This window comes from Bradyrhizobium sp. 141 (assembly GCF_023074055.1).
Taxonomy (GTDB): Bacteria; Pseudomonadota; Alphaproteobacteria; order Rhizobiales; family Xanthobacteraceae; genus Bradyrhizobium.
This window is the reverse complement of the sequence record NZ_JADPKR010000082.1, coordinates 288,067-342,809: the sequence shown is the minus strand read 5'-3', so window position 1 is coordinate 342,809 and position 54,743 is coordinate 288,067. Positions and strand designations below refer to the sequence as shown.

Annotated in this window: 57 protein-coding genes and 3 pseudogenes (2 of these 60 only partly in view); 20 read left to right on the top strand and 40 right to left on the bottom strand. The window is 65.1% G+C overall.

All coding sequences use genetic code 11. The features are described from left to right. The 6 genes from IVA81_RS25005 to IVA81_RS24980 form a co-directional block, all read right to left on the bottom strand. Positions 1–1,455: the 5' portion of a sensor histidine kinase KdpD gene (locus IVA81_RS25005; protein WP_247322877.1), read on the bottom strand. It extends 1,269 nt beyond the left edge of the window; only the first 1,455 of its 2,724 coding nucleotides appear in the window; the start codon lies at positions 1,453–1,455; its stop codon lies beyond the left edge, outside the window. Between the two features lie 40 nt (positions 1,456–1,495). Then, on the bottom strand, positions 1,496–2,101 hold the full coding sequence (locus IVA81_RS25000; protein ID WP_247322875.1) for a K(+)-transporting ATPase subunit C: 606 nt from the start codon (positions 2,099–2,101) through the stop codon (positions 1,496–1,498). A 37-nt stretch (positions 2,102–2,138) separates the two neighbouring features. Further along, a complete protein-coding gene (gene kdpB, locus IVA81_RS24995) occupies positions 2,139–4,253 on the bottom strand; it encodes a potassium-transporting ATPase subunit KdpB (RefSeq protein WP_247322874.1) in 2,115 nt (704 codons plus the stop codon). An 18-nt stretch (positions 4,254–4,271) separates the two neighbouring features. Then, complete coding sequence (gene kdpA / locus IVA81_RS24990; RefSeq protein WP_247322871.1) at positions 4,272–5,975, bottom strand: potassium-transporting ATPase subunit KdpA; 1,704 nt, start codon at positions 5,973–5,975, stop codon at positions 4,272–4,274. A 112-nt stretch (positions 5,976–6,087) separates the two neighbouring features. Next, positions 6,088–6,177 (bottom strand): K(+)-transporting ATPase subunit F, encoded by a 90-nt coding sequence (locus IVA81_RS24985; protein ID WP_247322870.1) that lies wholly within the window; start codon positions 6,175–6,177, stop codon positions 6,088–6,090. An 11-nt stretch (positions 6,178–6,188) separates the two neighbouring features. Beyond that, positions 6,189–6,347 (bottom strand): hypothetical protein, encoded by a 159-nt coding sequence (locus tag IVA81_RS24980; protein WP_247322868.1) that lies wholly within the window; start codon positions 6,345–6,347, stop codon positions 6,189–6,191. 482 nt (positions 6,348–6,829) lie between these two features. On the opposite strand from IVA81_RS24980, the gene IVA81_RS24975 reads away from it, so the two are divergent. The 4 genes from IVA81_RS24975 (at position 6,830) to dapA (ending at position 8,917) form a co-directional block, all read left to right on the top strand. Next, positions 6,830–7,297: a hypothetical protein gene (locus IVA81_RS24975; protein WP_247322866.1), complete on the top strand. Its 468-nt coding sequence runs from the start codon at positions 6,830–6,832 to the stop codon at positions 7,295–7,297. 40 nt (positions 7,298–7,337) lie between these two features. Then, positions 7,338–7,598, top strand: a complete 261-nt coding sequence (locus IVA81_RS24970; RefSeq protein WP_247322864.1) for a hypothetical protein — start codon at positions 7,338–7,340, stop codon at positions 7,596–7,598. Positions 7,599–7,730: 132 nt separating this feature from the next. Then, positions 7,731–7,985 carry a hypothetical protein gene (locus tag IVA81_RS24965; protein ID WP_247322861.1) on the top strand — a complete coding sequence of 85 codons (255 nt, stop codon included), beginning with the start codon at positions 7,731–7,733 and terminating at the stop codon, positions 7,983–7,985. A 14-nt stretch (positions 7,986–7,999) separates the two neighbouring features. Then, positions 8,000–8,917, top strand: coding sequence for a 4-hydroxy-tetrahydrodipicolinate synthase (gene dapA / locus IVA81_RS24960; protein WP_247322860.1), 918 nt, complete (start codon positions 8,000–8,002; stop codon positions 8,915–8,917). Positions 8,918–8,990: 73 nt separating this feature from the next. On the opposite strand, the gene IVA81_RS24955 is transcribed toward dapA, so the two are convergent. Beyond that, entirely contained in the window at positions 8,991–9,251 is a 261-nt protein-coding gene (locus tag IVA81_RS24955) for a hypothetical protein (RefSeq protein WP_247322858.1), read from the bottom strand. Between the two features lie 407 nt (positions 9,252–9,658). On the opposite strand from IVA81_RS24955, the gene IVA81_RS24950 reads away from it, so the two are divergent. Then, the gene (locus tag IVA81_RS24950) at positions 9,659–10,066 is read left to right on the top strand and encodes a hypothetical protein (RefSeq protein ID WP_247322857.1); all 408 of its coding nucleotides are present in this window, start codon (positions 9,659–9,661) and stop codon (positions 10,064–10,066) included. 98 nt (positions 10,067–10,164) lie between these two features. Continuing rightward, positions 10,165–10,293, top strand: coding sequence for a hypothetical protein (locus IVA81_RS40505; protein ID WP_256469375.1), 129 nt, complete (start codon positions 10,165–10,167; stop codon positions 10,291–10,293). Here IVA81_RS40505 and IVA81_RS24945 read toward each other — a convergent pair. Then, complete coding sequence (locus IVA81_RS24945) at positions 10,290–10,871, bottom strand: TetR/AcrR family transcriptional regulator (RefSeq protein ID WP_247322856.1); 582 nt, start codon at positions 10,869–10,871, stop codon at positions 10,290–10,292. The genes IVA81_RS40505 and IVA81_RS24945 overlap by 4 nt on opposite strands. Positions 10,872–10,955: 84 nt before the next feature. Between IVA81_RS24945 and IVA81_RS24940 the strand changes: the two genes are divergently transcribed. From IVA81_RS24940 to IVA81_RS24930, 3 genes are all read left to right on the top strand, one after another. Next, a complete protein-coding gene (locus tag IVA81_RS24940; protein ID WP_247322855.1) occupies positions 10,956–11,696 on the top strand; it encodes a crotonase/enoyl-CoA hydratase family protein in 741 nt (246 codons plus the stop codon). Positions 11,697–11,765: 69 nt separating this feature from the next. After that, positions 11,766–12,401, top strand: a complete 636-nt coding sequence (gene upp / locus IVA81_RS24935; RefSeq protein WP_247322854.1) for a uracil phosphoribosyltransferase — start codon at positions 11,766–11,768, stop codon at positions 12,399–12,401. 33 nt (positions 12,402–12,434) lie between these two features. Continuing rightward, complete coding sequence (locus tag IVA81_RS24930) at positions 12,435–14,009, top strand: AMP-binding protein (RefSeq protein ID WP_247322853.1); 1,575 nt, start codon at positions 12,435–12,437, stop codon at positions 14,007–14,009. Positions 14,010–14,042: 33 nt separating this feature from the next. Here the strand turns inward: IVA81_RS24930 and IVA81_RS24925 are convergent, their stop codons facing one another. Then, on the bottom strand, positions 14,043–15,209 hold the full coding sequence (locus IVA81_RS24925; RefSeq protein ID WP_247322852.1) for an acyl-CoA dehydrogenase family protein: 1,167 nt from the start codon (positions 15,207–15,209) through the stop codon (positions 14,043–14,045). A 231-nt stretch (positions 15,210–15,440) separates the two neighbouring features. Between IVA81_RS24925 and IVA81_RS24920 the strand changes: the two are divergent. Both IVA81_RS24920 and IVA81_RS24915 read left to right on the top strand, forming a co-directional pair. Then, a pseudogene (locus IVA81_RS24920) lies at positions 15,441–15,527 on the top strand (MaoC family dehydratase); the annotation flags it as partial. Between the two features lie 26 nt (positions 15,528–15,553). Continuing rightward, positions 15,554–16,405: a CoA ester lyase gene (locus tag IVA81_RS24915; protein ID WP_247322851.1), complete on the top strand. Its 852-nt coding sequence runs from the start codon at positions 15,554–15,556 to the stop codon at positions 16,403–16,405. Between the two features lie 64 nt (positions 16,406–16,469). Here the strand turns inward: IVA81_RS24915 and IVA81_RS24910 are convergent, their stop codons facing one another. Beyond that, complete coding sequence (locus IVA81_RS24910) at positions 16,470–16,847, bottom strand: hypothetical protein (RefSeq protein WP_247322850.1); 378 nt, start codon at positions 16,845–16,847, stop codon at positions 16,470–16,472. 155 nt (positions 16,848–17,002) lie between these two features. Beyond that, positions 17,003–18,304 (bottom strand): MFS transporter, encoded by a 1,302-nt coding sequence (locus IVA81_RS24905; protein WP_247322849.1) that lies wholly within the window; start codon positions 18,302–18,304, stop codon positions 17,003–17,005. Between the two features lie 332 nt (positions 18,305–18,636). Between IVA81_RS24905 and IVA81_RS24900 the strand changes: the two genes are divergently transcribed. From IVA81_RS24900 to IVA81_RS24890, 3 genes are read left to right on the top strand one after another with little or no spacing between them, the layout of a single operon-like run. Next, positions 18,637–19,851 (top strand): ABC transporter substrate-binding protein, encoded by a 1,215-nt coding sequence (locus IVA81_RS24900; RefSeq protein ID WP_247322847.1) that lies wholly within the window; start codon positions 18,637–18,639, stop codon positions 19,849–19,851. A gap of 6 nt (positions 19,852–19,857) precedes the next feature. Next, positions 19,858–21,591, top strand: a complete 1,734-nt coding sequence (locus IVA81_RS24895; protein ID WP_247322845.1) for an FAD-dependent oxidoreductase — start codon at positions 19,858–19,860, stop codon at positions 21,589–21,591. A 21-nt stretch (positions 21,592–21,612) separates the two neighbouring features. Then, complete coding sequence (locus tag IVA81_RS24890) at positions 21,613–22,407, top strand: IclR family transcriptional regulator (RefSeq protein ID WP_247322843.1); 795 nt, start codon at positions 21,613–21,615, stop codon at positions 22,405–22,407. 117 nt (positions 22,408–22,524) lie between these two features. Here IVA81_RS24890 and IVA81_RS24885 read toward each other — a convergent pair whose 3' ends face one another. The 4 genes and pseudogenes from IVA81_RS24885 to IVA81_RS24870 all read right to left on the bottom strand — a co-directional run bounded on the left by IVA81_RS24885 (position 22,525) and on the right by IVA81_RS24870 (position 26,457). Then, a complete protein-coding gene (locus IVA81_RS24885) occupies positions 22,525–23,307 on the bottom strand; it encodes an SDR family oxidoreductase (RefSeq protein WP_247322840.1) in 783 nt (260 codons plus the stop codon). Between the two features lie 39 nt (positions 23,308–23,346). Further along, a pseudogene (locus IVA81_RS24880) lies at positions 23,347–23,454 on the bottom strand (aspartate/glutamate racemase family protein); the annotation flags it as partial. A gap of 72 nt (positions 23,455–23,526) precedes the next feature. After that, positions 23,527–24,792, bottom strand: a complete 1,266-nt coding sequence (locus IVA81_RS24875; RefSeq protein ID WP_247322838.1) for an FAD-binding oxidoreductase — start codon at positions 24,790–24,792, stop codon at positions 23,527–23,529. Between the two features lie 3 nt (positions 24,793–24,795). Further along, the gene (locus IVA81_RS24870) at positions 24,796–26,457 is read right to left on the bottom strand and encodes a thiamine pyrophosphate-binding protein (protein WP_247322836.1); all 1,662 of its coding nucleotides are present in this window, start codon (positions 26,455–26,457) and stop codon (positions 24,796–24,798) included. Between the two features lie 222 nt (positions 26,458–26,679). On the opposite strand from IVA81_RS24870, the pseudogene IVA81_RS24865 reads away from it, so the two are divergent. Further along, a pseudogene (locus tag IVA81_RS24865) lies at positions 26,680–27,368 on the top strand (aspartate/glutamate racemase family protein). 101 nt (positions 27,369–27,469) lie between these two features. Here the strand turns inward: IVA81_RS24865 and uxuA are convergent. From uxuA to IVA81_RS24835, 6 genes are all read right to left on the bottom strand, one after another. Next, positions 27,470–28,660: a mannonate dehydratase gene (gene uxuA, locus IVA81_RS24860; protein ID WP_247322835.1), complete on the bottom strand. Its 1,191-nt coding sequence runs from the start codon at positions 28,658–28,660 to the stop codon at positions 27,470–27,472. A gap of 15 nt (positions 28,661–28,675) precedes the next feature. Then, complete coding sequence (locus IVA81_RS24855; RefSeq protein ID WP_247322833.1) at positions 28,676–29,725, bottom strand: L-idonate 5-dehydrogenase; 1,050 nt, start codon at positions 29,723–29,725, stop codon at positions 28,676–28,678. Continuing rightward, positions 29,722–31,128 carry a TRAP transporter large permease gene (locus IVA81_RS24850; protein ID WP_246931254.1) on the bottom strand — a complete coding sequence of 469 codons (1,407 nt, stop codon included), beginning with the start codon at positions 31,126–31,128 and terminating at the stop codon, positions 29,722–29,724. The genes IVA81_RS24855 and IVA81_RS24850 overlap by 4 nt, the downstream gene beginning before the upstream one ends. A gap of 4 nt (positions 31,129–31,132) precedes the next feature. Then, complete coding sequence (locus tag IVA81_RS24845; protein WP_247322831.1) at positions 31,133–31,711, bottom strand: TRAP transporter small permease; 579 nt, start codon at positions 31,709–31,711, stop codon at positions 31,133–31,135. A 112-nt stretch (positions 31,712–31,823) separates the two neighbouring features. Continuing rightward, positions 31,824–32,801 (bottom strand): sialic acid TRAP transporter substrate-binding protein SiaP, encoded by a 978-nt coding sequence (locus IVA81_RS24840; protein WP_247322824.1) that lies wholly within the window; start codon positions 32,799–32,801, stop codon positions 31,824–31,826. A 70-nt stretch (positions 32,802–32,871) separates the two neighbouring features. Beyond that, complete coding sequence (locus IVA81_RS24835; protein ID WP_247322823.1) at positions 32,872–33,684, bottom strand: FadR/GntR family transcriptional regulator; 813 nt, start codon at positions 33,682–33,684, stop codon at positions 32,872–32,874. Positions 33,685–33,824: 140 nt separating this feature from the next. Between IVA81_RS24835 and IVA81_RS24830 the strand changes: the two genes are divergently transcribed. Both IVA81_RS24830 and IVA81_RS24825 read left to right on the top strand, forming a co-directional pair. After that, positions 33,825–35,309, top strand: coding sequence for a mannitol dehydrogenase family protein (locus IVA81_RS24830; protein WP_247322821.1), 1,485 nt, complete (start codon positions 33,825–33,827; stop codon positions 35,307–35,309). A gap of 98 nt (positions 35,310–35,407) precedes the next feature. Continuing rightward, a complete protein-coding gene (locus IVA81_RS24825; protein WP_247322819.1) occupies positions 35,408–35,815 on the top strand; it encodes a nuclear transport factor 2 family protein in 408 nt (135 codons plus the stop codon). 23 nt (positions 35,816–35,838) lie between these two features. Here IVA81_RS24825 and IVA81_RS24820 read toward each other — a convergent pair whose 3' ends face one another. Further along, positions 35,839–36,594, bottom strand: a complete 756-nt coding sequence (locus IVA81_RS24820; protein ID WP_247323206.1) for an HAD family hydrolase — start codon at positions 36,592–36,594, stop codon at positions 35,839–35,841. A gap of 146 nt (positions 36,595–36,740) precedes the next feature. On the opposite strand from IVA81_RS24820, the gene IVA81_RS24815 reads away from it, so the two are divergent. Further along, on the top strand, positions 36,741–37,586 hold the full coding sequence (locus IVA81_RS24815) for an SDR family oxidoreductase (RefSeq protein WP_247323204.1): 846 nt from the start codon (positions 36,741–36,743) through the stop codon (positions 37,584–37,586). A 58-nt stretch (positions 37,587–37,644) separates the two neighbouring features. Here IVA81_RS24815 and IVA81_RS24810 read toward each other — a convergent pair whose 3' ends face one another. Then, positions 37,645–38,532: a dienelactone hydrolase family protein gene (locus IVA81_RS24810; RefSeq protein WP_247322814.1), complete on the bottom strand. Its 888-nt coding sequence runs from the start codon at positions 38,530–38,532 to the stop codon at positions 37,645–37,647. 581 nt (positions 38,533–39,113) lie between these two features. Between IVA81_RS24810 and IVA81_RS24805 the strand changes: the two genes are divergently transcribed. After that, positions 39,114–39,692 (top strand): MarR family transcriptional regulator, encoded by a 579-nt coding sequence (locus IVA81_RS24805; RefSeq protein ID WP_247322812.1) that lies wholly within the window; start codon positions 39,114–39,116, stop codon positions 39,690–39,692. A gap of 14 nt (positions 39,693–39,706) precedes the next feature. Here the strand turns inward: IVA81_RS24805 and IVA81_RS24800 are convergent, their stop codons facing one another. After that, entirely contained in the window at positions 39,707–40,669 is a 963-nt protein-coding gene (locus tag IVA81_RS24800; RefSeq protein ID WP_247322810.1) for a hypothetical protein, read from the bottom strand. Positions 40,670–41,489: 820 nt separating this feature from the next. Between IVA81_RS24800 and IVA81_RS24795 the strand changes: the two genes are divergently transcribed. Then, positions 41,490–42,260, top strand: a complete 771-nt coding sequence (locus IVA81_RS24795; protein ID WP_063201546.1) for a response regulator transcription factor — start codon at positions 41,490–41,492, stop codon at positions 42,258–42,260. A gap of 286 nt (positions 42,261–42,546) precedes the next feature. Here IVA81_RS24795 and IVA81_RS24790 read toward each other — a convergent pair whose 3' ends face one another. From IVA81_RS24790 to IVA81_RS24715, 16 genes are all read right to left on the bottom strand, one after another. Further along, the gene (locus IVA81_RS24790) at positions 42,547–43,005 is read right to left on the bottom strand and encodes a hypothetical protein (protein WP_246926182.1); all 459 of its coding nucleotides are present in this window, start codon (positions 43,003–43,005) and stop codon (positions 42,547–42,549) included. After that, positions 43,002–43,514 carry a flagellar biosynthesis protein FlgN gene (locus IVA81_RS24785; RefSeq protein WP_247322809.1) on the bottom strand — a complete coding sequence of 171 codons (513 nt, stop codon included), beginning with the start codon at positions 43,512–43,514 and terminating at the stop codon, positions 43,002–43,004. The genes IVA81_RS24790 and IVA81_RS24785 overlap by 4 nt, the downstream gene beginning before the upstream one ends. Before the next feature lie 42 nt (positions 43,515–43,556). After that, the gene (locus IVA81_RS24780) at positions 43,557–44,036 is read right to left on the bottom strand and encodes a rod-binding protein (protein ID WP_247322807.1); all 480 of its coding nucleotides are present in this window, start codon (positions 44,034–44,036) and stop codon (positions 43,557–43,559) included. Further along, positions 44,033–44,452, bottom strand: coding sequence for a hypothetical protein (locus tag IVA81_RS24775; RefSeq protein ID WP_247322805.1), 420 nt, complete (start codon positions 44,450–44,452; stop codon positions 44,033–44,035). Before IVA81_RS24775 ends, IVA81_RS24780 begins: the two co-directional genes overlap by 4 nt. 6 nt (positions 44,453–44,458) lie before the next feature. Continuing rightward, positions 44,459–45,211 carry a flagellar biosynthesis protein FliR gene (fliR, locus tag IVA81_RS24770; RefSeq protein ID WP_246926175.1) on the bottom strand — a complete coding sequence of 251 codons (753 nt, stop codon included), beginning with the start codon at positions 45,209–45,211 and terminating at the stop codon, positions 44,459–44,461. Next, positions 45,208–47,289 carry a flagellar biosynthesis protein FlhA gene (gene flhA / locus IVA81_RS24765; protein WP_247322804.1) on the bottom strand — a complete coding sequence of 694 codons (2,082 nt, stop codon included), beginning with the start codon at positions 47,287–47,289 and terminating at the stop codon, positions 45,208–45,210. Before flhA ends, fliR begins: the two co-directional genes overlap by 4 nt. A 77-nt stretch (positions 47,290–47,366) precedes the next feature. Further along, positions 47,367–47,633 carry a flagellar biosynthesis protein FliQ gene (fliQ, locus tag IVA81_RS24760; protein WP_028160754.1) on the bottom strand — a complete coding sequence of 89 codons (267 nt, stop codon included), beginning with the start codon at positions 47,631–47,633 and terminating at the stop codon, positions 47,367–47,369. Beyond that, positions 47,630–48,049 (bottom strand): flagellar hook assembly protein FlgD, encoded by a 420-nt coding sequence (gene flgD, locus IVA81_RS24755; protein ID WP_247322803.1) that lies wholly within the window; start codon positions 48,047–48,049, stop codon positions 47,630–47,632. Before flgD ends, fliQ begins: the two co-directional genes overlap by 4 nt. A gap of 14 nt (positions 48,050–48,063) precedes the next feature. After that, a complete protein-coding gene (gene flbT / locus IVA81_RS24750) occupies positions 48,064–48,474 on the bottom strand; it encodes a flagellar biosynthesis repressor FlbT (RefSeq protein ID WP_246929184.1) in 411 nt (136 codons plus the stop codon). Then, a complete protein-coding gene (flaF, locus tag IVA81_RS24745) occupies positions 48,474–48,818 on the bottom strand; it encodes a flagellar biosynthesis regulator FlaF (protein WP_167767411.1) in 345 nt (114 codons plus the stop codon). The genes flbT and flaF overlap by 1 nt, the downstream gene beginning before the upstream one ends. 56 nt (positions 48,819–48,874) lie before the next feature. After that, positions 48,875–49,921 carry a flagellar hook-associated family protein gene (locus IVA81_RS24740; RefSeq protein WP_247322801.1) on the bottom strand — a complete coding sequence of 349 codons (1,047 nt, stop codon included), beginning with the start codon at positions 49,919–49,921 and terminating at the stop codon, positions 48,875–48,877. 3 nt (positions 49,922–49,924) lie between these two features. Then, positions 49,925–51,403 carry a flagellar hook-associated protein FlgK gene (flgK, locus tag IVA81_RS24735; RefSeq protein ID WP_247322799.1) on the bottom strand — a complete coding sequence of 493 codons (1,479 nt, stop codon included), beginning with the start codon at positions 51,401–51,403 and terminating at the stop codon, positions 49,925–49,927. 34 nt (positions 51,404–51,437) lie between these two features. After that, a complete protein-coding gene (locus tag IVA81_RS24730; RefSeq protein ID WP_247322797.1) occupies positions 51,438–52,670 on the bottom strand; it encodes a flagellar hook protein FlgE in 1,233 nt (410 codons plus the stop codon). A gap of 90 nt (positions 52,671–52,760) precedes the next feature. Next, complete coding sequence (locus IVA81_RS24725; RefSeq protein ID WP_247322794.1) at positions 52,761–53,342, bottom strand: transglycosylase SLT domain-containing protein; 582 nt, start codon at positions 53,340–53,342, stop codon at positions 52,761–52,763. Beyond that, positions 53,293–54,627: a flagellar hook-length control protein FliK gene (locus IVA81_RS24720; RefSeq protein ID WP_247322792.1), complete on the bottom strand. Its 1,335-nt coding sequence runs from the start codon at positions 54,625–54,627 to the stop codon at positions 53,293–53,295. The genes IVA81_RS24725 and IVA81_RS24720 overlap by 50 nt, the downstream gene beginning before the upstream one ends. Further along, a protein-coding gene (locus IVA81_RS24715; RefSeq protein ID WP_247322790.1) for a chemotaxis protein crosses the window boundary here: on the bottom strand, positions 54,624–54,743 show its 3' portion. It continues 1,053 nt past the right edge of the window; the window shows 120 of its 1,173 coding nt (coding positions 1,054–1,173); its start codon lies off the right edge, out of view — the gene reads right to left on this strand; it ends in the stop codon at positions 54,624–54,626. Before IVA81_RS24715 ends, IVA81_RS24720 begins: the two co-directional genes overlap by 4 nt.

Sequence of the window (54,743 nt, the reverse complement as noted above, 5' to 3'; positions counted from 1 at the left end):
GGTCGGGTCGGTGATGGTGAAAGTGTAGACCGGCGGCAGAAAGAAGAAATTGTAACAGAGCGAGGCCGCGACAGTCGCAAGCAGCGACGGCAATAGCCCGTAGCGGACCGCAACCGTCACCACCGACGTCAACAGCACGAGATCAACATTCTCGATGCCAAACCGCGGCTGGAGCAGGACGGCGGCGCCGAGGCCGATCAGGACGATGCCCAGCGCCTTCAGGTAAGGCAGCGGATTGAACGGCTCGGATCGCGCCGCGGTCTGTACCGCCGTCTTGGGCGCATCCTCGGCCGGAAGTTCGTCGCCGGGGATGACGTGAACGCTGATATTGCCCGCACGGCGCACCAGGTCATGCACGACCGAGCCGCGCGTCATCTCGAACCAGCGCGAGCGGGTCGACTTGCCGATCACGATCTGAGTGACGTTGTTGCCTTGCGCGAAATTGACGACATCGTCGGCGATGCGACGGTCGACGGCGGGAATGGTCAGCGCCTCGCCGCCGAGCGATTCCGCGAGCCGCAACGTATCGGCCAATCGATCGCGCTGCGCATCGGACAATTGCAGGGACCGTCGCGTCTCGATCGATACCGCGGTGAACGGCGCATGCAGCCGGTCGGCCAGCCGCTTGGTGTAGCGCACGAGGCCGGCCGCGCGCGGATCCTCGCTGACGCAGACGAGGATGCGCTCGCCCGCGGCCCACGGCCCGGAAATCGCATTCGCCTGCATGTGGTTGAGCAGCTGCTCGTCGACCCGCTCGGCGGTGCGCCGCAACGCGAGCTCGCGCAAGGCGGTCAGATTGCCCGGCGAGAAATAGTGCTCCAGCGCCCGCTCGGCTTGCTTGGGCACATAGACCTTGCCCTCCTTCAGGCGCTGAATCAGATCGTCGGGCGTGAGGTCGATCAGCTCGATCGCATCGGCGCGGTCGAACACGGAATCAGGCACCGTCTCGCGCACCCGGACATGGGTGATCTGGGCGACGACGTCGTTCAGGCTCTCGATGTGCTGGATGTTGACGGCGGTGTAGACGTCGATGCCGTGAGACAGCAGCTCCTCCACGTCGAGATAACGCTTCGGATGGCGGCTGCCTGCGGCGTTGGTGTGGGCGAGCTCGTCGACCAAAGCGATCCTTGGCCGCCGCGCGATCACCGCATCAAGGTCCATCTCCTCGACGACCTGGCCGCGATAGTCCAGCCTCTTGCGCGGGACCATCTCGAGCCCGCGTACCAATGCCTCGGTCTCGGCGCGGCCATGGGTTTCGACGAAGCCGACCACGACATCGATGCCGGCCTTGCGCTTGGCGTGGGCGCTTTGCAGCATCTCATAGGTCTTGCCGACGCCGGGCGCGGCGCCGACGAAGATCTTCAGCTTGCCGCTGACGCTCTCCTCCCGGCGCGCTGCCTCCAGCAGCGCCTCCGGGGACGGACGTTGTTCGGAATCGCGGCGCTCTCGGACCATGTTCCCAATATAATCATCTGTGCACTGCGAGCCTAGACCGCTACTTCGCCGCCGCCCGATCGAGCGCGAGATTCAGTGCCAATACGTTAACCCGGGGTTCGCCGAGCAAGCCAAGCAGCCGGCCCTCGGTGTTCGCAGCAACGAGCTGCTTGAGCTGATCCTCCGGCAGATTCCGCGCCTTCGCCACCCGTGGCACCTGGAATTGCGCCGCTTCGGGCGAAATATTTGGATCGAGACCGCTGGCCGAGGTCGTCACGAGGTCGACCGGGACCGGCTGGTTCGGATTCTCAGCCCTGAGCTTGTCCACGTCCTCCTTCAGCCGGTCGGCCAGAGCCTTGCTGGTCGGGCCGAGATTGGAGCCGCCCGAGTTGGCGGCGTTGTAGGGCGCCGAAACCGTCTTGGTCGAATCATTCGGGTCCGGGGCCAGCGTCGCCGACAGGCGGCCGTGGAAGTACTTGTCATCCTTGAACTCCTGCCCGATCAGGGCTGAGCCGACGACCTTGCCGTCCTTCTCGATCAGACTGCCTTGTGCCTGAGCTGGGAAGATCGCGCCGGCAATGGCAGTCATCGCGAGCGGATAGGCCAAGCCCGTGATGGCGGTGAGGACCAGCAAAAGGACGATGGCGGGGCGGATTTCTCTGAGCATGTGTTTCTCCTATGGAGCGCGCTGCGCGGCGCGACGATCAAGCCAGGTGCAGGGCAACGACGACGAGATCGATCGCCTTGATAGCGACGAAGGGAATGACGATGCCGCCGAGGCCGTAGACCAAGAGGTTGCGCCGGAGCAGCGCGCCGGCACCGACGGCGCGATAGGCGACGCCTTTCAGCGCGAGTGGAATCAGGGCGATGATGACAAGCGCGTTGAAGATGATCGCCGATAGGATGGCGCTCTGCGGGCTCGACAGGTTCATGACGTTGAGCACGGTGAGCTGGGGGTAGAACGCCAAAAACATCGCCGGGATGATCGCAAAATACTTGGCGACGTCGTTGGCGATCGAGAACGTGGTCAGCGCGCCGCGCGTCATCAAGAGCTGCTTGCCGATCTCGACCACTTCGATCAGCTTGGTCGGGTTGGAATCGAGGTCGACCATGTTGCCGGCCTCGCGGGCGGCCTGGGTGCCGGTGTTCATGGCGACACCGACATCGGCCTGCGCCAGCGCCGGCGCGTCGTTGGTGCCGTCGCCGCACATCGCAACCAGCTTGCCCTTGGCCTGCTCATCGCGGATCAGCTTGAGCTTGTCCTCGGGGGTAGCCTGCGCCAGGAAGTCGTCGACGCCGGCTTCCGCCGCGATCGCGGCTGCGGTCATCGGATTGTCGCCAGTGATCATGATGGTGCGGATGCCCATGCGGCGGAGCTCGGCGAAGCGCTCGCGAATGCCGCCCTTGACGATGTCCTTGAGCTGGACGATCCCGAGCAACTTGCCATCCTTGGCGACCGCCAGCGGCGTGCCGCCGGACTTGGCGATCTCGTCGGCAATGATCTGGATCTCGCGGCCAATGTCCGAGAGCGCGGCGGGCTGGATGGCGCGAGCAGCGTTGCCTGAGGCTACCGCCAGCGGCGCGCCGCCGCCGACATAGTTCAGCATGGCGTCGACCGCCCCCTTGCGCACTGACGAGCCGCCGGCATCGACGCCGCTCATGCGGGTCTGCGCCGTGAACGGGATGAAGGTGGCCCCGAGCTCAGCCATGTCGCGGCCGCGGATGCCGTATTTCTCCTTGGCCAGCACGACGATGGAACGACCTTCCGGCGTCTCGTCGGCGAGCGAGGCGAGCTGGGCGGCATCCGCCAGCTCCTGCTCGGTGACGCCGCGCACCGGACGGAAGGCGGTGGCCTGCCGGTTGCCGAGCGTGATGGTGCCGGTCTTGTCGAGCAGCAGCGTGTCGACGTCGCCGGCGGCCTCGACCGCGCGGCCGGACATCGCCAGCACGTTGAAGCGCACCAGACGGTCCATGCCAGCGATGCCGATGGCGGACAACAGCGCACCAATCGTGGTCGGGATCAGCGTCACGAACAGCGCGACCAGCACGACCACCGAGATCGAGCCGCCGGCGTAGGCCGCATAGCTCGGGATGGTGACGGTGGCGAACACGAAGATGATGGTGAGGCCGGCAAGCAGGATGTTCAGCGCGATCTCGTTTGGCGTCTTCTGCCGCTCGGCGCCCTCGACCAGCTTGATCATGCGATCGATGAAGGTCGAGCCCTGGGCTGCCGTGATGCGAACGCGGATCCAGTCGGACAGCACCTGCGTGCCGCCGGTGACTGCAGAGCGGTCGCCGCCGGATTCGCGAATGACGGGCGCGGACTCGCCGGTGATGGCGGCTTCGTTGACCGAGGCGACGCCCTCGATCACCTCACCGTCCGAGGGGATCGTGTCGCCCGCCTCGACCAGCACGATGTCGCCGACCTTCAGGCTCGTGCCTGGCACGAGCTTGAAGGCCGCGCCGCCACCGGTCAGGAGCTTGGCCTGGCTCTCGGTACGGGTCTTGCGCAACGTCTCGGCTTGCGCCTTGCCGCGGCCTTCGGCCACCGCTTCGGCGAAATTGGCGAACAGCACCGTGAACCAGAGCCAGACGATGATCTGGAAGGTGAAACCGAGACCAGCGCCGCCGGTGACAAGGTCGCGCAGGAAGATCACGGTGGTCAGCGCAGCGACGATCTCGACCACGAACATCACGGGGTTCTTCACCATCAGCCGCGGATCGAGCTTGGCGAAGGAGGCGCGGATCGCGGGCATCACGATCTTGGGATCGAGCATTGCCGACATCGGCGCACGCTTTTGTAGTTTGGTCGTATCCATGGAGGTCACTCCAGACAATCAGAACAGGTTGCCGGCGTTCATCGCCAGATGCTCGACGATCGGACCGAGCGCGAGCGCCGGGAAGAAGGTCAGGCCGCCCATGATCAGGATGACGCCGACGACGAGGCCGACGAACAGACCCCCCGTGGTCGGGAACGTGCCCATGGACGGCGGGATCGATTTCTTCTCCGCGAGCGATCCCGCGATCGCCATCGCCGGGACGATCATGAAGAAGCGGCCGACGAACATCGCGCTGGCCAGCGTGAGGTTGTAGAAGAAGGTGTTGCCGGTGAGGCCCGCGAAGGCGGAGCCGTTGTTGCCCGTCGCCGAGGTGAAGGCGTAGAGCACTTCGGTGAATCCGTGCGGTCCGGCGTTCGCCATGGAGGCCACGGCCGCCGGGTAGACCACGCCGACCGCGGTCCAGCCCAAAATCATCAGCGGCAGCACCAGGATGGCCAGCATCGCCATCTTGACCTCGCGCGCCTCGATCTTCTTGCCGACATATTCCGGCGTGCGCCCGACCATGAGGCCTGCAACGAAAATCGCGAGGATGACGAACAGCAGCATACCGTACATGCCGGCGCCGACGCCGCCGACAATGATTTCGCCGAGCTCGATGTTGATCAGCGGGATCATGCCGCCGAGCGCGGTGAAGCTGTCATGCATGGCGTTGACGGCGCCGCACGAGGCAGCGGTGGTGACGACGGCGAACAGCGAGGACGCAACGATTCCGAAGCGGACCTCCTTGCCTTCCATGTTGCCGCCGGTCAGGCCCAACGCGTGGAGCGTCGAGGTGCCGCCGGCCTCCGCCCAATAGGTGACGGCGACGCCGGCGATGAACAGTACCCCCATCACGGACAAGATTGCCCAGCCCTGGCGCTGATTGCCGACCATGCGGCCGAATACGTTGGTCATGGCCGCGCCGATCAGGAAGATCGACAGCATCTGCACGAAATTCGACAGCGCGGTCGGGTTCTCGAAGGGATGCGCGGCGTTGGCGTTGAAGAAGCCGCCGCCATTGGTGCCGAGCATCTTGATCGCGACCTGGGATGCGACGGGGCCGACCGCGATGGTCTGCTTGGCGCCTTCGAGCGTGGTCGCCTCGACATAATCGCCGAGCGTCTGCGGCATGCCCTGCCAGACCAGGAACAGCGTGTAGACCACACAGATCGGCAGCAGCACGTAGAGCGTGCAGCGGGTGACGTCGACCCAGAAATTGCCGACGGTGCGCATCGATGCACGCGAGAAGCCGCGGATCAGGGCCATTGCGAGTGCGATGCCGGTTGCGGCCGACAGGAAGTTCTGGTGCGTCAGGCCGACCATCTGGGTCAGATAGGACAGCGTGCTTTCGCCACCGTAATTCTGCCAGTTGGTGTTGGTGATGAACGACATTGCCGTGTTGAAGGATAGATCTTCCGCAACCGCGCCCTGCCCGGCTGGATTGAACGGCAGTACGGCCTGGAGCCGCATCACGCCGTAGATGACGAGGAAGCCGCCGACATGGAACAGCAGCATGGCGACCGTGTAGGTCAGCCAATGCTGCTCGCGCTTCTCGTCGACGCCGGAAACCCAGTAGACGCCGGCCTCGATCGGCCGCAGCACCGGCGACAGGAATGTCCGCTCGCCGCCAAACACCCGCGTCATGTACCAGCCGAGCGGCTTTGTGAGTGCGACGATGATGACGCAGAACAGAATGATCTGGAGCCAACCGACCATAGTCATGGAATCAACCCTTCAAGCTTGGGGCCCGGCGCATGAGCGGCAGGAGCACCGTCAGCAGGCCGGCGACGAGCACGGCGTCCGCCAGCAGCAATTCGAGAAGCAGCAGCACCGGTCAGAACCGCTCGGGCCGCAGCAGCGCGTAGGTGAGATAGGCCAGCAGGCCGAACGAGACGGCGCCGGCGAGCACGTAATCGAAGATCATGATCCGCTCCCTCAAAGCCGTTCGCAGGCGTAGGTGTAACCGATCGCGAGGGCAAAGAAGCCGAAGCCCAGCGCCAGCATCAGAATGTCCATCATCGGATTGCTCCTCGTTGCGTCCCCAAAGTCCGGCGCAACTTTCTCTCGGTGACCCGGCGGGCTCGCGAGGGACATGGAACGCATGTCCACGGATGACAGCAGGGACTATTGACCGTGCTGAAATGCCAGCGCGCGCATAGGTTTTCGAGATGAGGGCTATGGCGATGTTATAGGAATCTCATAAAGGCCGGGCGGGCGATGCTCGCCCGCCGTCGTCCCCGCACCTGAACATTCAGCCGAGGTCGTCATGCCCGGGCTTGTCCCGGGCATCCACGTTCTTTGTGCTGGGGGCAAGGCGTGGATGGCCGGGACAAGCCCGGCCATGACGCGGTGGTGACTGTCGGTGTCCCCTAGCCCACATCTCATATGCGACTGCCCTGACCTTGGCGGGTACGACATTTGAGAGTTGGGTAACAGATTGTGCCTCTCGCCAGTCCGCCTCACACTTATGAAATCCCTATATCTCTCGCCCGATCCCCATCTCGTTTTCAAATGCCTTTGAGGCCCATCCTGGCAGTGCCGGCCGACTGACCGACGCCATTTCCAGGAGGCCTGACATGACCGCCACTCTCCGACGCCTTGATCCGCCTTCCCTCAGCCAGCAGCTCCGCGCGGCACCGGCGATGACGCGTCCGTTGATGTCAGACATCATCGACAAGACCTGCCGGCGCCTTCGTTCGCTCGGCCAAAGCGATCGTACGGCGCGCGCCATCTGCCTGATCGACGCTGAAGCCTGGACCGACGCCGCCCTGGCGCTGATGGCGCTTGAGCTGCCGATGTGGCAGGTCCGGCGCATCGCCTATGACGACGGCGAGTGGCATTGTGCGCTGTCGCGCGAGCGCGAGCTACCGGACTGGCTGGACGCCGCGGTCGAGGCGCGCCACGCCGACCTCGCGCTGGCCTTGCTGTCGGCCTTCGTCGAGGTTCGAACGCTCACCGCGGAAACGTCGCGGCCGAGCGTTCCTTCCGTCCGTCCTGCGCTAGATCTACTTTGCGAACCGGTCGCCTGCGACAATTTCGGCTAGAGCCGCGCGACGGATCGACACCATGCCGCAAGCTCCGGACATGCCGCGCACGCTGGGCCCGTCGCGCGTGATCGCGCGCTTCGCTGTTCGCCTCGCACTGCTCATTGGCTTTGCCGCATTCGGCAGCGTCGGCTTTAGCCGGAGCCTCGCTGTCTTGCTTTGGATGTCGGTCATCCTATGCGCGCTGGCCGGCGTGATCAGGCGGGAGCCGGCCTTCAAAGCCGCGCTGAATCATTGGGACGAAGCAGTCGCCTTCGGCGCACTGTTCGCGCTGGCCCATATTGCCAATGAACTGGCGTGAGCGTCCGGCTTTATGATCTTCCTATGAAATCGCCGCGCACCCGCCCTCGAAATCATATCCCCGACTGAGGATATTGAGCACGCCGGCAAGGACGCCCGTCCGAGGCCAGCGTCGTTCAGAAGGATTGAACCCGTGAAACTCGTCGAACCTCCCTTGTGCAGCTTGCCTTCGACTATCGTCTTCATCGGCAGGAATCGCCGGGGACAATGGATCGCTCAGGAACAGCACGGCCTCTATGGCGGCCTGTTCGTGAGCCGCGCTCATGCGATCAAATATGCGCTGTTCGAGAACGGGCAGCACCCCGAGACCATCGTCGAGCTGCCGCGCGAGATCGAGCTCGACATGGGCAAGAGCCCCAACACCATCATCGCGCAGCGCGCCGCCTGAGCCGGGCGAGAATCATGCTCATCCCTCCCGCTGCCTGGTTCACCGGGTTCATTCCGGACCTGCCGACCCCGTTCGACGCAGCAGATGCGATCGACCTCAAGGCGTTCGCTGCACTGTGCGAGCGGCAGGTCGCGGCCGGCGCTCCCGCCATCGTGGTCTGCGAGACGGCCGGGGAAGCGCCGACGCTCTCGCCGGCCGAGCAGGAGCTCGTCATTCGCACCGCGGTCGACGTCGCCCGCGGCCGCGTGCGGGTGATCGCAGGCGCGCTCTCGAACGCAACCAGCCATGCCACCGAACTGGCGCGGCGTGCCGAAGCGGCCGGCGCCGATGCCGTCATGTCGGTGGTGCCCGCCTACAACAAGCCGATGCAGGAGGGGATGCTCGCGCATTTCCGCGCTATTGCCGGCGCGATCGGACTGCCCGTGATCCTGCATGACGTGCCCTCCCGCACGCTGCGCCCGCTCGCCGACGAGACGCTTCTGCGTCTGGTCGAGTCCCGCCAGTTCGTCGGCCTGCGCGACGGGAGTGGCGACATCACCCGTCCTATGCGGCTGTCCCGCAATCTGCCGGCAGGCTTTCGCCTTTTCTCCGGCGACGACACCACCGCGTTCGGTTTCATCGCGGACGGCGGCGATGGCGCGATCTCAGAGGTCGCCAACATCGCCCTGGATCTCTGCCGCACGATCTTCTCACATCTCAGGCAGGGCCGGCTGCAATCCGCCCGTTATCTGCACAAGCGACTGATCCCGCTCGTCGCCTCCCTTTCCAAGGAGAGTCCGGCGGCGCTCAAATACGCACTCGACGTCCTTGGCCTGATGTCAGCCGCCACCCGGCTGCCGATCGTGCCGCTGGACCCAGCCGCGCAGAGAGGCGTGGTGCGCGCGCTCGCTGCGATCGCCGACGAAGAATTGATCGACAACGTCGGAGCCTGACGCGGCGAGTCCGTCCAAAAATGGCATGCTTAATGTGGTCGATGGATCTCACAGGCTGCTCCACGCCTGGAAGCTAGCGCTGCTGCGCTTTGCCGTGACGCGGGATGAGTCCGACAGGCTCAACGTGGCAGCACTCGCGGCGGAACTCGATCGGCTCGGTCGGCGGCATGCCGCCGACGAGACGTTCCACTTCTTCCGTCGAACCGGCTCCCAGCTCTGCGCGGCCGTTGGCGGGCAGCCACAGAACGCGGCGGACACCCTGAACCGATTCTGCAATCAGATCGAGGAACCACGGCTGCGCCTCGCCTTTGCCGCAGCGGTCGGGATCGCTCATTCGGATCCGGCACTGTCTCACGCCGCCCGACCGCAGCGGAACCCCGATCTCTTCCGAGGGCTGCCGCCGCGAGGATCGGCGTCTTTATGACATTCCTATGCGCATGCGCCGGCGCTCATCTCGCAATCCTACACAACCATCGACATCCTAAGCGGCAGACTGGAGCGGCGACCTTGCCGCACCAAGACGAGGACTTCCGCAATGTCGATCCTGACACATGACTTTGACGGGCCTTTCGAGGCCGAACGCACGGCGCGCATCTCCGAAGCGCGCAAGGCCTAGCTCAAGCGCATCGCGCTCCAAGCGGTTGCCCTGCTCTCGATGGGCAGCGTGCTCACCGCGCTGATCGCGCTGAGAACCGCAATCCATGTCTGGCATCTCCCTGCTTGACCGGCGCGGGAGACGTCATGACGTTGCAGATGTGTGAGGAGGCCGCCATGGCCGCGATCGCCCTTCAAGCCGCGCGCCGTCTGCCGGAGGCGCGAGCGACGGCGGCTGAAATCGGCGCGACGTCGGCACTCAAGCCACTCGACCCTGATGTCGTCAGCGCCGCCATTCCCGCTTTTTTCATCGGACGTAACCGAGCCGGACTCTGGGTCGCCCGCGAGGCGAAGGGGCGCGCCGGCGGTCTCTTCCTGTTCAAGAGCTCCGCGATCGATTTCGCCAAACGCCGGAGCGCGCCGGAACGATGCGCACTGGTATTTCCCGCCGAGACCCTCGAGCTCGACATCGAGAATCACGGCAACCCGCTGGTCGCGCTGGCAGCACGATGGCTGGAAGTGGCGAAGCGACATCTGGCCCGCATTACGAGGTAACGACATGATCGAGCTCAAGATCGCCATCCTGGTCGCATTGATGGGCGCATTGCTGCTCGGCATGCGCTTCACCGCGAACCCGGCGTCGGACGGTTAGCATGCCGCTTCTCAAAGGAAATCTGGAGCAGGCGGTCACCGTGACCATCCTGACCATGACGCTGAGCCTGATCTGGGGCGCGATCCTGACGCTCGTGATTACGCTTGTCGCGCGCGGGCTCGGCGTCTAGCTCCTCGCTTCCCTCTCGATCAGCCGGGCCAATTCCGCCGCTGTCACCTCGATCGGCCGGCCGCTGCGCTCGACGCGGGCCTGGATCAGCGCGCCCTGAAGCGCCGACGTGCAGAGCACGGCAAGCGCTTCGGCGCGAGATCTGACGAAGCCGTCCGCGAGCAGCTTGTCTCGGAGGATGGATAATCGCGCCGCATAAGCTTTGCGGCCGGCATCGGACACGGCACGCTCGCGCGGCGCAAGCTCCAGCAGCACGGTCGTGATCGGGCAGCCGTTGCGAAAGCCGGAGCCCTGCATCCAGCCCGCCAACAACCTTGCGTGCGCGCGCAAGAGGTCGCCGGTCGAGCCGCAGTCTTCCGCGAGCTTGGCGACCGTCGCCGCCACGCGGCGGCCCGCCTCCTCCACTGCCGCCACCGCGATCGAGGATTTTCCATCCGGAAAGTAATGGTAGAGCGACCCTTTTGGCGCACCGCTGACGTCGACGATGTCGTTCAGCCCGGTCCGGGCAAAGCCCTGGCGGCGGAACAGCGTCACCGCGGCATTGATGATGGGCTGGCGGTGTTTTGGCACGGCCGGCATGGCGCTCTCCCCGTCGATGAAACTATATTGATTGGTCTACATCAGCCTCCGACAGTCAAGCCTGGTCAATGACAGGAGAGGCAAATGCCAGCGGGAGTGACCTTTGAGGCGAACGACGGCGTCGCGCGGATCGGGCTCGACGACGGCAAGGTCAATGTGATGTCGACCGCGATGCTGGCGGAGATCGGCGCCGCCTTCGACCGGGCCGAGAAGGAAGCCGAGATCGTGGTGCTGCGCTCGGCACGGCCCGGCATCTTCTCTGCCGGCTTCGATTTGAAGGTGTTCGCCTCGGGCGATGCCGCCATTAGCCTCGAGATGGTCCGCGCCGGCGCGGAGCTTGCGCTGCGGCTGATGTCGTTTCCGCATCCGACGGTCGGCGTGATGGAAGGCCACGCCTTTCCGATGGGAACGTTCCTGCTGCTCGCCTGCGACGTCAGGTTGGGCGCGCGCGGGCCGCATCGCATGGGGCTGAACGAGGTCGCGATCGGCATCGCGCCGCCGAGCTTTGCCATCGAGCTTGCACGCAGCCGGCTGCATCCGGCCTGGCTCAGCCGCACCGCCACGCTCGGTGAAATGTACGAGCCCGAGGAGGCGCTGGTCGCCGGGTTCCTGGATCGTGTGATTGCGCCGGATGCCGTCGACGGCACCCTTGCGGAGACGATCGCCGCGCTGCGCGCCATCCACAGGCCGTCGCATGCGACTGCCAAGAAGCGTCTGCGGCAGCCCGCGATGGACGCGATGCGCACAGCGATCGACCGCGAGTTGACCATGGCTGCCTATGCGGCGAGCAACCGGGCCCGCAGCGCGGTGGCAATGCCCGGTTGAGGCCAGCCGTCGGGCGGAAAAGGCCCGGCCGATCTGGCGCAATTAGAGGGAACCGTGTAGATCGGTTTCATGAGCACTGGCAATGTCAACGTCGTCGCCCACCCCCTGGTCCAGCACAAGCTCTCCCTGATGCGGGAGAAGGATCGCTCGACCAAGAGCTTTCGCGAAATCCTGAACGAGATCGGGATGCTGCTCGGCTACGAGGTGACGCGCGACCTGCCGCTGGAGCTGGTCGAGATCGAGACGCCGATCGCGCCGATGCAGGCGCCCAAGATCGCCGGCAAGAAGCTCACGCTGGCGCCGATCCTGCGCGCCGGCGTCGGCTTCCTCGACGGCATGCTGGCGCTGATGCCCTCGGCGCGCATCGCCCATATCGGGCTCTACCGCGACCCCGAGACGTTGCAGGCCGTGGAATATTACTTCAAGGCGCCGCAGGACCTGTCCGACCGCACCGTGATCCTGATGGACCCGATGCTGGCGACCGGCAACTCGGCCTGCGCCGGCGCCTCCCTGCTCAAGGCCCGCGGCGCCCGCGACATCCGCTTCGTCTGCCTTCTGGCCGCGCCCGAGGGCATCGCGCAGTTCCAGAGAGAGCATCCTGACGTGCCGATCTGGACCGCCGCAATCGACGAGCGGCTCAACGACCATGGCTACATCGTGCCGGGCCTGGGCGATGCCGGCGACCGGATGTTCGGCACCAAGTAGACAGGTTTGCGCGATCAGGTTACTCCGGTTGCCATGAGTGCCAACGCGTTTTCGCTGCAATCGCTGATCCGGGCCGAAGCCGCCGCCCATCCCGCCTTCGTATTCGACGGCACGCCGGTCTCGCGCGCGGAGTTTTCGAACAAGGTCGAGCAGACCGCCGCCTGGCTCGCCGCACATGGCATCGGCAAGGGCGACGTCGTCGCGGTCTGGCTGATCAACCGGATCGAATGGGTCGCGCTGCTGTTCGCCGCCGCCCGCCTTGGCGCCGTCGTCGCTGCCGTCAATACGCGCTATCGCCATGGGGAAGTCGCGCATCTGCTTCGCGTGTCCGGCGCAAAGCTGATGGTGGTCGAAGCCGCCTTCCGGTCGATTGATTTTGCCGCGATCCTCGCCGACCTCACCAAGGACGAAGTACCCGCGTTGCAACGGCTCGCCGTGATCGGGGCTGATGCGATCCCGGCGCACTGGTCCTGCGTGCGCTTCGACGTCTTCGACAAGACCTATCCCCCCGCCCCGCCGACTCAGGACGACATCGACCTGCCGGTCCTGCTTTACACCACATCGGGCACCACCAAGGGGCCGAAGCTCGTCGCGCATTCGCAGCGCACGCTGGCCACGCACGCCACCTCGGTCGCCAACGCGCTCCAGCTTCATCCGCAGCGTCACTCGCTGCTGGCCATGCTGCCGTTGTGCGGCACTTTTGGCATGACAAGCCTGCTCGGCTTCGTCGCGGCGGGCGCGACCGTCCACGTGCTTGACGCCTTCGAGGCGACAGCGGCGCTGTACGTCTTGAGCGAGCACGGGATCACGCACGCCTTCGGCTCCGACGAGATGTTCCGCCGCATCCTCGCCCTCACCGAGGCGCCACGCCCATTCAAGCATCTGGAAGTCTGCGGCTTCGCTGCGTTCCAGCCCGGCTGGCGCGAGCTTGCCGCGGAGGCCGAGGCGCGCGGCCTGCCGCTGTACGGCCTCTACGGGTCGAGCGAAGTCCAGGCGCTGTTCTCGATTGGCCGTGCCGGAGATGCCTTCGCCGATCGCATCGAAGGCGGCGGCTGGCCGATGTCAGCCGACGCAAAAGTGCGCGTGCGCGACAGCGAGACCGGCGAGCTTGTGTCGTTCGGCGTTTCCGGCGAGATCGAGATCAGCGCGCCGTCTTGCTTCCTCGGCTATTTCAACAATCCGGAGGCGACGCGCGAAGCGATCACGGCCGACGGGTTCTTCCGCACCGGCGACATCGGCCGGCTGCGCGGCGACGGTGCCTTCGTCTACGAGACCCGCGCGGGCGATGCGATGCGGCTCGGCGGTTTCCTCGTCGCGCCCGGCGAGATCGAGGACGAGCTCAAAGCATGTCCCGGCGTGGTCGACGCTCAGGTGGTCGCCGTCGATCTGAAGGGCCAGGCGCGCTGCGTCGCGTTCGTGATCCCGGCACAGGAGCGGCTGATGCCGGAGACGCTGATCGCGCACCTGCGTGACCGGCTCGCCGGCTACAAGGTACCGGCGCGAGTCTATGTCGTTGATGCCTTCCCCGTCACCGACAGCGCCAACGGCGTCAAGATCCAGCGTGCCCGGCTTCGCGCCATCGCGATGGAGCACATCGCCTCCGAATAGCCGGGCCTATTTGGTTCACGCCGCAAAAGTCGTTCAGTAAGACTTAGCGAGCCCTAGCACCTTCTCCGCGATGAAGCTGAGCGCGAGCTGCGGGCTGACCGGCGCGATGCGCGGGATCAGGACTTCGCGCAAATATCGCTCGACGTGGAATTCCTTGGCGTAACCGAAGCCGCCATGGGTCATCACCGCCTGCTCGCAAGCCGAGAAGCCCGCCTCGCCCGCGAGATATTTCGCGGCATTGGCCGCCGCGCCGCAGGGCATGCCCTTGTCGTATTGCCAGGCCGCCGACATCACCATCAGCCACGCAGCCTCGAGCTCGACCCAGTTCACGGCGAGCGGATGCTGGATGCCCTGGTTTTTGCCGATCGGACGGTTGAACACCACGCGCGTCTTGGCATATTCGGTGGCTCGCGCCAGCGCGAGCTTGCCGAGGCCGACCGCCTCCGCCGCGATCAGGATACGCTCCGGGTTCATGCCTTCGAGAATGTACTGGAAGCCCTTGCCTTCCTCGCCGATCCGGTCCTCCATCGGAATTTCAAAGTCCTCGAAGAACAGCTCGTTGGAATCGACGATCTTGCGGCCCATCTTCTCGATCTCGTGGACCTTGATCCGGTTGCGGTCGAAATCGGTGTAGAACAGGCTGAGGCCGTGGGTCGGCGAGCGCACTTCCTCCAGCGGCGTGGTGCGCGCCAGCAGCAGGATCTTGTGCGCGACCTGCGCGGTCGAGATCCACACCTTCTGGCCGTTGACGATGTAGCGGTCGTTCTTGGCGACCGCGCGGGTCTTCAGTTGCGTGGTGTTGAGGCCGGTGTTGGGCTCGGTGACGGCGAAGCAGGCCTTCTCGCGGCCCTCGACCATTGGCGGCAGCATGCGCTTGCGCTGCTCTTCGGTGCCGAACACGACGACGGGATTGAGGCCGAACACGTTGATGTGCACCGCGGACGCCCCGGACATGCCGGCGCCGGACTCCGCGATGGTGCGCATCATGATCGCAGCTTCCGTGATGCCGAGCCCCGAGCCGCCATAGGCTTCCGGCACGCAGATGCCGAGCCAGCCGGCGTCGGCTAAGGCCTTGTGGAAGTCGTGCGGGAAGCCGCCGTCGTGGTCCTTCTTCAGCCAGTAGGCGTCGGGAAAGCCTTCGCAGATCTTGGCGATGGCGTCGCGAATGGCCTCCTGCTGATCGGTGAGCGCGAAATCCATATTCTTGATCTCCCTGTCGGGAGCCGCGACCGCGCCATCTCGCTCCTCTTCGCGTTTCCCACGCAAAGGCCGTGGCCGATTGCTGCGCCCGGACGTGCTTCCGCTTGCGTTCTTTAACTTGAAAAGCTTGGTACAGATACGTGAATTTGTCGATCGAGTGTGTGTACCATGCATAGGGTCATGCGGCGTGACGCCAAGAGCGCGCCGTTATTTCGCAGAGAGGAAACCGCGATGGCCGGACTTTACTTCGAGGACTTTTCGGTGGGCCAGGAGTTCAGGCATCCGCTGACCCGGACCGTCACCGAGATGGACAACACGGCGATGATGCACAAGAGGCCGGTCTGATGCGTTCGATGTTGTTCGTGCCGGGCGATTCCCCGCGCAAATTCGAGAAGGCAAGCGAAGGCAAGGCCGACGCGCTGATCATCGATCTCGAGGATTCCGTCGTCACCGAGAAGAAGCCGGAGGCGCGCGGGCTGACGCTTCAGATGCTGAAGGGCTCTCGCGGCCCGCATCAGCTCTATGTCCGGGTCAACGCGCTCGATACCGGCATGACGCTGGCCGACCTCGCCGCGGTGATGCCCGGCAGGCCCGACGGCATCGTACTGCCGAAATCGCAGGGCGGCGATGACGTACGGCAGATCCCGACCTGGCTCGAAGCGCTGGAAGCTGCGGCCGGCATCGCAGTCGGCGCGACGCGCATCGTCTGCGTCGCGACGGAAACCGCCGGCTCGATCTTCGGCCTCGGCAGCTACAAGGGATGTTCCCCCCGCCTCGCCGGCCTGATGTGGGGCGCCGAAGATCTCTCGGCCTCGCTCGGCGCTACTGAAAAGGCGTCCGGCGGCGTGTTCCACAGCCCCTATCGCCTCGCGCGCGATCTCTGCCTGATGGCGGCGGCCGCGGCCGAGGTCGCGCCGATCGATACGGTCTACACCGACATCGACAACCTCGCTGGCCTCGAGCAGGAGACGCGCGCCGCGCGCCGCGACGGCTTTTCCGCCAAGGCGCTGATCCATCCCAAGCATGTCGACATCGTCAACGCGGCGTTCGAGCCGACGGACGCCGAACGGATCTGGGCGGAGAAGGTGATCGCTGCGTTCGCGAGCAATCCCAATTCCGGCACGCTACGGCTCGACGGCCAGATGATCGACAAGCCGCATCTTCGCGCCGCGAAGAAGATCCTCGGCGAATCCTAGAGCGGGGCGCAAGCCTCGCCAGTCGATCGACTGCGTCCGACGACTCCGGAGTGGAACTCCCGCCTCAGTCAAATCCCTGAACGGGCGGTGCCGAGGGTTGTGCCGGCACGGCAGGCGCGGCCTGAACCGGCGGGGCCTGATTGCCGGCAGCTCTCATCTGGCCGTTGGCGTTCATCGCCTCGCGCGTGCGCGATGGGCCGCCGGCCGCGCGGCGTGGCGGCTGCCGGTGTCTTGCCGACTGCGAACCTCTCATGCCCCAGGAGCGAGCGATCGAAGGTCCGGCCGTGTAGCCGATCAAGGCTCCGGCGACCGCACCGACCGGGCCCAGCACAACCGCGCCGGAAACCGCGCCGAGCGCAGCATCGCCAGCGCGCTCCTGCGCAACCGCGCTCACGGGCACACAGGCCAGCATTGCGACGGCAGTGATCAGTGCTTTGGTCATCGGAGCGCCTCCCTCACGGGAAATCACTCCTGCTCAAATATGGCCGCAGGAGGTTCGCTTGCCGGCCAACAAAAGGCAATCGGTCGGCGGAACCCAGCCGTTGGCCGACATGGTCCTCCCTGCTCCCCGTGCTACGGCGCGCGAGACGATCGACGTCAGGATTTCAGCGCGTCGCGCGCCGTCTCCGGCGCCATCAGCGTCGCAATGATCGTGATGATCGAGAGCGCGATGATGTAGACCGACACGGCCCAGTACGAACCGGCCCATGCAAGCAGCGCGGCGGCGATCAGCGGCGAGAAGCCGCCGCTCAGCGCTGCCGCGACATTGGCGCCGAGCGAGGCTCCGCTGTAGCGCACCTGGGTGCGGAACAGCTCGGGCATGAAGGCCGCCTTCGGTCCGAACAGCAGGGCATGCGTCAGCGTCATCGTGACGACGAGCGCCAGCGTGATCAGCGCCGGCTCCCTGGTGTCGAGGAACCAGAACAGCGGAAACGCCAGTGCCACCGAGAACACGCCGCCGGCAAGATAGAGCGCCTTGCGGCCGAAGATGTCGGAGAGCCAGCCGGCGAGCGGCAGTGTCGCGAATTCGACGATCGCGGCATAGACCACGGCATTCAGGATGACCTGACGCGGCAGACCGAGTTTTGTCGTGGCGTAAACCACCGTGAAGACGGTGAGGAGATAAGCGAGCCCGACCTCCGACACCGTGATGCCGATCGCCAGCAGAAAACTGCGCCAGTCGCGGCGCAGCACTTCCAGCACCGGCTGCGCCAGCACCTCCTTGCGCTCGACCACCTCCTTGAAGTGCGGTGTCTCCGCAAGCTTGAGCCGCACGATGAAGCCGACGCCGACGAGCAGGATGCTGATCAGGAACGGCACGCGCCAGCCCCAACTCAGGAAATCGGCTTCGGGCAGCCTGGTCATCAGGCCGAAAATGCCGGTGGAGGCGGCAACGCCGACGGGAAAGCCGATCTGCACCAGGCTGCCGTAGAAGCCGCGGCGATCGCCGGCATGCTCGATCACCATGACGACCGCACCGCTCCATTCGCCCCCGAGCCCGATGCCCTGGACGAAGCGCAGCATGACGAGCAGGATCGGGGCCCAGACGCCGATCTGGCTGTAGGTCGGCAGGCAGCCGATCAGGAAGGTGCCGAGCCCCATCGCGATCATGGTCGCGACCAGCATGGTCTTGCGGCCGAGCCGGTCACCGTAATGCCCGATGATGGCGCCGCCGATCGGCCGCGCCACGAAACCGACCGCGTAGGTGGAGAACGCCGCCAGCGTGCCGACGAATGGATCGAAGCTCGGAAAGAACAGCTTGTTGAAGACCAGCGCCGCCGCCGTGCCGTAGATCAGGAAATCGTACCACTCGATCGCGGTGCCGAGCGTGCTCGCCCACACCACATGCGCCGTCGTCGATTTCTCCGCCCCGGCGGAGATCCCCGTTGCTGCCGTCATGCCCTGCCCCAAGATTCCTGAGGGCATCATGGCTAATCGCGATGACGGTTGCAACCTGCGGGCGTGCTGGCTCTCACACGCTGCGGGATGCTCGCGCACGACTGCCTCCACCGTCATTGCGAGGAGCTCTTGCGACGAAGCAATCCAGACTGTCTCCGCGGAAACAGTCTGGATTGCTTCGCTGCGCTCGCAATGACGGCGTTGACGTAGTTCCGCGTCCGCTCGCCGGCGTCGGCAGAGTATTCGCCATTGACAAACTAGTTTGCATATATCTAATTTAACGTCGAAACTGCCAGCCGCACCAAGCGGCCAATAAAAGAGAGGAAACAACGATGAGAGGGCTTCTGGCCTGCGCCATGCTCGCGGCCATGACTTCCGTTGCCATGACGTCGGCCGCGACCGCGCAAGTCTCCGACGACGCGGTGCGGATCGGCGTGCTGACGGATCTGTCGAGCTGGGGCCGCGACAACAGCGGGCCGGGCTCGGTCGAGGCCGCGAAGATGGCGGTGGAGGAATTCGGGCCGACCGTGCTCGGCAAGCCGATCGAGATCATCAGCGCCGACCACCAGATGAAGACTGATGTCGGCGTGCAGATCGTCCGCGGCTGGTTCGACAACGGCAAGGTCGACGCTGTCGTCGACATCCCCAATTCCGGCATCGCGATCGCCGTCCACAACATGGTGCGCGAACGGGGCAAGATCGCGCTGCTCTCCGGCCCCGGCGCGAGCTCGCTGACCGACGAGCTGTGCAGCCCGAATACCGTGCATTTCACCTATGACACTTACGCGCTGTCGAAGGTGACGGCCTCCGCCGTGATCAAGGAAGGCGGCAAGTCCTGGTACTTCATCACCGCGGACTATGCCTTCGGCCAGCAGCTCGAGAAGGACGCCACGCGTTTCGTCAACGAGATGGGCGGAAAGGTCTTGGGCGGCGTCAAGCACCCGACCAACACCGCGGACTTCTCCTCCTTCGCGCTCCAGGCGCAGAGCTCGAAATCCGACGTGGTCGCTTTCGCCAATGCCGGCCAGGACACCGATAACGCCATCAAGCAGTCCGGCGAGTTCGGCCTGGTGCAGGGCGGCCAGAAGCTGGTTGGCCTCCTGATGTTCGACACCGACGTGCACGCGATCGGCCTCAAGGCCGCGCAGGGCACCTACATGACCACGGCGTCGTACTGGGCCATGGACGAGGCCACCCGCGCCTGGTCGAAGAAGTTCTACGTGCGGACCAAGGTGATGCCGACCATGATCCAGACCGGCGTCTACGGTTCGGTGCTGCACTATCTCAAGGCCATCAAGGCCGCCGGCACCGACGATTCCGCCAAGGTGATGGCCAAGATGCGCGAGCTGCCGATCGAGGATACATTCGTCCATGGCGGCAAGTTGCGAGAGGACGGCCGCGTCATCCGCGACATGTATCTCGCCAAGGTGAAGACACCGGAGCAGTCCAAGGAGCCGTGGGACTATCTGGACATCGTCAAGACCGTGAAGGGTGAGGACGCCTTCCGCCCGGTCTCCGAATCCAAATGTCCGCTCTTGAAGAAGTGAGGCCAGATGACCGGCAACGAGCAAAGCGCAATTGAGACTTACGAGTGCGACGTGCTCGTGGCCGGATCGGGTTGCTCCGGCATGTCGGCCGCGATCACCGCGCGCCATCGCGGCCTCGACGTGCTGATCGTCGAAAAGGAGCCGCGCTTCGGCGGCACCACCGCCCGCTCCGGCGGCTGGCTGTGGATCCCCGGCACCTCGCTGGCGAAGGCGTACGGCATCGAGGAGACGCCGGAGCAGGCCCGCACTTACCTGCGGCACGAAGCCGGCAACAACTTTGATGCCGCGCGCGTCGATTCATTCCTCAATGCCGGCCCCGAGGCGGTCGATTTCTTCACCACCAAGACGGCGCTGCGCTTCGACATGCCGCTGGTATTTCCGGACTATCACGCCGAAGCACCCGGCGGCACCCAGGGCGGTCGCTCCATGGTGACGCGTCCGTTCGACGGCCGCGAGCTCGGCGATCAGATCAAGACGCTCGGCATGCCCCTGCCCGAGCTCACCGTGTTCGGCATGATGCTTGGCTCCGGCAAGGAGATCATCCACTTCATGCGGGTGACGAAATCGCTGACTTCCGCGGTCTACGTCGCTAAACGCCTGTCGCGACATCTGATGGACGTGCTGCGCTATGGCCGCGGCATGACCTTGACCAACGGCAATGCGCTCGCCGGGCGCCTTGCCAAATCCGCGCTCGACCTGAAGATTCCGATGTGGCTGTCCTCGCCGGTGCGCGAGCTGACGGTCGAGAACGGCACGGTGACGGGCGCAATCGTTTCGCGCGAGGGACGCGAGGTGCGCGTCCGCGCAAGGCAGGGCGTGGTGCTCGCCTGCGGCGGTTTCCCGCATGATATCGAGCGCCGCAGAAAAATGTTTCCGCATGCGCCCACGGGCAACGAGCATTTTTCGCCGGGCCCCTCCGGCAACACCGGCGACGGCCTGCGTCTCGCGGAATCCGCCGGCGGACATGTCGAGGATCGCCTGCCGAACGCGGCGGCCTGGGTTCCGGTGTCGCTGACGACGCGCAAGGACGGATCCAAGGGCGTGATGCCGCACTTCATCGACCGCGCCAAGCCCGGCGTGATCGCGGTGGTGCGCGACGGCCGGCGCTTTGCCAATGAGGGCAATTCCTATCACGACTTCGTCCAGGCCATGGTCAAGGCCGCCAAGCCCGGTGAGGAGATCGCGGCCTATCTCGTGTGCGATCACAAGACGCTGCGCAAATACGGCCTCGGCTGCGTGCCGCCCTTCCCGATGCCGCTGGGTCATCACCTCAATACCGGCTATCTCATGCGCGGCGACACGCTGGAGGCGCTGGCGGCGAAGGCCGGCATCGATGCCAAGGCGTTCACCGAGACGGTCAGGCAGTTCAATGCGACGGCGCCGCAAGGGCACGACGCCGCCTTCGGCAAGGGCTCGAAGGCCTATAACCGCTACCAGGGCGACGCCATGCATGGCCCGAACCCCTGCGTCGCGCCGATCGAGAATGGACCATTCTATGCCATCAAGATGGTGATCGGCGATCTCGGCACCTATGCCGGCATCGTCACCGACGAGAACGCGCGGGCGCTCGACGCCGAGGGCCGCGTCATTCCCGGGCTTTATGCCGCCGGCAACGACATGGCGAGCATCATGGGCGGCAATTATCCCGGCGCCGGCATCACGCTTGGGCCGGCGCTGACCTTCGGCTACATTGCCGGTCGTCATCTCGCCGAGCGCGCCGCCAAGCGCGACGCGGCGTAAACCCGTCACGCCTGGAGGCGCATGAAGAGAGAAAGCCGCGGCATTCAGTCGATCGAGGTCGGCGGAGAACTGCTTCGCGCGCTCGCAAGGTGCGGCGAGCCGATGATGCTGCGCGATCTCGCGCGCGAGGCCGGCATGACGTCGGCCAAGGCCCATCCTTATCTGGCCAGCTTCTCCCGCATCGGGCTGATCGAGCAGGACGAGACCACCGGTCGCTACGAGATCGGCGCGCTGGCGCTGGAGCTTGGCCTGATCAGCCTGCGCCGGCTCTCCGGCGTGCGCATCGCCAGGCCGAAGATTGCCGCGATCGCGAGCCAGATCGGACATGCGGTCTCACTCGCGGTCTGGGGCACGCACGGCCCAACCGTGGTGCAGCTCGAGGAGCCGGCGCAGCCGGTTCACATCGTCATGCGCGCCGGCTCGGTGATGGCGCTGCTGGAGACCGCGACCGGCCGGGCCTTCGCGGCGTTCCTGCCGGAGAAGACGATCAATGCCGCGCTCGAAAGCGGCCTCGATCGTCACGGCGTCGGCTACAATCCGAAGCGCGCGGTGAAAGGTGCCAAGCTCGCCGAGATGCTCGCTGAGGTCCGCAAGCACGGCCTTGCCCGCGCGCTCGGCGATCCCCTGCCCGGCGTCAACGCGTTCTCGGCCCCCGTCTTCGATCATTCCGGCCATGTCGCGCTGGTCATCACCGCGATGGGGCCCGAAGGCACCTTCGACGCACGCTGGGACAGCCCGATCGCCCACGCGCTGCGCGACTGCGCCGGCAGCATCTCGAAGCGGCTGGGTCACGGGATGACGGTTGCGGCGGAGTGAAGCTTGCAGACCCCGCCGTCATGGCTGGGCTTGTCCCGGTCATCCACGCAACACCGCGATTGCTGGAAGACGTGGATGCCCGGGTCAAGCCCGGGCATGACTACTGAGATGCAGCCCCTACTTCTCCTTCACCGGCACCGTGTAGTTCAGGATCAGCCGGCCGCCGTCCGGGTAGATCGTCTGCCCCGTGATGTAGGACGCATCATCACTCGCCAGGAATGCCACGACGGACGCGACCTCGCTCGGCTCGCCGCCGCGGCCGGCTGGCGTCCGCGACATCACGGTCCTGCGGGCATCCTCAGAGGTGTAGATGGATGACGCCACCATGTCGGTCAGGATCGTGCCCGGTCCGACCGCCACGACGCGGATGTTGTGCGGGGCGAGCGCAACGGCGGCAACTGACGTCAGCTGCTTCATGCCGCCCTTGGACATCGCGTAGGTCGCCAGCGCCGGGATCGCCAGCAGCGCATTCACCGAGGACATGTTGATGATGACGCCACCCCCGCTGCCTTGCGCGATCATCTGCCTGGCGGCCGCCTGCACGCCGAAGAACGCGCCTTTCAGATTGATGCCGATGATCTCGTCGAACTCCTCTTCGGTAATCTCGAGGATGTCCCGGTTGCGGGCAACGCCGGCGTTGTTGACCATGATGTCGAGCCGGCCGAACTCCTTCACGGCCGTGCCGACGAGCTGATCCACGTCTGCCCGTTTGGCGACATTGCCGACGATTGTGCGCAAGGCATCGGGACGACCGAGCTCGGCGGCGGTCGCCGCCAACCCATCAGCATCGACATCCGAAATCACGACCTTGACGCCATCGTCGAGAAATCGCTGTGCGCAGGCCTTGCCGATGCCGCGCGCTGCGCCGGTGATGGCGGCGACCTTGCCGGATAATTTCATGGGTTCACTCCAGGACTTGTGACGATCTCGCGGACGCGCTCACGCAAAGACGCGCGGGCGCAGCCCCGCATGAAACCAGGTGATCATGGAATAGATGGCGTAGACGGGCAACCCGACCTCGGCCTGAAGCGCTGCCGTATAGGGAGGCGCGCCGTAGATGGCCTTGCCGCCACGGGCGATGCGAGAGGACGAATTGGCGGAACTGGTCATGCTGCGACCTCAGAGGAAACGATCGGGCGCAAACGGCGCCAGCGGAATCTCAGGCGGCTTGCCGCTGACGAGCTGGGCGACGAGCCGGCCGGTACGGGCCGAACCGACCAGGCCGACATGGCCATGGCCGAAAGCATACACGACGTCGCGCGAAGCGCGCGCATAGCCGATGCAGGGACGTCCGTCGGGCATGCTCGGCCGATGCCCGAACCAGGTTTTGATGCGCGACGTCGGAATGTCCTTCGGCAGTTTGGGGAACATGCTGACGAGGTGGTTACGCAGGATCTCGGCGCGTTTCCAGTTCGGGGCGGCCTCCAGGCCCGCGATCTCGACGGTACCGGCGGCGCGCAGGCCCTTGTCGGTCCAGTTCACCACCATCTTGGCGTCCGACGCCATCATCGAGCTGCGCGGCCCCGATTCCGGATTCTCGATCATGACATGATAGCCGCGCTCGGTCTCCAGCGGCAGCGGATCGCCGATCGAGGCCGTGATCTGCTTCGACCGGGCACCCGCGGCGACCACCGCGGCATCGCAGGCGACCTCGCCGGTCTCGGTGACGACCGCGACCAGCTGATTGCCGGAAAGCTTGAGGCCCGTCGCCTTGGCGCGCACGAATTTCGCGCCGCTCGCCAGCGCATAATTGGCGAGCGCGGCGACATAAGCGCCGGGATCGCGGCAGCGGCCGGCCTCTTCCACCACCACGCCAAAGGTGTAGCGCGGATGCAGGTCAGGTTCGCGCTGACGCATCTCGTCGGCGGAAAGCTCGAGCCATTCGACCCCGACCTTCTTGCGCAGACGCCAGCCGAGATCGTTGTCGAAATTGCCGCGCGATGGAAAGACATGCATCACGCCGTTGCGCTCGATCAATTCGGGCACGCCGGCTTCTTCCGCGAGCTTCCGGTGCAGCAGCGGCGCGTCCTTCAACAGATCGCGCAGCGCGAACGCCGTCGTCTCGACCCGCGTCTCGGTCCAGCCCGACAGCAGGTACTTGATCAGCCAGGGCAGCGCCTTCGGCAGATAAGACCAGCGGATCGCGAGCGGGCCGAGCGGGTCCATGAGATAGCCGGGCACCTTCTTCCAGATGCCCGGCTCGGCCGGCGGGATCACGGAATGGGACGAGAGCCAGCCGGCATTGCCATAGCTCGCCGCCTGTTCGCCGCCGGGCTCGCCCGGATCGATCAGCGTGACGCGATGGCCCTCGCGCAGCGCCTCGATGGCGCTGATCACACCGACCGCGCCGGCACCGATGATGGCGACGTGGCGGCCGGTCGCCATCGCTTACGCCTTCACCGCGGGCGCAAAATCCTTGCCGACCGAGATCGCGCGTGGATCAATGATGCAGTGGAGGATCGCCGGCTTGCCGGAGGCCAGCGCGCGCTCGAACGCCGGCGCGAATTCTTCGGTGCGCTCGACGCGCTCGCCATGGCCGCCGAACGCTTTCGCGTACATCGCAAAATCCGGGTTCTTGAGCTGAGTGCCGACGACGCGGCCGGGATAGTCGCGCTCCTGGTGCATGCGGATGGTGCCGTATTGCGAATTGTCGACGACGATGACGACCAGGGCTGCGTCATATTGCACGGCCGTCGCGAACTCCTGGCCGTTCATCAGGAAGCAACCGTCGCCGGCGAAGGCGACAACGGTACGATCCGGATATTGCCGCTTCGCAAGCACCGCCGCCGGCACGCCATAACCCATCGAGCCCGAGGTCGGCGCGAGCTGGGCCGCAAAACTGTGAAAGCGGTGATGGCGATGGATCCAGCCGGCATAATTGCCGGCGCCGTTGCAGACGATGGCGTCCTTGGGCAGGCGGTCGCGCAGCCAGGTCATGACCTGGCCGTACTGGAACGAGCCCGGCAGCTCGCGCGCCTTCTCGGTCCAGGCGAGGTAATCGGCGTGGGCCTTGGCGGCCTCGCCCTTCCAGGCGACCGCGCCTGAAGGCTTCAGCGTCTCGACGGCGGCGGCGAACGCTGCAGGTGTCGCCTGGATCGCGAGATCAGGCTGATAGACGCGGCCGAGCTCTTCGGAGCCCGGATGTACATGGATCAGCTTCTGCTGCGGGTTCGGAATGTCGAGCAGCGTATAGGAGGAGGACGGCATCTCCGACATGCGGCCGCCGATGAGCAGGATGACATCGGCATTCTCGATGCGCGCCTTCAGGCCCGGGCTCGGCCCGATGCCGAGATCGCCAGCATAGTGCGAATGGTCGGCGTCGATCAAGGAGGCCCGACGGAACGAGGTCGTGACCGGCAGGTCGAACCGCTCGGCAAAGCGCGCGATGCTCCTGGTCGCCTCTTCCGTCCAGCGCGAGCCGCCGAGGATGACGAGCGGCGCCTTGGCGCTCGCAAGCATGGCGCCGAGCTTTTCGATGTCGGCCGGCGCCGGCCAGCTCACCGCCGGCTCGATGCGCATGGCGTCGGCCACGGCCGCGGTCTCGGTCAGCATGTTCTCCGGCAGCGAGATCACCACGGGACCGGGGCGACCCTGCATGGCGACGCGGAAGGCGCGCGCCACCAGTTCCGGAATGCGATCGGGGCGATCGATCTCGACGGCCCATTTCGCCATGGTGCCGAACACCGCCTTGTAGTCGAGCTCCTGGAACGCCTCGCGCTCGCGCATGCCGGTGTCGACCTGGCCGACGAACAGGAGCATCGGCGTCGAATCCTGCATCGCAATGTGGACGCCGTGGCTGGCATTGGTGGCGCCGGGGCCGCGGGTGACGAAGCAGATTCCGGGCCGCCCGGTGAGCTTGCCGTAGGCCTCCGCCATCATCGCCGCGCCGCCCTCGGCGCGGCAGATCATGACGTCGATCGGGCTGTCATGCAGCGCGTCGAGCGCGGCGAGATAGCTCTCGCCCGGCACGCAGGTGACGCGATCGACGCCTTGCGCGACGAGCTGGTCGATCAGGATCTGGCCCCCGGTGCGGGTGTTGCGGATGGTCATGTCGGCTCCCTCAGGGCTTTGGCGATACGCACTTATTCGGGAACTGCGTAAGACAGGCCGAGAGAGCGCGCAAGGTCGAAAGGCTCTCATAGCCTGCGCAGGCGTCATGCCCGTCGGTGCCGTTTGCACGACCGCTCGTGCTGCGGCGCTCCTGGACTGGAGATGGCGAGCTTCGACATCTTGGTCTACGATCCGGCCGACCAAATCGTCGGGAGCACCGGAATGCAAACCATCGGGCTGATCGGAGGCATGAGCTGGGAGAGCACTGCGCTTTACTACAAGCTCATCAATGAGCGGGTCCGCGATCGCATGGGCAAGCTGCATTCGGCTCCGCTGCTGATGTATTCCTACGATTTCGAGGCGATCAAGCAGATGCAGTATGCGGGCCGCTGGACGGAGGCGGCGGCCAGCCTGGCGGACGTCGCGCGGCGTCTTGAGGGCGCCGGCGCGCGAGCCATCGTGTTGTGCACGAACACGATGCACAAACTGGCGCCCGCCATCATGTCGAATGTGACCGTTCCATTCATTCACCTTGGCGACGCGACGGCGCAACGAATTCGGGCGAAGGATATCGGCGGGTCGGGCTGCTCGGCACGAAGTTCACGATGGAGGAGAACTTTTACGTGGACCGGCTGCGCGCGCATGATCTCGACGTGCTGGTTCCCGCCGCCGACGCGCGCGCCGATGTGAACCGGATCATCTACGACGAATTGTGCCTTGGAGTCGTGGCCGATCCCTCGCGCCGTCGCTATCGGGACGTCATGGCAGCGCTCGTTGCCGCCGGCGCCGAATGCATCATCCTCGGCTGCACCGAGATCACGATGCTGGTCGGCCCGGACGATACATCGGTGGAGACGTTCGACACCACGGCCATTCACGCCGAGACGGCAGCGGATTTCGCGATCGGGTGACGGCGCAGCAGGAATGATGACCCGTAGCCCGCAAGCGCAAAGCGACATGCGGGATTGTCCCGGATATCGCTTCGCCCATCCGGGCTACTGCACCTGCCGCCTCAACGATGCTCGATCGCCCTGATGGCGCCGCGGAGCTCGGCGAGGCCGCGCAGGCGGCCAATGGCGGTGTAGCCGGGATTGGTGCGCTTGGTCGCGGCGAGATCGTCCAACATGCGGTGGCCGTGATCGGGACGGAACACGATTTGCCTGTCGGGCGAGCGCCGGGCATTCTCCTTCAGAAGCGCCTTCAGCACCGCGACCATGTCGACGTCGCCGTCGAGATGATCGGACTCGTAGAACGACAGCCCGTCGGCCTCGCGCTTGGTCGCGCGCAGATGCGCAAAGGCAATGCGCGGGCCGAAGCGCTCGGCCATCTCGGGCAGATTGTTCTCAGAGCGCACGCCGAGCGAGCCCGTGCACAGGCAGATGCCGTTGGCCTTGGACGGGACGGCGTCGAACAGCGCCTGATAATCGTCGGCTGAGGACGCAATGCGCGGCAGGCCGAACAGCGGGCGCGGCGGATCGTCCGGATGCAAGGTCAGGGACACCCCGAGCTGCTCGGCCACCGGCGTCACGCGCGCAAGGAATTCGGCGAGATGCTGCCGCAGGATCTTCGGCGAGATGTCGCGATAGGTCTCGAGCCGGTCGCGAAATTGCGGGATGGTCATCGGCTCGGTGGTCGAGCCCGGCAGCGCGCTGGCGATGACCATGACGAGATAATCGACATCGGCCTGGCTCATCTGCTCGAACAGCTTTTTCGCGCGAGCCTGTTGTTCGGGCGAATATTCCTGCGCGGCAGCCGGACGCTTGAGGATATGCAGCTCGAACGCGGCAAAGCGGTCCTGGTCGAAGCGCATGGCGCGGGCGCCGTTCGGCAGCTCCCATTCGAGATCGGTGCGGCACCAGTCGACGACCGGCATGAAGTTGTAACAGATGATCTTGATGCCGGCGCCGGCGACCGCCTCCAGGCTGGCAATCCACGCCTCGATGGATTTCGTCGCCTTCCCGCCGAGCCGCTTGACATCGTCGGGGATCGGAATCGATTCCACCACCGACCACGTCAGTTGCGAGCGACCCGGCTGGCCGTTCTCGATAAAATTCTTGCGTTCCTCGACCGCCTTGCGCGTCCACGCTTCCCCGATCGGCACCTGATGCAGCGCCGAGACGATGTCGGTCGCCCCGGCCTGCCTGACATCGTCGAGCGAGACCGGATCGTCCGGCCCATACCAACGCCAACCTTCGAGCATCATCGAAATTCTCCCGGATCAGTTCGCGGTCAGCACGACCTTGACGCTTTGCGAGCGGTCGAGCGCCAGCCTGAGCGCGTCCGGCGCGGTCGAGAGCGGACGCTCGGCGGTGACCAGCGACAGCACGTCGCCGCTGCCGCCGGAAATCAGTTCCACGGCGGTTGCGAATTCGAAGCCGAAGCGGAACGAGCCGCGCAGGTCGATCTCCTTGGCCATCACCGCGTTGGACGGCGTCGGGATCTGGCCGCCTGGCAGATTGCCGATCTGCACCACGACGCCACCGCGCCTGACGATGCCAATCGCGCTGGCAAGGCCCGCGGCCGTGCCCGAGACCTCGAAGGCGACGTCGTAGGGTCGCGACGCGGCCTGAGCCCTCAAACCTTCCTCGCCACCCGAAACGTTCTCGACATGCGAGGCTCCGAGCTTGGTCGCAAAAGCCAGCGGCGCCGGCGCGATGTCGGCCACGGTGATGTCGGCCATGCCGGCGCGGTGCGCGGCGAGCATGGTCAGAAGCCCGATCGGGCCGGCGCCGAAGATGATGCCGCGCTTGCCCTCGATATTGCCGGCGCGCGCGACCGCGTGCAGGCAGACCGCGAGCGGCTCGGCGAGCGCCGCGGCCTGATAGGACACGTGATCCGGGATCTTCACGCACTGCGCGGGGATCGCATCGAAGTAATTGGCGAAGCCGCCCTGCATGTGCGGCGTCTTCGAGGCCGAGCCCATGAAGTAGATGTTCTCGCACAGGTTCGGCCGGCCCTCGCGGCAGGCGACGCAATGGCCGCACCAGCGCGACGGGTTGACGGCGACGCGGTCGCCGACCTTCAGGTTCGCCGCCGCCCCTGCGATCTCGACGACCTCGCCGGAGATCTCGTGGCCGAGCACCAACGGCGACTTCACCACGAAATCGCCGGTCCGGGCATGGCGGAAATAATGCATGTCCGAGCCGCAGATGCCGCCGGCGCCGAAGCGGATGCGCACCATGCCGTCTGCGAGCTTGTCGAGCGGATGCTCGACCATACGCAGATCTTCGGGACCGAACAGGGTTGCGGCGAGAGCGATAGAGGTCATTTGGAAAGTCCCATGTATTTCGGCAGCCAGAGGGTGAGTTCGGGAATGTAGGTGATCGCGATCAGCGCGAGCATCAGCGGCACCAGCCAGGGCAGGATCGCCACCGTCGTGCGCTCGACCGAGAGTTTTGCCACGCGGGCGAGCACGAACAGCACCATCCCGAGCGGCGGATGCAGCAGGCCGATCATCAGGTTCAGCGTCATGATCAGACCGAAGTGGATCGGATCGATGCCGAGCTTGAGCACGATCGGCAGCAGGATCGGCACCAGAATGGTGATCGCCGCCGTGGTGTCGATGAAGCAGCCGACGAACAGGATCAGCACGTTGGCGAGCGCCAGGAATACCCATTTGTTGTGGGTGATGCTGAGCATCCAGTCCGACAGCATCTGGGCTGCCTGCGACACCGTCAGCAGCCAGGCGAAGATCGAGGCGGCGGTGACGATGAACAGCACCGAGGCCGTGGTCTCGATGGTGTCGAATGTCGCCTTGGCGACCGTCTTGAAAGTCATGGTGCGGTAGCGCACGAGACCGAGGAACAGCGACCAGATCACGGCGGCGACGGCGGCTTCCGTCGGCGTGAACCAGCCGAGCGTCATGCCGCCGATCAGGATCACCGGCGCCATCAGCGCCATCACCGCGGAAAAGTCGAAGTACCAGTCGATCAAGAGCAGTGTGCCGAGGCCGATGACCACAGCCATGTTGACCGACATGCCGGCCAGCACCATCAGCCAGATCGCGAGCGGGAACGAGAGCACGATGGCGATTTCCAGCCCAGCCGAACCGAGCTGCGGCCAGGAGAACGGCGTGTCGCTGCCCCATTTGTTCTTGTGCGCGAAGTAGGTGACCGTCGCCATCATGAACAACGTCAGCACGACGCCCGGAATGACGCCGCCCAGGAACAGCGCGCCGATCGAGACGTTCGCCATCATGCCGTAGATCACGAAGGGCAGCGACGGCGGGATGATGGGCCCGAGCGTCGCCGAGGCCGCGGTGACGCCGACCGAGAACTCGGTGGAGTAGCCGTGGTCCTTCATCGCCTTGATCTCGATGGTGCCGAGACCGGCGGCGTCCGCGATCGCGGTGCCGGACATGCCGGAGAAGATCACCGAGCCGATGATGTTGACGTGGCCGAGGCCGCCGCGCATCCACCCCACCAGTGCGACGGCGAATTTGTAGATGCGCCCGGTGACGCCGGCGATGTTCATCAGATTGCCGGCCAGGATGAAGAACGGCACGGCGAGCAGCGGAAAGCTCTCGACGCCGGCGATCATGCGCTGCGCCAGCGTGACGTCGGGCGTCACGCCGCTGACCAGGATGTAGAGCAGCGACGACGCGGCCATGGCGATCGCCACGGGAACGCCGAGCAGCATCAGGACGAGGAAGCCTCCGAGCAACAGCAGCATGGTCTTATCCTTCCGATCCGTCGTAGGCACCGGGACGTTCGAGGACCGAATAACCCTGCCGCCAGTTCTGGATGGCCACCTGCACGGAGCGTGCGAACATCAGCACGAAGCCGAGCAGCACGGCGTAATAGACGTAGTCCTTGGGAAGATTGATCGTGGTCATCTGCTCGTCGCCGATGATCTGGATGTAGACCCAGACCAGCTTGATGGCGTAGCCGAAGAAGGCGATCCGGATCAGGTCGATCACCGTCGACAGCGCCCGCGCCACGAGATGAGGCAGATAGCGATAGACAAGGTCGACCTGGATGTGCCGCGACAGCCGCACGCACATCGAGGAGCCGATGAACACCACGCCGATCAGGCAATAGGTCGCGATCTCCTCGGTCCAGGCGTAGCTGTCGTTGAGCACGTAGCGGGTGAAGAACTGGAGGAAGACGGCGAGCGCCATCACCCAGAAGATCGCGAGCGCCACCCAATCCTCTAACGCGTAGACGCCGAGATCGACCTTCGGCGTCGCCTCCTCCTCGAAAGTATGGGCGATTTCGTCCGCAGTGATCTGCCGGTGGATTTCGGCGGTCGACATGGGTTGCTCCTCTCCAAATCGTCGTTCCGGGATGGTGCGCTAGCACCAGACCCGGAACCTCGAGATCCCGGGCTCGGTCCTTACGGACCGCCCCGGGATGACGACTACGTCGTCACTTCACCGCCTGGATCTTTTCCCAGTCGGCCTTGCGATAGCCGAAGGTCTCGAACGCGACGTTCTTCAGCACGGTGTCGCGGAACTCGTTCTTGTCGACCTCGGTCACGCTCAGGCCCTTGTCCTTGAAGAAGGCGACCAGCTTGGCCTCGTTCTGCTTGATCTCCCCGGTCGCCTTGGCGGAAGCTTCCTGCGCCACGTCCGTGAAGATCTTCTTGTCCTCATCGCTGAGCTTCTTCCACAGCGCGCCGGCGATCACGGTGTTGAGGTGATCGACGATATGGCCGGTCAGCACGATGTGCTTCTGCACCTCGTAGAATTTCTTGGCCTCGATCGTGGTCAGCGGATTCTCCTGCGCCTCGACGGTGCCGTTCTGGAGCGCGAGATAGACTTCGGCGAACGCGATCGGCGCGGTGTTGGCGCCGCAGGCGCGGGGCATCGCGAGGTAGGCCGGCACGTCGGGCACGCGCATCTTCAGGCCCTTCATGTCGGCGCAGGTCTTGATCGGCTTGTTCGACGAGGTCTGGCGCACGCCGTAATAGGTCACCGCGACGATGTGGTGGCCGCTCTTGTCCTCATAGCCCTTGGCGAGCTCCTTGAAGATGTCGCTCTTGGTGTAGGCGAGCAGATGATCGGCATCGCGGAAGGTGTAGGGATAGTAGGTCACGCCGATCGGCGGGAAGCTCTTGGCCGCGAAGCTGGAGCCGGAAATGATGATGTCGACCGAACCGAGCGACAGGCCCTGGTTGATATCGGCCTCCTTGCCGAGCTGCGAGGCCGGATAGACGTCGATCGCGTAGCGCCCGTTGGTGCGCTTGCCGATCTCCTGCGCGGCCCAGACCGAGGCGGTGTGGAACGGCTCCGAGGTCTCGTAGACATGGGCCCATTTGAGCTTGGTCTGCGCCATGCTGGCACTGGTCGCAGCCAGCAGCGTAGCGGCGGAGATCACTGCTGCAATCGTCATCTTCTTCAACATCGACTTTTCCTCCATAGTTCAAGTCTGCTTCTTGTTCACCCGCCCCGGCACGGATGCGGGCCGTACAATCTCATCGCCGCCGCGCGCCGCTGCCCGCAACCCGCGTCTTCGGCGCGTGCTTCGGTTTCGACGGCTTTGCCGCGGGTCGCGCCGTGCGGCTGCGTCCCGACGACGATCCTCCAACGGTTTCTGCGCCAAAGTTCTGCGCGAAGCGCTCCTGCGAGCGCGCCAGATGTTCGCGCATCGCCTCGCGCGCGGCGTCCGGATCGTTCGCCGCGATCGCCTCGCGCACGGCGCGATGCTCGTCGAGCGCGGTGCGCCAGGTGCCCGGGCTCTCGAAATAATGCGCAAGCTGCGCGAAATAGGGATTGAGGCGCTGGTCGAACAGCTCGCCGACCACGCGCACCAGAACGGCGTTGCCGAGACTCCCGGCGATCGCGACGTGGAACGCGCGGTCGTGCACCATCGAGGCTTCGCCGGGATGCTCGACCTTCTCCATCGCGAGAAGCGAGGCATCGATGCGGGCGATGTCGTCCTTTGTCGCGACGCGCGCGGCCTCTTCGGCGATGGCGCTTTCGAGGAATTCACGGGCGCGCAGCAGCTCGAACGGGCCTTCGATGACGGAAGCTGGCGCGGGCGCAGCAACGGAAGCGGGCTCGATCACATAGATGCCGGAACCGACGCGGATGCGCAGGCGTCCCTCGACCTCGAGCGCGATCAAGGCTTCGCGCACCGTCGGCCTGGAGACCTTGAGCTGCTCGGCGAGCTCGCGCTCGGTCGGCAAGCGGCTGCCGACCGCGTACTCGCCGCTGTCGATCAGGCTTCGCAATTGATCGGCGACCTGGCGATAAAGCCGTCTCGCCTCCACAGCTTCCAGCGGCACGCTGGTCCTCCCGAAAGGGTCGCGCGGGGCATTCCAGCCCGCGGCCCGCCAATTTTGGAAAATTGGTCTTACCAATTGACCGGAGCATTGACCTGATACGGGTGCCATGTCAAGCAGCGGCAAAGCAAAGGGAGACGTCCATGCGCCCAGGTTCAACGCGCCTTGGCCGCGCCAATCTCGAGCGGCTGCCGCCCGGCGTCCGCCGCCCGGCCTATGACCGTTCCCGCATCACGCCCGGCATCGTGCATCTCGGTCTCGGCGCCTTTCATCGCGCGCATCAGGCGGTCGTCATCGACGATTGCCTTGCCGCAGGAGCCACGTCCTGGGGCATCATCGGCGCCAGCCTGCGCAGCCCGGACACGCGCGACGCCCTCGCCCCGCAGGATCATCTCTACACGGTTGCCACACGTGCCGCCGAAGGCACCGAGCATCGGGTGATCGGCGCGCTGCTCGACAGCGTCGTCGCACGCGAAAACCCGGCAGCCCTGGTCGAGCGGATGGCCGATCCCGCCGTTCGCATCGTCTCGCTCACCGTCACCGAGAAAGGCTATTGCCACACGCCACAGACCGGCGACCTCGACGAGCGGCATCCCGACATCGTGCACGACCTGAACAATTTCGATGCGCCACGTTCGGCGCCCGGCTTCATCGTGGCTGCGCTGGCGCGCCGGCGGGCACAGGGTCTTCCGCCCTTCACCGTGCTGTGCTGCGACAACCTCGCCGCCAACGGCCACACCGTGCAGCGCATCGTGACGCAGTTCGCCGCGCTGCGGTCGAAGGATCTCGGCAAATGGATTGCGGATACGGTCGCCTTCCCCTCCACCATGGTCGACCGTATCGTTCCGGAGACGACGGATAGCGACCGCGATGCGGTCGCAAACGCGCTGGGCATGCGCGACGCCTGGCCCGTGATGACCGAGCCTTTTACGCAATGGGTCGTCGAGGACCGCTTCAGCGCGGGCCGGCCCGATCTCGCCGCAGCCGGCGTCGAGCTCGTCGCCGACGTCAAGCCGTTCGAGCTGATGAAGCTGCGGCTGCTCAACGCCAGCCATTCGGCGCTGGCCTATCTCGGCTATCTCTCGGGCTATGAGACCATCGCCGACACCATGCAGGATCCGCATTTCGCGCGCCTCGCCGCGCAGGTGATGGAAGACGCCGCGGTGACGCTGACGATGCCAGACGGCACCGACCTTGCCGCCTATCGCGCCTCGTTGCTGAAGCGGTTCGCCAATCCGGCGCTGCATCACCGCACCTGGCAGATCGCGATGGACGGCTCGCAAAAGCTGCCGCAGCGCCTGCTCGGCGCGATGCAGGATCGCCTGCGCAAGGATTTACCGATCGCCACCCATGCGCTCGCGGTGGCTGGCTGGATGCGCTACGTCACCGGCCTCGACGAGCAGGGCCGCGCCATCGAGGTGCGCGATCCGCTCGCCGCCGAGTTCGCCGCGCTGGCGCGCGAGGCGGGACCCGTCGCCGAGCGGCTCGCGCCCGCATTGCTTGGGGTCGAGAAGGTGTTCGGGCCGCTCGGTTCCGAGCCGCGCCTGCGCGAGGCCGTGACCGCGGCGCTCGGCCAACTCTATCAGGGTGGCGCGCGGCGGGCGGTGGCAATGCTCGTGTCGGCCTGACTACAAAGCGGGCAATGCTGCACTGCAGTTCGAATCGAACGCGAAATCGAACGGAAGTCGCGCTTGATTTTTGCCTGTCCTTGCCCCACCCGAGAGCGATGGCAAAGGACAGCAAGATCATCGCCGCCAACGCGGCCTTCTACGCCGCGTTTTCGACCGGCGACTTCGACGGCATGGAACGGATGTGGGCCGATGACGACGCCATTTCCTGCATCCATCCCGGCTGGCCGGCCATCATCGGGCGCGCCACCGTGATCGGAAGCTGGCGCGACATCCTGCAAAATCCGGAGCGGCCGCAGATCGTCTGCGCCGAGCCGCAGGCGATCATCGACGGCGACAGCGCCCGCGTGCTCTGCATCGAGATCGTCGACGGCACCGCGTTGGCCGCCGCCAACCATTTCCGCCGCGTCGGGGACGACTGGCGCCTGGTGCATCACCAGTCCAGCCCGATCGCGCAGATTGTCGAACAGGAAGAAGACGATAGAACGAGCCACCGCGTCCACTGAACGCCGCCGGCACGCCGGCCGTTCTACGGTGCATGGGGTTGTTTTTCAGTTTTCCGGCTTGCGCTCCCGAGTTCCGACAGATCATCCAGCACGGCCCGCGCCTCGCTGAAGTCATCATCCGCAAAGAACATGCTCCGGGTGATCAGAACGGGAATGCCGGCGCGTGAGGCCGCGATCAGCCCGTTGGCGGAATCCTCGATGGCGACGCAGTCCGCCGCAGCCAGCTTCAGCCGTGCCAGCGTTTCGAGATAGACGTCCGGCGCGGGTTTCTTGTGTCTCACGTCGTCTCCGGCGACGATCGCGTCGAACTCCGCAGCCCAGGTCGTCCCCAGCGCCTGCGACAGCAGCGCATCGATGTTGCCGTGCGAGGTCGTGGTCGCAATCGCAAGCCGCTGGCCGCGCGCCTTCGCCGCGGCGAGCAGCTCGATCACGCCCGGCCTTAAGGGACAGCATCCGGTTTCGACCAGCTCGGCGTAATGCGCGGTCTTGATGCGGTGAAGCGCGGCGATGTCCGCATCCGGCAATGGCCGAGCGATCGGCAGCCTTCCATGGTAGGCGCGCATGCGCTCCTTGCCGCCGGTCACCCGCAGCAGCTCCTTGTAGAGGGCGCGGTCCCACTGCCAGTCGAGCCCGTGGCGGGCGAAGGCATGGTTGAAGGCCCGCCGATGCAGCTCCTCGGTCTCGGCGAGGGTGCCGTCGACGTCGAAGATCAGCGCAGCCGCGCGCCGGACCAGTTCCGCGGCGCGGGATGGCGCAATCGTGACTGCTTCTGCCTGCATGATCATGGCGCCCCTCGGTGCGGAGCAACCATCGCCCGAGGCCGCGGGCGAGACAAATCGCAATATCTTTTGCCGGACCCAAAAATCTCTTATGAGCGGGGACGCGCAGCATGCGCGAAGGGAACTCCGACCGGCACGGCAGAGGCATGCGGCTCTTCATTCTTGGCTTGGGCTACAGCGCGAGGCATTTCGTCGGCAAATTCGGCGGCGCCTTCTCGCACGTCGCCGGCACCGTGCGGGATCCTGTGCAGCGGGATGATCTCGCCGGCATCGAGGTGCATCCTTTTTCCGGGAGCGATCCGGATCGCACGACGGCCGAACGCATCGGCGAGGCCGACGTCCTTCTCATCTCGATTCCGCCCGGCAGCGCTGGCGATCCCGCAATCGCAGCGTTCGGCGACGTGCTGGCGGCGCGCCGCCGCAAGATCGTCTATCTCTCCACCATCGGCGTCTACGGCGATCACGGCGGCGGCTGGGTCGACGAGAGCACCCCGCCGCAGGCCACCCTCGAGCGCGCGCGCATGCGGGTTGCTGCCGAGCAGGCATGGATGGAGGCGGCGCGCGGCGCTGCCGCGATCCTGCGGCTTGCGGGCATCTACGGCCCCGGCCGCAACGCACTGGCGACGCTGCGGGCGGGCACGGCCCGGCGCATCATCAAGCCCGGCCAGGTCTTCAACCGCATCCATGTCGACGATATCGCGAGCGCGATCATGGCCGCCATTCGCCACGGAAGCGGCGGCACCTGGAACGTCTGCGATGACGAGCCCGCGCCGCCGCAGGACGTGATCGCCTATGCGGCTGAGCTGATGGGCGTTGCGCCGCCGCCCGAAGAGGCGTTCGCGACGGCGGAGATGTCGGCGATGGCCCGCAGCTTCTATGCCAGCAGCGCCCGTGTCTCGAACGCGAAATTGAAGCGCGAGCTCGGCATCACGCTGGTCCACCCGACCTACCGGCACGGCCTCGATGCGCTGTGGCGCGCCGAAGGACGATAGTGAGGCACCACGGTGAAGACGAGGGCGGCGGATCGGGCCGTCCTCGCAAAATTCAGCGTCAGCTCAACACGCCGTACTTCTTGAACCAGGCCTGTGCCTGCTTCCAAGCATCTTCCGCCGCGTCCTTGCGGTAGCTGCCGCGATAATCGGCATGGAAACCGTGCGGCGCTTCGGGGTAGATCTTGAACTCGGCCGTCTTCTTGTTCTGCTCGAGCGCGGACTTCATCTGCTCGACCTGCGCGACGGGAATGCCGGTGTCGGCACCGCCGTAGAGGCCGAGCACCGGCGCCTTCATCTCGGCCGCGAGCTGCATCGGGCTCTTCGGCAACAGCGGATTTTCGGGATCGACCAAAGTCCCGTAGAAGGCAACGCCTGCCTTGAGGGTGCCGCTGTGGGCGGCATATTCCCAGACCGTGCGGCCGCCGCGGCAGAAGCCGACGATGCCGAGCTTGGCGGTGTCACCGCCCTTCGATCCCGCCCACGCCACCGTCGCGTCGAGATCGGACAGCAGCTCGGCGTCCGGCTTGGCATTGACGACCGGTAGCAGATCCTTGATCTCGGTGACCTTGGTGAGATCGACGCCCTTGCGGAAATAATAGTCGGGCGCGATTGCGAAGGCGCCGAGCTTGGCGAGGCGCCGCGTCACGTCCTTGATGTATTCATGCAGGCCGAAAATCTCCATCGCCACGATGATCACCGGCGCCTTGGTGTTGCCGGCAGGACGGGCGAAATAGGCAGGCATCTCTTCGGGGCCGATCTTGATCTTGGCATCGCCAGCCTGGAGACCATTGGTGTCGGTCGCGATCACCTCGGCGCGCACGGGCCCGGCCGCAAGCGTGTAACCGGCGGCGACTGCCGCGGTGGCGCTCATGAATCCACGGCGCGAGACCGGGGCGACTTTTGTCAATCCGACGACGTCGGACGTCATGGTGGTTTCGAAGCTCATCGGTAGTCCCTTGCTGCTGCCTATCGTGCCCCCGAGGGCGACGCATTCGCCAATAGTTGCCGGGGAAACGCAAGTCACCAGCCTGCGAGCAGGCGGCTTGGGCCATGCGCGAGCTTTCCGGATTGATCGTGTGTCCGATTTAACCGCGTGGCCGCGCTGCAACGCAACATCCATTAACCGAAAATGGGGGTTCTTCCGCCACTCCCCGCACGGTCAGACGTTGCGGACACTTCGCTCCCTCGCGCCATTCGAAACGGTCTCCCGCAACAAATGGGCCCGATGGTGGTCGCAACGATGAATCATGTTGCCCGGATGCTGCGCGCGATCGGAATCCACCACGCGAACAACCATCATTTGATTGAAATTTTCAGATGACTTGAGCCGTGCGATTTACTCGAACTTTCTTTGTGACGCTCTAGTTCCACGTCCGGAAGTTCCATCTCCGGCAACGGAGAGCGTCTTCCCCACGCGCGGCCCGCCGTCCGGCAACGGACGAGGGCCACGCGGACTTCGTTCTCGTCCACTCGAATTGCGCTTACTCAAGGCTCAATTGAATAAAGCTTTATCCGACCGGAACTGAAATGAATTTGGCTCGCGAATCGATTGAACTGTTGGAGCAGGTCGCACGAATCCTGTGGTTCGAAGGCACCAAGCACGGCTTGCGCGACCGCGAGTGGATGGCGCTGCGATTTCTCTCCCGCGCCAACCGCTTTTCCCGGACGCCTTCGGCGCTCGCGAGTTACGTCGGAACCACGCGCGGGACCGCCTCGTTCATCATCGGGGAGCTCGAGCGGCTCGGTTATCTCGAGCGAAAACGCTCGGCCACCGACAAGCGCTCGGTGATGCTGAGCGTGACGCAGCAGGGCAAGAAGTTCCTGGTGCGAGACCCCGTCAGCGTTCTCGTCGAGGCGATTGCCGTCCTCGACGACGAGGTCAAGATCCGCTTCCGCGACACGTTCCGTCACGTGCTGGATCAGTCCGACGCGGCCGAGCAGCGGCATCATACCGACGTTTGCAAGCGATGCATCTTCCTTCGGGAAGAGCGCATCACCACCGACAGCAAGGCGCCGGCCGAATTCAGCTGCCGCCTGTTCCGCTCGCCGATCGCGGAGGCGGAGGTCGATCTGCTATGCACCAGCTTTGAGCACCACCGCCAATAGAAGTGGGCGTTCGATCAGGGCGTCGCCTTGCGTGACGAATAGATGACGCCCCCGCTCGACTCCACCACCAGACGCCCGTTCTCGTTCCTGATCTCCTCGATGCGGCCAAGGCCGGGCACCTGCTGTCCCAGCACGGCCTCGATGACGCCGTTCGGACTCTGCAGGATCGCAATTCCTTCGTAGGCCTGGCGGACCGACCACCCCTTGATCACCTTCCGCGGCGCCGAGGCGCGCTCGGACGGAGACACCGAGCCCGTGAACTCGGGCGCTGCGACCGAGGCCATCATCGGCCCTTGCTGCGACGAGGGCTGCGATTGCACCATTGCCGGTGCCGGTGCCTGTGCCGGTGCCTGGACCTGAGCCTGAGCGAGCTTGTCGAGCTTCACCGTCGAGGACGAACTCACCCGCTCGATGCGGTCCAGGTTCTCGGCGAACCTGCCGAATCGGTCATTGGTCGCCTTGCTCGATTGATCGACCGCGGTGCGCAGGCCATCGAGATTTTCGGACACGCCCGACATTTGCTTGCGCAATTGCGCGACGGTCTCGCGCAGATTTCTGATCTCCGTATTCGCCGCAACGTTGCTCTGGGCGGGCTGCGTGGCGAGATAGGCGATCACGCCGGTGCAGGCGCACACCACAAGCATGGCGGCGACCGCCAATGTTGCGAGCGGCGCAACCCATGTCGGACGGGGCGGCGGGGGCTTGGCTACGATCACGGCCGGCTTGATCACGGTCGGCGTGGGCTTGGGTATCGCCATCTTGTCGAGACGTGCCTTGGCGCGAATACGTTTCAGCCCCTCGAGCGCCTCCTTCGCGAGAACTTCGTCGCTCGCCGCGGCCGACACACGCTTTCCGCCCGCAGCGGGCTTGGTCGCGTGCGCCGTATTGTCCTTTGTATCGCGTGGCTCGGGAGCAGGCTTAGCCGTTGCGGAAACATCAGCGGTCGCGTTGGGACGAGCTTGTCCATCGGACAACATGTGAAAATGCTCCGTTCGGTTCGATCTGTCGAACGGTGACGTTATTTGCCGAAGCTTGCCTGAAACGTGCGCATCCAAAGATTTTCATCACGCGCGATGCGACGTGACATGGCCTAAACGCGCCATGCACGTGGCGAGAGTGCGACTCGAAAGACACACACTCGCCAAGATTTCGCCAAGCTGGAGTCTCGCCGCTACACGTGAGTCGAATTGTCGCACGCGGAAAGGCGCGCGAGAGAGTCAATCCCGGGTTGAAAACCACTCAATATGCGTGACCCCCAGCACCACCCAAAATAGCTGTAATTGTACGGGGATGCGGAACCATGCACCCATCACGGCGCAGAACTAGTTTAGTTACTAAATCAACTGATGCGATTGAATATATCAAGAAACAACCCGAAACAAACCAACAGCATCAAGCACACGTAGCAATCGCTTTGTGGCGCACGCTTGATCGGGAATCGGCAATCGTTACGGTCCTAGTCAAGTGATTCTCGTCCGTTGGCGAGGAGATCGACACAGTTTCAGTGGTGTTCGGACGCGATGAGCAACTTGGCGCAACTGGTCTAGGTCGTTTCTCAATCCGCTCCGCGAGGTGATCCGTAAGACACCCGCCGAGCCTCACGCAGTAAGCGTTCAGTATCGAGTCGAAGTACCAGGCCTGCAAGACGCAGGCACTGAATGCGTAGGGCTGCCCGCGAATATCGAAACCATAACAACGGTTCGCGGGAAGGAATGTCGTCAAACAGCATCGTTGCCGAGCCGGGGCATCACAATAACCAACCGGCCGCAACAGTTGCGAAACAGGGGCGAAAGACTGATGTATATTATCGTTGATGATCGCGAGAGCGTCGCGAACAGCTACGTCGGAGGGCTCGTTCGCGAAGGCGTATCGTCGATCGGATTCTCCTCCGGGGAATTCTGGGACTGGCTGCAATCCGCGAGCGAATCGGATCTGGCAGCCGTGGACGCCTTCCTCCTCGGGGATTGCGACGCCCGCGGAAGCCTGCCGCGGGCGATGCGCAAGCGTTCCTCTGCTCCGATCATCGCCGTGAGCGGCCAGAAAATGCTCAAGAACACGCTTGAGCTGTTCGAATCGGGCGTCGACGACGTCGTGCACGTGCCGATACACCTCCGCGAGATCCTCGCCCGAACGGCCGCGATCGCGCGCCGCCGGGTGGGCGAGCTGCCAAGGCCCTGCGAGACCAGGATCCAGGTCTTCTTCAACGGCCGTGACCCCGAGATCGCGGGCCACGCCCTCACCCTGCCCCGCCGCGAGCTGCGCATTCTCGAATATATGGTCAGCAATCACGGCAAGTGGATCACCAAGACGCAGATCTTCAACGCGGTCTACGGCATCTTCGAGTCCACTTTCGACGAGAGCGTGATCGAGAGCCACGTCAGCAAGCTGCGCAAGAAGCTCCGCGACCGCCTCGGCTTCGACGCGATCGTCGCCCGGCGCTACGTCGGGTACCGCCTCAACATCCCGGCCGGCGAGACCATCGACGTGCCGATGCAGGAGCTCGACGAGGTCGGCATCCTCCTCAACAGGGCGCATGCCGTCCCGGCGGCGTACCCGGCCGGAAACTGAGGCGGCGCGAGCCTGCCACGAAACCTGCAACGGCCGCCGCGAAGCACCTTCGCGGCGGCCGTTGCAGTTTTTGGCGGTAGAGGCGGCAGGCAGCCGCTCGAGCGTGCGCCTCGTCCTTCGAGACGACCGCTCTGCGGTCTCCTCAAGGATGAGGCTAAGCAGCACTGTGCCCCTTGAGGCTGCTACCACGCATTCCGTCCCTCATCCTGAGGAGCCCGCTTCAAGCGGCGTCTCGAAGGATGGCCGCAGGGAAATGCTCCCAAACGCAAGAACGCTGCGACGCGCGCTACGGCTTCGACTGGAATTCTTCCTTGGATACGTAGTTGAAGTCCTCGACCAGGACGTCCTGGACGATTTCAGCCTGCATCCGCTCGTTGACGCGCTGCTTGATGGCCGTGGTCAGGACGGAAAGGTCGTAGCGGGCGAGCTTCCTGAAGTCGAGACGGTCGTCGGCATAGATCCTGCGGAAGGCCTCGTCGACGACGAACGGCTCCGGCGGAACGTTGAGCTGGTGCATGGTCCGCGCCTCCACGGTGTAGACGAAGCGCGCGACGATATAGCCCTGCACATTGCCGTTCTCGACCATGGGCACGCTCAGGGCCCGCGTCTTCTGGTATTGCAGCCCGTCGAGATATTCGTCCTTTGCCGGCAGCAGGCTGCCGTTTTCCTTCCAATAGGCCACGGCATAGCTCGTGCCCGCGGTGAGGATGCATACCCAGAGCCCAGCCAGCACCAGTCTGATCATTTTCCGTCCTGTGCTGCGCGACCGGTATAGGTGCCGTCCGACTCGGCCTCCTTGATCGCCTTGACGATGATGCCGGCGACCTCGCGCACCGCATCGTAGTGCATTTCGAGGATCGAGCGATTGCGCTCGAGCTTCTCGCGCAGCCGCTGGATCTCCTCGGTGACCTCGACTTCGCCGCCGAGATGCATCCGCGCCCGCATCAGGCGAACGAATTCGAGCATGCTCCGGCTCTTGCGCGCGCTGAAGTCGTCGAAATCGATTTTCTGACCGGTCGCGAGCGCGACCGTCTCCTCCTCGACGATGCTCTCGAGCCGGCGGATTGCCGCCAGCAGGCCGCGCACCTCGTCTGACCTCGCCGCATCCGCGCCGTCGACCACGACTTCGCTGCCCACGATAGGCAGCAGCACAGGCAGCAGCGCATCGGCTGCTGCCGCTTCCGTCGTCATCGCCTCGATGTCAGCGACCGGCCGTTCGATCATCATGGCCGCCGCGCCTTCTTGTGCCTGCATAGGAAATTCACCCTTCAACTTCTGTCACCCGTTCGCGGACCGTCATCCGGCTTTGCCAGCAGTGTTCGGTGCCGGCGGATGCGCGGCGGCGAGCCGCTCGGCGATGCCGATGCCTTTGCCCTTTGCCAGCTGGTTGCCAAGCTGCTCCGCCAGCATCGATTTCCAGACGCCGCCGGCCGTGCCCCTGCCAAAGACCTCCTCCGATTCCTTCGGCAACATCGTCTCGACGAAGGTCTGGAGGATGAAGGCTTCGAACTTCCGGTACACCTCGCCGGATGCCGGCGCTTTGATCACCCGCACCGGCGGGCCGTTCACCGCACTCGACTGCGCGTCGGACACTTTCGTCGCGGATTGATCCGCGGCCGCCGCCTTGGCCTTGCTGGCCTCCGCATCCATCGTGGCGGCGAAGTCGGCGTCGGAAGATTTCAGCGCATCGAGCTTCGCGGTCGCTGCTCGCTGCGTCACGGGATCGGCGGCCTCGAGGACGTCGAGAACGAGGTCGGGTGTCGCTGTCACGATCATGTCTTGTTCCGGTTGGCTGGCCGCGGCGTCCACGCGCGCACGGCAGGGCTTCGTCCCGTCATCTCCTCGAGGACCCGCTTCTCCGCGTCGCGGAGCTTGTCGGCCAGCGCTGCCTTCGCGACCTGCTCGAGCTGCTTCACGCGGCGGTTCTCGCTGCGAACCTGGTCGAGCTGCTGCGCGGCCTGCGCCTGAACCTCGCGCGCGCCGACGCTCGTCCGGTTCAAGCGCCGCGCGATCGATTCGCTCGACGAGCCCGCCGGCGGCTTGCCATCGTTGAGGGCACCGACCAGCCATTCCTGCTCGTCCTGCAGGCTTCTCTCCTGCTGCCGCAACTGCGCGAGCTGCCATTCGGACAGCCGGAGCTGGAGCTTCACGAGCGAGACCATCCGGCCGAGCTTGTCCGCGCGCGAGGCCATGAGCGGTCACTCCGCCAGCCAGGACGAGACGCCGAGCATGAATTGCGTCAGCAGCTCGTCGCTGGTGAGATAGAGCAGCAGGAAGCCGCCGAACAGCACGAAGGGCACTGAGATGAAATAGACCGGAATTGCCGGCGTCAGCTTGTTGATCAGGCCGACCGCCAGGTTGACGATCACCGAATAGACGATGAAGGGGCTGGTGATCCGCAGCGTCAGCACGAACGCCTCGGACAGGCGGCCGACCAGCTGGTCGAGCGCCATGCCGCCGCCGAGCCTGCTGCCGGGATGCCAGACGTCGTAGGAGTTCATCAACCCGCGCAGGACCTGCCAATGCTGGTCGGTCATGAAGAACAGCGTGGTGACGGACACCATGATCAGCGGCACCAGCGCCGGCGCCGGATCGCTGTCGGCGACCGGCGTCCCCGGGATGTTGCTCAGGCCGATCGCGCTCGCCATCACGGTCGCCATGGTCTGGAGCGCGAGGAAGAACACCCGCCCGCCGAGCCCGATGACGCTGCCGACCAGGAGCTCCGAGCAGATCAGGAGCGCCAGCGTCAGCGGCGCCGCGTTGTCGGTGAGAGGTTTCAGCACCGCGATCAGGATCGGCGCCAGCGCAAACGTCGTGACCAGCGCGACGAACAGGCGGACCTGGGCCGGAACGTTGACGCTGGAATAGCCGGGCACCAGCATCAGGCAGGCGCCGATGCGGCAGAACACGATGAACGTCACCAGCACGCTGTCGGCAAGGCCGCTGATCACGATACCGCTCCGAGCGCCCTGATCTCGGCACTGCGCGCGACCTCGACATGCGACAGCACCGGCAATGTCGGGAACACCCGCTCCAGGATCATCCGGACATAGGGGCGCGCTTCAGGGGTCACCGCCAGCACGACGCTGGTGCCGCTCTCGGTGAACTTGCGGATCGCGGCGCTGGCTTCGGTCGCGAACTGCTCGATCAAGCGCGGATCGGCGTCGAACTCGACGACGTCGCCCTTGGCGTCGCGCTTCAGGCTCTGGTGGAACGCGAGATCCCAGCGGTTGCCGAGACGCACGACGTTGAGCACGCCATTGTCGGAGAGGTCACCGCAGATCTGCTGGGCAAGCCGCGTCCGCACGTGCTCCGCGACCTGCTCGGAGCGCCGCACATGGGGCGCGATCTCGGCAATCGCCTCGAGGATCAGATGAAGATTGCGAATAGAGACGCGCTCGGCCAGCAGGATCTTCAGGATCGCCAGCAGGCCCGAATAGGAAATCTGCGACGGGCAGAGATCCTCGACGAGGCGCTTGTACTCGGGATCGAGCCGATCAAGCAGCGCGCGCATGTCCTTGTAGGACAAGAGCTGGGCGAGGTTCGCCCGGATCACCTCGCTCATATGCGTGAGCAGCACCGACAGATTGTCGACCGGCTTGCAGCCCTGCCGCTTGACTTCGTCCGTGAAGGCTTCCGTCACCCACAACGCCTTCATGCCGAAAGCGGGTTCGATCACCTCTTCGCCCGGCACGTCGGGCTTGCCGTCCTTGTCGACCAGCACGAGCACCTCGCCGAGCCTGAGCTCGCCATGGGCGACGCGGGTGTCGTGGATCCGGATCTGGTAGCTCTTGGGATCGATCGACAGATTGTCGGTGAGCTTGATCTCGGGAACGACGAAGCCGTACTGCTTGGCGAACTTCTTGCGGATCTTGGCCACGCGGTGCGCAAGCTCGGTGCGCGAGCCCAGGAGATGGACCGAAAGATGGCCACCGAGCGCCAGCTCGATCTCGGCGGTCTTGAGCTGCTCCTTGACGGAATCCTTGGCCTCAGTCTGGGCACGCTCGTCAGCCTTGAGGGCCGCCTCCTTGCGCTCGCGGGCCGCCTGCTGCCTCGGCAGCGAATAGCCGACGAAGGCCATGACACCGCCAAGCAGCACGAAGGGCGCCAACGGCAGCCCCGGCATCAAGGCGAGCACGAACATCATCAGCGCGGCGGCCGACACCGCGCGCGGATAGCCACCGAGCTGCCGCAGCACCGCCTGCTCCGCCGACCCCCTGGTGCCGCCCTTGGAGACCAGAAGGCCCGCCGACAGCGACACGATCAGCGCCGGCATCTGCGACACCAGACCGTCGCCGACGGAGAGCTTTGTGTAGACGTCGGCGGCACGCGACAGGGTCAACCCGTGATGGGTGACGCCGATGATGATGCCGCCGAAGATGTTGATCGCGGTGATGAGCAGGCCGGCGATGGCATCGCCGCGGACGAATTTCGAGGCGCCGTCCATGGCGCCGAAGAACGCGCTTTCTTCCTCGAGCTCGCGGCGCCGGCGCTGGGCTTCCTTGTCGTCGATCAGGCCGGCGGACAGGTCCGCGTCGATCGCCATCTGCTTGCCGGGAATGGCGTCCAGGGTAAAACGGGCGCCGACTTCGGCGATACGCGTCGCACCCTTGGTGATCACGACGAAATTGACCGTGACCAGGATGGCGAAGATGATCAGGCCGATGACGAAATCGCCGCCCATGACGAACTTCGAGAAGCCGGCAACGACGTGGCCGGCGGCCTGCTCGCCCTCCCCGCCGCGCGACAGGATCAGACGGGTGGTCGCGACGTTCAGCGCCAGCCGCAGGATCGTCGCGATCAGCAGCACGGTCGGGAAAGCCGAGAAGTCGAGCGGTCGCTGGATCCACAGCGCGACCATCAGGATCAGCGCCGACAGCGCGATCGAGAAGGCGAGGCCAAGATCGATCAGGATGGGCGGGATCGGCAGAAACAGGATCGTGAGCATGGCCACGATCCCGCCGGCGAAGAAAGCGTCGGCCCCCAATCGTCGTGGGGTCGGCAGGCTAGCAGCTAACGTATCGGCCATGGGTCACCGGCAGAGGGGTCCGGTTCGCAATCTGCCGCGCAAAGCTTACGCGAGGGTGGTGGCCGGACCTGTCCGGATCAGAAGCCGTGCTCGATCCGCGAATAGACCATCTCGGTGAAGGTGGAGAGATGCGCGCCGATGAAGGAGCCGGAGACGGCAACGACTAGCAGGATGACGATGATCTTCGGAACGAAGGTCAGCGTCACCTCCTGGATCTGGGTCAGGGCCTGGATCAGCGCGATGGCGGTGCCGACCAGCATCGCGGCGCCGACCGCGGGCCCGGAGGCGACGATGATGGTCCAGATCGCCGCCTGGACGATATCGAGAGCGTCCCGTTCGTTCATGACTGGCTGATCGTGAGCCCGGGCCCGACCGCGACCTTCGTGCCGTTCTCGAGGGTCGCGATGGAGCCGTCGCTGTTGATGGCGACCGAAACGACCTTGCCGCTGAAGCTGGCACCGGTGGAGTCGGTGAAGCTGACGGTTTTCCCGATCAGGCCGTTGGCCTGCGACAACGACTGCGAGGACAGCAGCGCGTCCAGCTTCGAATTGGTCTGCATCGCCTGCTCGACCGTCGAGAGCTGGGCGAACTGGCTCATATATTGCGAGGTGTCCATCGGATTGGTCGGATCCTGGTTCTTCATCTCGGCGACGAGAAGCTGAAGAAACGTGTTGTAGTCGACGCCGTTGCTCGACGTCGTCGTGGTAGAGCCGGTCGAACTGGACTTGCCGGTCGTGTCGGTCGCGCTGGTGACGTTCATGTAGCTCTCCGCTGTCAGGCGGCCTCGAATGGGGAATGGGTCGCGGCGCCAGCCAGGATCGCCTGTTCCACCGGGAACAGGGCCCGGATCCGCTTGAGCGCCTCGAAGTAGCGGGTCGCCTCGACCAGTTCATCAACCGCGCCAAGTCCGTCCAGCATCTCGCGGCTCTCGCACACGGCACACAGGGCCGCGTGATGCTGCGCGTAGAGCGCCGCGGCATCGCGGATGTCGGTCGGGTTCATCAGCATGAGCTGGACGATGAAGTAGAGCTGCCGCAGCGCCGTGGTGGCGTCGGAGGCCTGCATGACCTGCCCTTCGAGCAGGAACATCACGTCGTTGACGAGCTCGACGGAGACCTTGCGGTCCACGCGAAGCACCGCGCCGTTGATGTAGATCCGTTCGCCCGCCCGCAAGGAGACTTTCATCAAAGAGCGTCTCGGATCAGGCGGTTGATTTCGATGAGCTGCATCACGTCGTTCGATCTCTCCTCGCGAAGGCGGTCGGCCTCCTTGACGACCCACAGGCCGATCGAGATGATGTCGGCGCGCAGCTTGTCCGGGAGCCCGTTTTCCGGGTGCGAGAGATCCTCGATGAAGATGGTCCACAGCCGCCGCACATAGAGCAGGCTCTCGACCAGATCCTCCAGGCTGAAGCGCCCCTTCTGGAGACGCTCGAGCCGGTCGATGCCAAGGCTGAGCGCCTGCCGCTCGCGGCCCCGCGCCTCAAAACCACTCTCGTCGACGACCGCTTCATAGGCTTCAAACGTCATCAGAACCACTCTGCGCAGGAGACCGAATAACAGGACAAAGGTTGCGAGCCCCGACTCTAGAGATAGTTGATGAGGCTGATCTGCTGGAGTTGCGAGGTCAGCGCGAGCGCCGTCTTGATCTGGGTCTGCAAGGTGTTGACCCGGACCGAGGCCTCGGTCGGATCGACCGCCTCCATCTTGACGATCTGGTTGTTGAGGATGTCCTTCTGGATCTTCAGCTTTTCGGATGCGCCGGTGACCCGCTGCTGGATCGAGCCGACGGTACCGCCGAGCACGGCGAGATCGTTGATCGCGCCGCTGACGAGACCGATGGCCTTGTCGACGACGACCTGAAACGTGTCCTTGCTCAGGCTGGTGTTACCGAGGTCGGTGAGCATGGTGTAGGCCTCGGCCAGCTTGCGGAAGCCGGGCTGGTTGGCGCTGACCGAGCTGTCGACCACCTCGGTCGTGGAGATGCGGCTCGACAGCGTCTGATCCGTGGCCGACGACCAGTTTGTGTTCCAGGCCGGGGTTGCAAACTCAGGGTCGAGCGTGTTGTCGAGGAAATTCTGCATCTGCGCCGGCGTGATCGTGCTCACGCCGGCCGCAGACTGCGAGAAGCCGAACGTCGCCAGGAAGTCCGCATCGACCCTGTTCTTGCTGGGCGAGCCGACCGTGTAGTTCGTGACCGGCACGGTCTGCGTATTGATGCCGCCGAACAAATACGACCCATTGTAGGAGACGTTGAGCGCGCCGATGAGGTCCTGAAGGTTGGCGGAGGCGCTCGGCAGGATGATCTTCGCGCCGCTGTCGGCGTCGCGGGCCGCGATCAGGTTCTTGAGGAATTCCGAGGCGGTCGTGCCGAGCTGCGTGATCCGGTTCTGGGTCACGTCGAGGCGTCCCGAAACCAGCTCGTTGGTGTCGACCAGCTGATCGGCGAAGTTGAAATCGGCCCGCAGCGCCACGTCGCGGCCCGTCCCCGTGCCGAGCTCGAGGCCGACATCGGCGAAACGGCCGGTGGTCGCCTCCTTCGAGGCCTTGGTCAGCGCGGCCTGGTTGTTCGTGATCGACGACCTCAACGACGACGACAGCATCAGGGTCGAGATGTAGTTGGCGCTCATCATGACTTAATTCCCCACGGCAGCCAGCAGGCTCTGCAACATCTCGTCGACGGTAGAAATGATCTTCGACGACGCCGAATAGGTGCGCTCGACCTGGAGCATCAACGACATCTCGTCGTCCATGTTGACGCCGCTGACGTTGGACAGCGCCGCGGTGCTGCGGTCGAGCAGCGTGTTCTGGTACTGGACGTTGTCGTCGGCGGTCTTGCGCTGGCTTTCGATCCAGCTCGCCGAGGACGAGGCGAACTCGATCACGCTGCCGCTCGGCTTGCCTTGAGCCGTGACGTCGAACGGCTGCGGCGCGTTCATGTTGTTGATGAGCTGCTGGAGCCGCGTCGAGAAGCCGGCGTTGCCGGTCGTGTTGTAATTGTACGCGGGAACGCCGCTGATCGCGCCGTCGCGCAGCAGGTTCGGGTTTCCGCCTGCGGCCGGATCGACCGACGCGGCAACCGCGATCGTACCGGCGAGGCCCACCGAGATCGTGGCGCTCGCGGGCATCGCCGGTGCGCCGGGATAGGTGAACAGACCGGGCCTGTCCGCCAGCGTCGGGACAGCCGACTGGTCGCGTTCCTTGAAAGCATCGATCAGGCCGCGCGCGACTTCGTCGAGCTGGCTCTGATACGTGACCGTGTCCTTGTCGCGCAGCTGGGCGAGGCCGGCGAGCTTGCCGGACTTGAGCGGCATGACGGAGTTGGCCCCGGTCACCGGCACGCCGTCGATGAAGACGGCATTGCCCGTGGTGCCGGCGGTGTAGGCGTTGGTCGGCGCAAAGCTCACTGTACGCGCCGTCTTGTCGAACAGCACGACGCCGCTGTCGGCATAGAGCGCCGCATCGCCATTGGGACGGAGCGACATGGTGACGCCGACTTCCTGCGACAGCTTCGAGACGATGCTGTCGCGCTGGTCGAGATAGTCGGTGACGTCGTCGCCTGTAATCGTGCCCTTCACGATCGCGGTGTTGACGGTCTGGAACTGGGTGAGGAGCTGGTTGATGTTGGCGACCGACGTCGCCATGTCGGCGTCCGCGCCCTCCCGGACCGACTGTACCGTCTTGGTAGCCTGGTTGAGCGTGGTCACCATGTCCTTGGCGGACGTCACGGCGGCCTGCGCCAGGGTCGCATTGTCGGTGGAGTTGGCGTATTGCTGCAGCGCCTGCTTGAGCTTGTTGAGCTGGGCGGTCGGCGACTGATCGAGCTCGGGATCGTCCACCGTCGCGGCCGCGATCTTCTGCAGACCGTCATAGATCACGCTCTGCTTGGCGGACGACGACGTCGCGGTCAGAACGTTCGAATAGAGGCCGGAACTGGCCGCGCGCTGGATCGCGGCGACATAGACGCCGGTGCCGGGGAGGTTGTCCAGCACGGCGATCTTGCGCGAATAGCCGGCGGCACTGGCACCGGCGATGTTGCGCGAGATCGTCGACGACTGGATGCCCGACGCCTTGAGCGAAGCGCGAGCGGAGTCGAGAGCGGCGGTAAGGGACATGATCTGCTCTTGCCCGGGGTGAGCGCTGAAGAATTCAGCGCTTCAGGTTGACGACGACGTCGAGCAGGTCGGCGCCTGTCTGGAACGATTTCGAGTTCGCGGTGAAGCCGCGCTGCGCCTCGATCATCCCGGTGAGTTCGTCCGCGAGATCGACGTTGGAGTCTTCCAGCGCGCCGGACTGGATCGTGCCGAGCCCGCCGGTGCCGGCATTCCCGGCCTGCGCATTGCCGGAATTCATGTTGGTCGAATAGACGTTACCCGGCTCGGGCGTCAGATTGTCGGGGCTCGCGACGTCGGCGAGCATGATCGTGTAGAGCGTCAGCTGCTGCCCGTTCTTGAGGATCGCCGTCACGTGGCCGCCCTCGTCGACATCGACCTTGTCGATGGCCGCGGGCACGCTGCCATTGACGGTCGCCTTGAAGCTGAAGTCGGCGCCGACCTGCGTCATGTTCGACAGATCCATGGTCAGCGCGGCGCCGCCCGGGACGGTCACGGTGAGACCCGTCGGGCTCGCTGCGGCCAGCGCGCCCTTTCCGGCCGCGGTGGTGTCGAAGGTGAAAGTGGTGGCAGCGGCGAGCGAGGTACCCGTCGCGGAATTATAGACTTGAACCTGCCAGGTATCCGAGCCGGCAGCCGTCGCGGTGTGAGACATATAGACGTCGAGGGTGACGGCCTGACCGATGTTGTTGTACGCGACGATCGAGCTCTTCGATGAATATGACGCTGGACCGGGGGGACCGGCAATGACAGCCGCCTTCGGATCCAGATTGCCGGTCGTCAGGGTGCCAGCAGTCGACGGCACGGGCACCTGCGAGACCTGGGCGATGTTCACGATCTGCATTCCCGCCAGGCTGTTCTGCGAGAAATTGGTCACGAGGCCGGGCTGACCCAGAAGGTAGTAGCCGGCAGCATTGACCAGATTGCCCTGGCTGTCCGGCACGAACGAGCCAGCTCGCGTCAGGAACTGCTGCGTATTGGTGGCGTTCGAGACCACGAAGAAGCCGTTACCTTGCACGGCAAGGTCCGTGGACGACGTCGTGAACTGGGTATGTCCGGGGTCGCTGATGGCGTAACGGACGGTCGTCTCGACGGCGCCGGAGTCGTAATTGCCAGAGCCGCTCTTCAGGATCAGCGAGGAGAATTCCGTCGAAGCCCGCTTGTAACCGGTGGTGTTGACGTTCGCGATGTTGTCCGAAACCGTCGACAGCTTGTTGGACTGCGCGCTCATCCCGGAAACGCCGGTGCGCATAACACCATACAGGCTCATGAAGTGGGCTCCTTTGGTAGGTTGCAGTTACAATGAGGGATCTTGCTTGCGCGGGGCTGATGGTTGGGAACCATGCACAACTTCACGTCGTCATGTCGTTTTCGACTGACAGAACGAGCGCGCCTTGTCGGTCCAGGCGCCGAAACCGCTCGAGACGAGATGAGCGACGATGTGACAGACGTAGCGCTTCTGCGCCGGCTGGTTGTTGGGGCCGGCATTGTAGCGCGCGACCGCCATGGTCCAGCTGCCCTCGCGCTGCTTCAGTTCTTTCAGGAAGCGCGCGGCATAGTCGACATTTCTGGCGGGATCGAACATCGCGCGCACCGAAGCGAACTTGTCGCCGTGATAATAGTGGTTGATCTGCATGCAACCCAGGTCGATCAACTTGATCCCCTTAGCCCGCATCGCCTCGAAATTCGCCATTGCGTCGTCGATGCCCTTGGCGAACACGGTCTGGCCGTCGGCCCCGAGCGCGAAAGGATGCAGCGCGCCGCGCCGCCCGGTCTCGGTGAGGCCGACCGCATAGAGAATACCGAGCGGGATCCCGTGCTGCTGGGCCGCGCGCGCCATCTCGCGCTCGCACGGGCGCGCGTTGTCGGTCGCCGCTGCCACGGTGCCAGTGTTACAGATAAACAGGGCCGCGACGATTCTGCTGGCCCATGTCCTGGTCATGACGCGTCTCCTGGTTGGACTCGCGCTCCTGCCGGGCCTGTCTGGCGCCACCCTCGGACTGTCCCGACGACGTGCCGGCGCCACCGAACGTTCCTTGCGATTGCGACGAGGGTTGTTGCTGGCCCGAGAGCTGCGGCTGCGACTGGCCGGAGCCGCTCTGGAATCCGTCCAGCGAGCCGTGCGCGACGGGCGCGACGTCGGCGACGTAGCCCGCCGACTGCATGAGATCGCGGATCTGGTCGCGCTGCTGGTCCAGCATCTGACTGGTGGCCTTGCGCTCGGCCGCAAGATGGACGGACACTTCAGTGCCGACGAGACGAAGGCGCACGGTGACGTTGCCGAGCGCGGGCGGCTCGAGATTGATGGTCAGGATCTTGAGCGGCTGATCCGGGGCATTGGTCTGGGACGCTGCGAGATCGGGTGCTGCGGCCGCGGCAGGGCTTGCTGAATCCTTCAGCTCGGCGACGACCGCGTTGGCGACCTGTTGCGGGGCGTTGAACTGCGCGGGCGGCAGATGGGTCTCCTGCTGGACCACGGTGACCTTGGTCGTCTCGGGCAGTGCGTCACGCCCCGAGGCCTTGGCAGCGCGCTCGACATTGCCCGTGACCGCCTCGAAGCCTGATGTCGCGGGCATTGCGTTCGATGCCTCACCGCCTTGCGCCGGGGTCGATTGCGGCGCGGCCATCGCTTCCGAAGCCGCTGCCGCCGAGCGCGCGGCGGTCGGTGTGACACCGGATGGGGCGCTATCGGCCGTCGCCGCCTTGGCCGCGCCCTGAACCTCGCGCTTTGTCGTGGAGGACCGCTCGTCGCGCGCGGTCGCGTCCTTACCGGCGGATTGCGTTTGCGGCTTCACGGCAGGCGCGGCAGCGATCTCCTGCCCGATTACGACGGCCATGCCTGACTGGTCCTGGACGTCCGCGGCGTGATCGACCGGACGTTGTTTGTCCGACGATCTGTCGGCCTTCTTGTCGGAACGCTCCTCCGTGGACTTTGCTGGCTCGGACGCCGCGATGCGTTCGTGCACCGTCGCGTCCTTCGTCCTCTCCTTCTCGGTCGAATGAGCCAGACGCGTGCGCAGCGTTCCGGCCTTCGCCGTCGTCTCGCTGCCGTCATCGTTCAGGGCCTGCCTGGCGAGGTTCGAGACGGTGTGGAGCAGATCGTTGAACGAGGAGCTTCCCTGCGATTTGGCCCCGGCGCTCTTTGCCGCACGCGATGTCCCGCGCATGTTGAGGCTCTCGGCGAGACCCGAGAAAAGCTGTCCGGAGGTTCCAGTGAGCTTGGTCATGGACGGCGGTCCCTGGTGAGGAGTTCGAGTTCGCCAAGCTGCTTCTGCGCGCGCGCGAGCGTCATGGTCGATGACGCCAGATCGAGACGCGCCGGCATTGCCGGAGGCTTGTCGGC

What these genes read in the sequence shown, in the direction of transcription:
- IVA81_RS24815 (WP_247323204.1), top strand. Translation starts at nt 36,741, where the DNA reads ATGCGGCTCTTCATTCTTGGCTTGGGCTACAGCGCGAGGCATTTCGTC.
- IVA81_RS24730 (WP_247322797.1), bottom strand. Translation starts at nt 52,670, where the DNA reads ATGAGCCTGTATGGTGTTATGCGCACCGGCGTTTCCGGGATGAGCGCG.
- IVA81_RS24925 (WP_247322852.1), bottom strand. Translation starts at nt 15,209, where the DNA reads ATGGATTTCGCGCTCACCGATCAGCAGGAGGCCATTCGCGACGCCATC.
- IVA81_RS24950 (WP_247322857.1), top strand. Translation starts at nt 9,659, where the DNA reads ATGACGTTGCAGATGTGTGAGGAGGCCGCCATGGCCGCGATCGCCCTT.
- IVA81_RS24825 (WP_247322819.1), top strand. Translation starts at nt 35,408, where the DNA reads ATGGCAAAGGACAGCAAGATCATCGCCGCCAACGCGGCCTTCTACGCC.
- IVA81_RS24855 (WP_247322833.1), bottom strand. Translation starts at nt 29,725, where the DNA reads ATGACCTCTATCGCTCTCGCCGCAACCCTGTTCGGTCCCGAAGATCTG.
- IVA81_RS24900 (WP_247322847.1), top strand. Translation starts at nt 18,637, where the DNA reads ATGAGAGGGCTTCTGGCCTGCGCCATGCTCGCGGCCATGACTTCCGTT.
- IVA81_RS24910 (WP_247322850.1), bottom strand. Translation starts at nt 16,847, where the DNA reads ATGACCAAAGCACTGATCACTGCCGTCGCAATGCTGGCCTGTGTGCCC.
- IVA81_RS24890 (WP_247322843.1), top strand. Translation starts at nt 21,613, where the DNA reads ATGAAGAGAGAAAGCCGCGGCATTCAGTCGATCGAGGTCGGCGGAGAA.
- IVA81_RS24985 (WP_247322870.1), bottom strand. Translation starts at nt 6,177, where the DNA reads ATGATCTTCGATTACGTGCTCGCCGGCGCCGTCTCGTTCGGCCTGCTG.
- fliQ (WP_028160754.1), bottom strand. Translation starts at nt 47,633, where the DNA reads ATGAACGAACGGGACGCTCTCGATATCGTCCAGGCGGCGATCTGGACC.
- IVA81_RS24740 (WP_247322801.1), bottom strand. Translation starts at nt 49,921, where the DNA reads ATGATGAGCGCCAACTACATCTCGACCCTGATGCTGTCGTCGTCGTTG.
- IVA81_RS24975 (WP_247322866.1), top strand. Translation starts at nt 6,830, where the DNA reads ATGACCGCCACTCTCCGACGCCTTGATCCGCCTTCCCTCAGCCAGCAG.
- IVA81_RS24845 (WP_247322831.1), bottom strand. Translation starts at nt 31,711, where the DNA reads ATGTCGACCGCCGAAATCCACCGGCAGATCACTGCGGACGAAATCGCC.
- IVA81_RS24790 (WP_246926182.1), bottom strand. Translation starts at nt 43,005, where the DNA reads ATGATCAGACTGGTGCTGGCTGGGCTCTGGGTATGCATCCTCACCGCG.
- kdpA (WP_247322871.1), bottom strand. Translation starts at nt 5,975, where the DNA reads ATGACTATGGTCGGTTGGCTCCAGATCATTCTGTTCTGCGTCATCATC.
- IVA81_RS24955 (WP_247322858.1), bottom strand. Translation starts at nt 9,251, where the DNA reads ATGAGCGATCCCGACCGCTGCGGCAAAGGCGAGGCGCAGCCGTGGTTC.
- IVA81_RS24850 (WP_246931254.1), bottom strand. Translation starts at nt 31,128, where the DNA reads ATGCTGCTGTTGCTCGGAGGCTTCCTCGTCCTGATGCTGCTCGGCGTT.
- IVA81_RS24785 (WP_247322809.1), bottom strand. Translation starts at nt 43,514, where the DNA reads ATGCAGGCACAAGAAGGCGCGGCGGCCATGATGATCGAACGGCCGGTC.
- IVA81_RS24870 (WP_247322836.1), bottom strand. Translation starts at nt 26,457, where the DNA reads ATGACCATCCGCAACACCCGCACCGGGGGCCAGATCCTGATCGACCAG.
- IVA81_RS40505 (WP_256469375.1), top strand. Translation starts at nt 10,165, where the DNA reads ATGCCGCTTCTCAAAGGAAATCTGGAGCAGGCGGTCACCGTGACCATC.
- IVA81_RS24940 (WP_247322855.1), top strand. Translation starts at nt 10,956, where the DNA reads ATGCCAGCGGGAGTGACCTTTGAGGCGAACGACGGCGTCGCGCGGATC.
- flgD (WP_247322803.1), bottom strand. Translation starts at nt 48,049, where the DNA reads ATGAACGTCACCAGCGCGACCGACACGACCGGCAAGTCCAGTTCGACC.
- IVA81_RS24915 (WP_247322851.1), top strand. Translation starts at nt 15,554, where the DNA reads ATGCGTTCGATGTTGTTCGTGCCGGGCGATTCCCCGCGCAAATTCGAG.
- IVA81_RS24800 (WP_247322810.1), bottom strand. Translation starts at nt 40,669, where the DNA reads ATGTTGTCCGATGGACAAGCTCGTCCCAACGCGACCGCTGATGTTTCC.
- flgK (WP_247322799.1), bottom strand. Translation starts at nt 51,403, where the DNA reads ATGTCCCTTACCGCCGCTCTCGACTCCGCTCGCGCTTCGCTCAAGGCG.
- IVA81_RS24895 (WP_247322845.1), top strand. Translation starts at nt 19,858, where the DNA reads ATGACCGGCAACGAGCAAAGCGCAATTGAGACTTACGAGTGCGACGTG.
- IVA81_RS24780 (WP_247322807.1), bottom strand. Translation starts at nt 44,036, where the DNA reads ATGATCGTGACAGCGACACCCGACCTCGTTCTCGACGTCCTCGAGGCC.
- dapA (WP_247322860.1), top strand. Translation starts at nt 8,000, where the DNA reads ATGCTCATCCCTCCCGCTGCCTGGTTCACCGGGTTCATTCCGGACCTG.
- IVA81_RS24720 (WP_247322792.1), bottom strand. Translation starts at nt 54,627, where the DNA reads ATGACCAAGCTCACTGGAACCTCCGGACAGCTTTTCTCGGGTCTCGCC.
- IVA81_RS24930 (WP_247322853.1), top strand. Translation starts at nt 12,435, where the DNA reads ATGAGTGCCAACGCGTTTTCGCTGCAATCGCTGATCCGGGCCGAAGCC.
- IVA81_RS25000 (WP_247322875.1), bottom strand. Translation starts at nt 2,101, where the DNA reads ATGCTCAGAGAAATCCGCCCCGCCATCGTCCTTTTGCTGGTCCTCACC.
- IVA81_RS24830 (WP_247322821.1), top strand. Translation starts at nt 33,825, where the DNA reads ATGCGCCCAGGTTCAACGCGCCTTGGCCGCGCCAATCTCGAGCGGCTG.
- IVA81_RS24820 (WP_247323206.1), bottom strand. Translation starts at nt 36,594, where the DNA reads ATGCAGGCAGAAGCAGTCACGATTGCGCCATCCCGCGCCGCGGAACTG.
- IVA81_RS24905 (WP_247322849.1), bottom strand. Translation starts at nt 18,304, where the DNA reads ATGACGGCAGCAACGGGGATCTCCGCCGGGGCGGAGAAATCGACGACG.
- upp (WP_247322854.1), top strand. Translation starts at nt 11,766, where the DNA reads ATGAGCACTGGCAATGTCAACGTCGTCGCCCACCCCCTGGTCCAGCAC.
- kdpB (WP_247322874.1), bottom strand. Translation starts at nt 4,253, where the DNA reads ATGGATACGACCAAACTACAAAAGCGTGCGCCGATGTCGGCAATGCTC.
- IVA81_RS24795 (WP_063201546.1), top strand. Translation starts at nt 41,490, where the DNA reads ATGTATATTATCGTTGATGATCGCGAGAGCGTCGCGAACAGCTACGTC.
- IVA81_RS24805 (WP_247322812.1), top strand. Translation starts at nt 39,114, where the DNA reads ATGAATTTGGCTCGCGAATCGATTGAACTGTTGGAGCAGGTCGCACGA.
- flbT (WP_246929184.1), bottom strand. Translation starts at nt 48,474, where the DNA reads ATGAAAGTCTCCTTGCGGGCGGGCGAACGGATCTACATCAACGGCGCG.
- IVA81_RS24810 (WP_247322814.1), bottom strand. Translation starts at nt 38,532, where the DNA reads ATGAGCTTCGAAACCACCATGACGTCCGACGTCGTCGGATTGACAAAA.
- IVA81_RS24885 (WP_247322840.1), bottom strand. Translation starts at nt 23,307, where the DNA reads ATGAAATTATCCGGCAAGGTCGCCGCCATCACCGGCGCAGCGCGCGGC.
- IVA81_RS24840 (WP_247322824.1), bottom strand. Translation starts at nt 32,801, where the DNA reads ATGTTGAAGAAGATGACGATTGCAGCAGTGATCTCCGCCGCTACGCTG.
- flaF (WP_167767411.1), bottom strand. Translation starts at nt 48,818, where the DNA reads ATGACGTTTGAAGCCTATGAAGCGGTCGTCGACGAGAGTGGTTTTGAG.
- uxuA (WP_247322835.1), bottom strand. Translation starts at nt 28,660, where the DNA reads ATGATGCTCGAAGGTTGGCGTTGGTATGGGCCGGACGATCCGGTCTCG.
- flhA (WP_247322804.1), bottom strand. Translation starts at nt 47,289, where the DNA reads ATGGCCGATACGTTAGCTGCTAGCCTGCCGACCCCACGACGATTGGGG.
- IVA81_RS24970 (WP_247322864.1), top strand. Translation starts at nt 7,338, where the DNA reads ATGCCGCGCACGCTGGGCCCGTCGCGCGTGATCGCGCGCTTCGCTGTT.
- IVA81_RS24775 (WP_247322805.1), bottom strand. Translation starts at nt 44,452, where the DNA reads ATGGCCTCGCGCGCGGACAAGCTCGGCCGGATGGTCTCGCTCGTGAAG.
- IVA81_RS24945 (WP_247322856.1), bottom strand. Translation starts at nt 10,871, where the DNA reads ATGCCGGCCGTGCCAAAACACCGCCAGCCCATCATCAATGCCGCGGTG.
- IVA81_RS24980 (WP_247322868.1), bottom strand. Translation starts at nt 6,347, where the DNA reads ATGTCCCTCGCGAGCCCGCCGGGTCACCGAGAGAAAGTTGCGCCGGAC.
- IVA81_RS24725 (WP_247322794.1), bottom strand. Translation starts at nt 53,342, where the DNA reads ATGACCAGGACATGGGCCAGCAGAATCGTCGCGGCCCTGTTTATCTGT.
- IVA81_RS24875 (WP_247322838.1), bottom strand. Translation starts at nt 24,792, where the DNA reads ATGGCGACCGGCCGCCACGTCGCCATCATCGGTGCCGGCGCGGTCGGT.